The sequence below is a fragment of the Corynebacterium appendicis CIP 107643 genome (genome assembly GCF_030408415.1).
Classification (GTDB): Bacteria; Actinomycetota; Actinomycetes; order Mycobacteriales; family Mycobacteriaceae; genus Corynebacterium; species Corynebacterium appendicis.
In genome coordinates, this window is the sequence record NZ_CP046976.1 from 902,549 (window position 1) to 960,219 (window position 57,671).

The 57,671-nt window shown below is 62.7% G+C and carries 43 protein-coding genes, 1 tRNA gene and 9 pseudogenes (1 of these 53 cut by a window edge); 21 read left to right on the forward strand and 32 right to left on the reverse strand.

All coding sequences use genetic code 11. From position 1 onward, the window contains the following. Nucleotides 1-217: 217 nt before the first annotated feature. The 4 genes and pseudogenes from CAPP_RS04555 to CAPP_RS04570 form a co-directional block, all read right to left on the reverse strand. Nucleotides 218-1,129, reverse strand: coding sequence for a NaeI family type II restriction endonuclease (locus CAPP_RS04555; RefSeq protein WP_143313936.1), 912 nt, complete (start codon nucleotides 1,127-1,129; stop codon nucleotides 218-220). A 41-nt stretch (nucleotides 1,130-1,170) separates the two neighbouring features. After that, nucleotides 1,171-2,208, reverse strand: coding sequence for a DNA cytosine methyltransferase (locus tag CAPP_RS04560; protein ID WP_076599975.1), 1,038 nt, complete (start codon nucleotides 2,206-2,208; stop codon nucleotides 1,171-1,173). A gap of 218 nt (nucleotides 2,209-2,426) precedes the next feature. Further along, nucleotides 2,427-2,747 (reverse strand): annotated as a pseudogene (locus CAPP_RS04565) ((deoxy)nucleoside triphosphate pyrophosphohydrolase); the annotation flags it as partial. 47 nt (nucleotides 2,748-2,794) lie between these two features. Continuing rightward, a complete protein-coding gene (locus CAPP_RS04570; RefSeq protein WP_076599976.1) occupies nucleotides 2,795-3,400 on the reverse strand; it encodes a hypothetical protein in 606 nt (201 codons plus the stop codon). Between the two features lie 176 nt (nucleotides 3,401-3,576). Between CAPP_RS04570 and CAPP_RS04575 the strand changes: the two genes are divergently transcribed. The 4 genes from CAPP_RS04575 to CAPP_RS04590 all read left to right on the forward strand — a co-directional run bounded on the left by CAPP_RS04575 (nucleotide 3,577) and on the right by CAPP_RS04590 (nucleotide 8,119). Beyond that, a complete protein-coding gene (locus CAPP_RS04575) occupies nucleotides 3,577-4,092 on the forward strand; it encodes a hypothetical protein (RefSeq protein WP_076599977.1) in 516 nt (171 codons plus the stop codon). 76 nt (nucleotides 4,093-4,168) lie between these two features. Next, a protein-coding gene (locus CAPP_RS04580; protein WP_290173260.1) for an IS3 family transposase occupies nucleotides 4,169-5,397 on the forward strand; the annotation gives its coding sequence in 2 pieces (ribosomal slippage) (nucleotides 4,169-4,445 and nucleotides 4,445-5,397; 1,230 coding nt in all). A 379-nt stretch (nucleotides 5,398-5,776) separates the two neighbouring features. Further along, complete coding sequence (locus tag CAPP_RS04585; RefSeq protein ID WP_076599994.1) at nucleotides 5,777-7,936, forward strand: DEAD/DEAH box helicase; 2,160 nt, start codon at nucleotides 5,777-5,779, stop codon at nucleotides 7,934-7,936. A 36-nt stretch (nucleotides 7,937-7,972) separates the two neighbouring features. After that, on the forward strand, nucleotides 7,973-8,119 hold the full coding sequence (locus CAPP_RS04590) for a hypothetical protein (RefSeq protein WP_159437747.1): 147 nt from the start codon (nucleotides 7,973-7,975) through the stop codon (nucleotides 8,117-8,119). Nucleotides 8,120-8,240: 121 nt separating this feature from the next. On the opposite strand, the gene CAPP_RS04595 is transcribed toward CAPP_RS04590, so the two are convergent. From CAPP_RS04595 to putP, 3 genes are all read right to left on the reverse strand, one after another. Next, complete coding sequence (locus CAPP_RS04595) at nucleotides 8,241-8,723, reverse strand: DUF2269 domain-containing protein (RefSeq protein ID WP_076599993.1); 483 nt, start codon at nucleotides 8,721-8,723, stop codon at nucleotides 8,241-8,243. 6 nt (nucleotides 8,724-8,729) lie between these two features. Further along, nucleotides 8,730-9,383 (reverse strand): GmrSD restriction endonuclease domain-containing protein, encoded by a 654-nt coding sequence (locus CAPP_RS04600; protein WP_076599992.1) that lies wholly within the window; start codon nucleotides 9,381-9,383, stop codon nucleotides 8,730-8,732. Between the two features lie 240 nt (nucleotides 9,384-9,623). Continuing rightward, entirely contained in the window at nucleotides 9,624-11,183 is a 1,560-nt protein-coding gene (putP, locus tag CAPP_RS04605; protein WP_076599991.1) for a sodium/proline symporter PutP, read from the reverse strand. Between the two features lie 149 nt (nucleotides 11,184-11,332). On the opposite strand from putP, the gene CAPP_RS04610 reads away from it, so the two are divergent. The 6 genes from CAPP_RS04610 to CAPP_RS11215 all read left to right on the forward strand — a co-directional run bounded on the left by CAPP_RS04610 (nucleotide 11,333) and on the right by CAPP_RS11215 (nucleotide 20,231). Beyond that, nucleotides 11,333-14,380, forward strand: coding sequence for a DEAD/DEAH box helicase (locus tag CAPP_RS04610; protein WP_076599990.1), 3,048 nt, complete (start codon nucleotides 11,333-11,335; stop codon nucleotides 14,378-14,380). A 28-nt stretch (nucleotides 14,381-14,408) separates the two neighbouring features. After that, on the forward strand, nucleotides 14,409-15,233 hold the full coding sequence (locus CAPP_RS04615; protein ID WP_076599989.1) for an SWIM zinc finger family protein: 825 nt from the start codon (nucleotides 14,409-14,411) through the stop codon (nucleotides 15,231-15,233). A 68-nt stretch (nucleotides 15,234-15,301) separates the two neighbouring features. Next, nucleotides 15,302-16,531 carry a metallophosphoesterase family protein gene (locus tag CAPP_RS04620; protein WP_084560784.1) on the forward strand — a complete coding sequence of 410 codons (1,230 nt, stop codon included), beginning with the start codon at nucleotides 15,302-15,304 and terminating at the stop codon, nucleotides 16,529-16,531. Then, nucleotides 16,531-19,197 (forward strand): AAA family ATPase, encoded by a 2,667-nt coding sequence (locus CAPP_RS04625; RefSeq protein ID WP_076599988.1) that lies wholly within the window; start codon nucleotides 16,531-16,533, stop codon nucleotides 19,195-19,197. The genes CAPP_RS04620 and CAPP_RS04625 overlap by 1 nt, the downstream gene beginning before the upstream one ends. A gap of 77 nt (nucleotides 19,198-19,274) precedes the next feature. Beyond that, the gene (locus CAPP_RS04630) at nucleotides 19,275-19,763 is read left to right on the forward strand and encodes a MarR family winged helix-turn-helix transcriptional regulator (RefSeq protein WP_076599987.1); all 489 of its coding nucleotides are present in this window, start codon (nucleotides 19,275-19,277) and stop codon (nucleotides 19,761-19,763) included. A gap of 78 nt (nucleotides 19,764-19,841) precedes the next feature. Beyond that, entirely contained in the window at nucleotides 19,842-20,231 is a 390-nt protein-coding gene (locus tag CAPP_RS11215) for a PspC domain-containing protein (protein WP_327077568.1), read from the forward strand. Between the two features lie 80 nt (nucleotides 20,232-20,311). Here the strand turns inward: CAPP_RS11215 and CAPP_RS04640 are convergent, their stop codons facing one another. Beyond that, a complete protein-coding gene (locus tag CAPP_RS04640) occupies nucleotides 20,312-20,857 on the reverse strand; it encodes a YceI family protein (protein WP_076599986.1) in 546 nt (181 codons plus the stop codon). 193 nt (nucleotides 20,858-21,050) lie between these two features. On the opposite strand from CAPP_RS04640, the gene CAPP_RS04645 reads away from it, so the two are divergent. After that, a tRNA-Arg gene (locus CAPP_RS04645) sits at nucleotides 21,051-21,127 on the forward strand. 248 nt (nucleotides 21,128-21,375) lie between these two features. On the opposite strand, the gene CAPP_RS04650 is transcribed toward CAPP_RS04645, so the two are convergent. From CAPP_RS04650 to CAPP_RS04660, 3 genes and pseudogenes are all read right to left on the reverse strand, one after another. Continuing rightward, a complete protein-coding gene (locus CAPP_RS04650) occupies nucleotides 21,376-23,232 on the reverse strand; it encodes a hypothetical protein (RefSeq protein WP_076599985.1) in 1,857 nt (618 codons plus the stop codon). 102 nt (nucleotides 23,233-23,334) lie between these two features. After that, entirely contained in the window at nucleotides 23,335-24,327 is a 993-nt protein-coding gene (locus CAPP_RS04655) for a tyrosine-type recombinase/integrase (protein ID WP_076599984.1), read from the reverse strand. A 24-nt stretch (nucleotides 24,328-24,351) separates the two neighbouring features. After that, a pseudogene (locus CAPP_RS04660) lies at nucleotides 24,352-24,897 on the reverse strand (IS3 family transposase); the annotation flags it as partial. A gap of 517 nt (nucleotides 24,898-25,414) precedes the next feature. On the opposite strand from CAPP_RS04660, the gene CAPP_RS04665 reads away from it, so the two are divergent. The 5 genes and pseudogenes from CAPP_RS04665 to CAPP_RS11220 all read left to right on the forward strand — a co-directional run. Continuing rightward, nucleotides 25,415-25,549 carry a multicopper oxidase domain-containing protein gene (locus CAPP_RS04665; protein WP_412459501.1) on the forward strand — a complete coding sequence of 45 codons (135 nt, stop codon included), beginning with the start codon at nucleotides 25,415-25,417 and terminating at the stop codon, nucleotides 25,547-25,549. Nucleotides 25,550-25,613: 64 nt separating this feature from the next. After that, on the forward strand, nucleotides 25,614-26,915 hold the full coding sequence (locus CAPP_RS04670; protein WP_076599982.1) for an APC family permease: 1,302 nt from the start codon (nucleotides 25,614-25,616) through the stop codon (nucleotides 26,913-26,915). Nucleotides 26,916-27,151: 236 nt separating this feature from the next. Next, nucleotides 27,152-27,394 carry a YgaP family membrane protein gene (locus CAPP_RS04675; RefSeq protein ID WP_076599981.1) on the forward strand — a complete coding sequence of 81 codons (243 nt, stop codon included), beginning with the start codon at nucleotides 27,152-27,154 and terminating at the stop codon, nucleotides 27,392-27,394. After that, nucleotides 27,391-27,702 carry a hypothetical protein gene (locus CAPP_RS04680; RefSeq protein ID WP_076599980.1) on the forward strand — a complete coding sequence of 104 codons (312 nt, stop codon included), beginning with the start codon at nucleotides 27,391-27,393 and terminating at the stop codon, nucleotides 27,700-27,702. Before CAPP_RS04675 ends, CAPP_RS04680 begins: the two co-directional genes overlap by 4 nt. 320 nt (nucleotides 27,703-28,022) lie before the next feature. Then, nucleotides 28,023-28,268, forward strand: a pseudogene (locus tag CAPP_RS11220) (transposase); the annotation flags it as partial. Between the two features lie 122 nt (nucleotides 28,269-28,390). Here CAPP_RS11220 and CAPP_RS11225 read toward each other — a convergent pair. The 3 pseudogenes from CAPP_RS11225 to CAPP_RS04695 form a co-directional block, all read right to left on the reverse strand. Next, a pseudogene (locus tag CAPP_RS11225) lies at nucleotides 28,391-28,564 on the reverse strand (transposase); the annotation flags it as partial. Nucleotides 28,565-28,601: 37 nt separating this feature from the next. Further along, nucleotides 28,602-29,228: pseudogene (locus tag CAPP_RS04690) on the reverse strand (IS3 family transposase); the annotation flags it as partial. 37 nt (nucleotides 29,229-29,265) lie between these two features. Beyond that, nucleotides 29,266-29,415: pseudogene (locus tag CAPP_RS04695) on the reverse strand (IS256 family transposase); the annotation flags it as partial. A gap of 114 nt (nucleotides 29,416-29,529) precedes the next feature. On the opposite strand from CAPP_RS04695, the gene CAPP_RS04700 reads away from it, so the two are divergent. Further along, entirely contained in the window at nucleotides 29,530-30,768 is a 1,239-nt protein-coding gene (locus CAPP_RS04700) for an IS256 family transposase (protein ID WP_290173264.1), read from the forward strand. Nucleotides 30,769-30,826: 58 nt separating this feature from the next. Here the strand turns inward: CAPP_RS04700 and CAPP_RS04705 are convergent. The 16 genes and pseudogenes from CAPP_RS04705 to CAPP_RS04780 all read right to left on the reverse strand — a co-directional run. Continuing rightward, a pseudogene (locus tag CAPP_RS04705) lies at nucleotides 30,827-31,957 on the reverse strand (IS256 family transposase); the annotation flags it as partial. Between the two features lie 70 nt (nucleotides 31,958-32,027). After that, nucleotides 32,028-33,220 (reverse strand): IS3-like element IS3502 family transposase gene (locus CAPP_RS04710; protein ID WP_290172838.1). Its coding sequence is split into 2 segments (ribosomal slippage): nucleotides 32,028-32,932 and nucleotides 32,932-33,220, totalling 1,194 coding nucleotides; the frame shifts between segments, so codons are not numbered across the junction. Nucleotides 33,221-33,356: 136 nt separating this feature from the next. After that, on the reverse strand, nucleotides 33,357-34,139 hold the full coding sequence (istB, locus tag CAPP_RS04715; RefSeq protein WP_076600052.1) for an IS21-like element helper ATPase IstB: 783 nt from the start codon (nucleotides 34,137-34,139) through the stop codon (nucleotides 33,357-33,359). A gap of 26 nt (nucleotides 34,140-34,165) precedes the next feature. Continuing rightward, complete coding sequence (gene istA, locus CAPP_RS04720) at nucleotides 34,166-35,371, reverse strand: IS21 family transposase (protein WP_290173261.1); 1,206 nt, start codon at nucleotides 35,369-35,371, stop codon at nucleotides 34,166-34,168. A 205-nt stretch (nucleotides 35,372-35,576) separates the two neighbouring features. After that, nucleotides 35,577-36,196 (reverse strand): annotated as a pseudogene (locus CAPP_RS04725) (IS3 family transposase); the annotation flags it as partial. A 484-nt stretch (nucleotides 36,197-36,680) separates the two neighbouring features. Next, nucleotides 36,681-37,283, reverse strand: coding sequence for a cadmium resistance transporter (locus tag CAPP_RS04730; protein ID WP_076600047.1), 603 nt, complete (start codon nucleotides 37,281-37,283; stop codon nucleotides 36,681-36,683). Then, complete coding sequence (gene cmtR, locus CAPP_RS04735) at nucleotides 37,280-37,639, reverse strand: Cd(II)/Pb(II)-sensing metalloregulatory transcriptional regulator CmtR (RefSeq protein WP_076600046.1); 360 nt, start codon at nucleotides 37,637-37,639, stop codon at nucleotides 37,280-37,282. Before cmtR ends, CAPP_RS04730 begins: the two co-directional genes overlap by 4 nt. Before the next feature lie 229 nt (nucleotides 37,640-37,868). After that, complete coding sequence (locus CAPP_RS04740) at nucleotides 37,869-39,107, reverse strand: IS256 family transposase (protein ID WP_290173265.1); 1,239 nt, start codon at nucleotides 39,105-39,107, stop codon at nucleotides 37,869-37,871. 1,040 nt (nucleotides 39,108-40,147) lie between these two features. Continuing rightward, nucleotides 40,148-41,326, reverse strand: a complete 1,179-nt coding sequence (locus CAPP_RS04745) for a zinc-dependent alcohol dehydrogenase (protein WP_076598368.1) — start codon at nucleotides 41,324-41,326, stop codon at nucleotides 40,148-40,150. 158 nt (nucleotides 41,327-41,484) lie between these two features. Next, nucleotides 41,485-42,381 (reverse strand): EamA family transporter, encoded by an 897-nt coding sequence (locus CAPP_RS04750; RefSeq protein WP_076598369.1) that lies wholly within the window; start codon nucleotides 42,379-42,381, stop codon nucleotides 41,485-41,487. 184 nt (nucleotides 42,382-42,565) lie between these two features. Continuing rightward, complete coding sequence (locus CAPP_RS04755; protein ID WP_076598370.1) at nucleotides 42,566-42,856, reverse strand: hypothetical protein; 291 nt, start codon at nucleotides 42,854-42,856, stop codon at nucleotides 42,566-42,568. Nucleotides 42,857-43,077: 221 nt separating this feature from the next. After that, nucleotides 43,078-44,655, reverse strand: a complete 1,578-nt coding sequence (locus tag CAPP_RS04760; protein ID WP_076598371.1) for an alpha/beta fold hydrolase — start codon at nucleotides 44,653-44,655, stop codon at nucleotides 43,078-43,080. A gap of 236 nt (nucleotides 44,656-44,891) precedes the next feature. After that, a complete protein-coding gene (locus CAPP_RS04765) occupies nucleotides 44,892-45,530 on the reverse strand; it encodes a LutC/YkgG family protein (RefSeq protein ID WP_076598372.1) in 639 nt (212 codons plus the stop codon). Next, nucleotides 45,530-47,113: a LutB/LldF family L-lactate oxidation iron-sulfur protein gene (locus CAPP_RS04770; RefSeq protein ID WP_076598599.1), complete on the reverse strand. Its 1,584-nt coding sequence runs from the start codon at nucleotides 47,111-47,113 to the stop codon at nucleotides 45,530-45,532. The genes CAPP_RS04765 and CAPP_RS04770 overlap by 1 nt, the downstream gene beginning before the upstream one ends. A gap of 23 nt (nucleotides 47,114-47,136) precedes the next feature. Next, complete coding sequence (locus tag CAPP_RS04775; protein ID WP_076598373.1) at nucleotides 47,137-47,922, reverse strand: (Fe-S)-binding protein; 786 nt, start codon at nucleotides 47,920-47,922, stop codon at nucleotides 47,137-47,139. Nucleotides 47,923-48,031: 109 nt separating this feature from the next. Beyond that, nucleotides 48,032-49,707: pseudogene (locus CAPP_RS04780) on the reverse strand (L-lactate permease). A 149-nt stretch (nucleotides 49,708-49,856) separates the two neighbouring features. Between CAPP_RS04780 and argS the strand changes: the two are divergent. Genes argS through thrB form a run of 4 tightly spaced genes read left to right on the forward strand, consistent with a single transcriptional unit; the run spans nucleotide 49,857 to nucleotide 55,257 of the window. Continuing rightward, nucleotides 49,857-51,524 carry an arginine--tRNA ligase gene (gene argS, locus CAPP_RS04785; RefSeq protein WP_076598374.1) on the forward strand — a complete coding sequence of 556 codons (1,668 nt, stop codon included), beginning with the start codon at nucleotides 49,857-49,859 and terminating at the stop codon, nucleotides 51,522-51,524. Between the two features lie 57 nt (nucleotides 51,525-51,581). Beyond that, on the forward strand, nucleotides 51,582-52,937 hold the full coding sequence (gene lysA, locus CAPP_RS04790; RefSeq protein ID WP_076598600.1) for a diaminopimelate decarboxylase: 1,356 nt from the start codon (nucleotides 51,582-51,584) through the stop codon (nucleotides 52,935-52,937). A gap of 34 nt (nucleotides 52,938-52,971) precedes the next feature. Further along, nucleotides 52,972-54,324, forward strand: a complete 1,353-nt coding sequence (locus tag CAPP_RS04795; protein WP_200803252.1) for a homoserine dehydrogenase — start codon at nucleotides 52,972-52,974, stop codon at nucleotides 54,322-54,324. A 3-nt stretch (nucleotides 54,325-54,327) separates the two neighbouring features. Continuing rightward, nucleotides 54,328-55,257 (forward strand): homoserine kinase, encoded by a 930-nt coding sequence (gene thrB, locus CAPP_RS04800; RefSeq protein ID WP_076598375.1) that lies wholly within the window; start codon nucleotides 54,328-54,330, stop codon nucleotides 55,255-55,257. Between the two features lie 390 nt (nucleotides 55,258-55,647). Here thrB and CAPP_RS04805 read toward each other — a convergent pair whose 3' ends face one another. Continuing rightward, nucleotides 55,648-56,790 carry a glycerol dehydrogenase gene (locus CAPP_RS04805; protein WP_076598376.1) on the reverse strand — a complete coding sequence of 381 codons (1,143 nt, stop codon included), beginning with the start codon at nucleotides 56,788-56,790 and terminating at the stop codon, nucleotides 55,648-55,650. Between the two features lie 54 nt (nucleotides 56,791-56,844). Beyond that, a protein-coding gene (locus tag CAPP_RS04810) for a long-chain fatty-acid--CoA ligase (protein WP_076598377.1) crosses the window boundary here: on the reverse strand, nucleotides 56,845-57,671 show its final stretch. The gene runs 946 nt beyond the window's last position; 827 of the gene's 1,773 nt are visible here — the last part of the coding sequence; its start codon lies off the right edge, out of view — the gene reads right to left on this strand; it ends in the stop codon at nucleotides 56,845-56,847.

Sequence of the window (57,671 nt, forward strand, 5' to 3'; positions counted from 1 at the left end):
TTCTGACAGCCTTTCAAATCTTTCGCTCTTCGCTTCATGCATGTCCACCCCTCCAAATATTGGATATATTTCCACAATATAGCATCTATGCTGTATGTGCAAGGGCGAAAAAGTTTTGATCCGTCCTCAAGGGTTCTGGGCCCGTTTTATTGCCACCCTCGACGTGGGGGTGCAGTTGCAGGTGAAAAGCTTTACTCGCACTTCGCTTGCGGCCAAGCTAACCTTCGGGAATCACTGGAGCATCCTCGTGAGGATCTTCTTGAGTCGCAATGCGCCAGAATCGCCCGTCAATCTCGGTTACTGGGCCTTCGAAAAGTGGTGAAGTTTCCACGACTCGCACTGCAACCGAGTCTCCGTCTTTGGTAATGGGGAGACCAAGCTCTTCCGCGATCCTTGTGTGGCGTTTGTAATCACCGAGGATGAGAATGCCTTCGGGTAAGAGCGCAGACCGTGCTCCGCCGTTGTAGCGGATTCTCTTCATCGGGTCCTTTTGTCGGGCTACAGTGTAAATAATCCCTCGGGGAATGATCTGATTCTGAACTACACGGAAAAGGTTGTTTATACGTTCCTGTCCCGACCTGCTTTCCATGATGAATTCGGCATCATCGGGATGAAGATGGAGTAGGACGTTTTTCGGATACGGTTCGTCGTACCATACCCACTGAATATGTTCGCGCCCTTTGAGGCTAATCGTCCGTTTCCGGTCTCGATTGCCGCCGACATTCAGAATGTCGTCTGTCACGTAGACGAATCCCACTCTGAACGTTGAGGACACTTCGTTTGCATGGCACAACATGGCGTAATTGCCGACTGTTTCTAGCGGGATCATCCAGCCAAATGGGGCCTTGGAATATTTGCAATCGACTTCCAGATCAGCGATGCGGAAGTCCATCTTAAAGCCGTCGTCGATGACATCGGCGAAATGGCGGCGGATATTGATCTCGACGAGAGAACCTATGTGCGCGAGTTCTGTCTTGCTCAGATCCTCTGGCCGGAATCTACCGGTGTGTTGGCCGTCGTAAGCTTGGTCGAAGGTCTCGCGGAAAATGCGCCCCATCTCTTCGCCGGTTGGATCTCGATGACGAAAGAGTTCAACGAGCGCGCTGGTATTCTCTTCGAAAGTACCCATACCCGGCAGATTAAGTGAAACCATCGGCGTTCGCTTAAGGATTAGCCGACGAGTTCTAACTCGATGTTTTCGGCGGTAGCCGGTTTCCTGTCGAGGAGAGGGTTCTTTTCCAAAGCATTCGAAATGGATTTACCGATCGCCGCAGCGACTGGTGGGGGAAATGCGTTGCCCACTTGTCGCCACTGTGCAGTTTTTCCTCCGGCCCAGATCCACTCCTCAGGGAATCCTTGGATAACTCCCCCCATTGCAACTGTCAATCGCGGCAAGTTATCAGGATCCCCGACGGGAAAATCTCGGGAAGGTGATTCTTCGGCAATTGAGGAGCCTTTTACACCGAGCCGTTTCCATGCTTCTTTTGCTCGCGTTGGTCCCACGTCAGCTCCACCGTGCTTTTTTGATCCGCCAACCAGAGTGGGTGCAACGGTGTTGGCTTGCTTGGCCCATTCGTCTGCGCCTGGCCAACCGTCTTGGGCCATCAGGTGATGGAGTGCTTCGCCAACGGTCAGAATCTTTGGTTGTGCTTCAGGCCAGGCGAAAAACTCTGCATACTCCCGCTTCAGGGCAACGAGAATGAACCTGGGTCTAAGTTGCGGGACACCGTGATCGGCAGCCTGGATAAGTTTCCAAAAAACCGTGTAACCCAAGTCGTTTAGGGCTTCGATAATTTGTGCTCGGTAGGAATCGAAACGTTTTTGCCCCAACCCTTTAACGTTTTCTAGCATTACTGCACGCGGGTTGATCTCATCCACTAAACGCAAAGCTTGGGGGAATAGATCGCGTTCATCATCAGATCCGAGTTGCTTGCCGGCAATAGAAAAAGGCGGGCAGGGTACACCGCCGGCGAAGAGATCAATCTTTCCTCGCCAAGGTCGACCATCGAAATCATGGACGTCAGTTTCGTGGACAGGCCAATATTGGGCTCGCTCGGCGCACCCTCGATTGCTTCGTAGGGTTTCGCACGCCCAGTTATCAATCTCTACAACAGCTGCATGCTCAAAGCCAGCCCATTCCAATCCCAAGGCTTGGCCACCCGCACCTGCGCAAATCTCAAGGGATGAGAGCGCTTTCCCGGATCCCATTCTGACTATGACCTCTCTGAAAGTTTCTGTCGCCGTCTGGCCTGATAATGCTGTTCTCTAGGTAAACAACGTTTCGATCACCCTAGAGCTTTACTTGGCACCATAGATAATCGGTCAACCTTTCGCAGATGAAGCATCGCACAAATGTTCTAGCCACTGATCGGGTTCACCGTCGGAACATCCGCCGGCGCCCAGTCGAGATTTAAAAGATCGGTCTACGGAACCCAACGGGAGTCGGCGTGCTCGGTGAGAGTGGGTTCGGCGTCGGGGGAGAGGGTGCAGTGGAACGTCGATAAGCGGACCGTGCCGAAGTTGTACTCGTACTCGGTCGTGGTGATGTGCGCGCCCACGGTGGCGTCGACGAGCAGCTCTTCCTTGAGCTCACGCGCGAGGGATTGCTCAGGTGTCTCGCCCGGCTCGATCTTGCCGCCGGGGAACTCCCACTTGCCGGCCAGGGCCTTGCCGGCACCGCGCTGTGCCGCAAAGACGGCACTGTCGCGGATGATCACGGCACCGGTGACATCGATAAGCTTTGGCACGAGATAGAGGGTAGTGGGGAGGGATGCGGTTCGCGCGCGGTTGCTACCTAGACCGGCAGCTCGCCCACACGCGCCGGGTCCACGGCGACGACGAGATGCTCATTGCTGTCGGGGCCGCAGGAGGGGTACTTGTTGAACTTCTGGTCTTCGTCGCCGGGGAAGAGGTAGTTGCTGCCGCCGCAAGTCCAGCCGTTGGGCGCGGTCCAGAACGCGCCGGAGCCTTGCGGGGGCATGCCGGACGGGGAATCGGACATGTAATCGGAGAAGACGTCCATGGCTTCGTCGCAGTCCACGCCGTCGGTCATGGCCACGATAAACAGCGGGCTGCCGTCGCCCAGGGATGTCACTTGGCCGCAGACGGTGCCGGCGGTGACGTTTGTGCGGTCGTCCTTGGGCTTCGCTTTGTTGCTCCTCGTGTCGTCCTCGGCTGTGGAGTCGTTCTCTTCGTTCTCCTTCTCGTCCTTTCCATCCGCCGACTTTGGTGCGCTCGTGGTGGGCTGTGCGGGCGTGTCGGCGGTGTCTTCGGCGGAGGACGTCCCCATAGTGGTCAGGATGGGGCCGTTGGCGCTGTCCTGGTCGGAGGAGCAGCCGGTGAGGGTGAGGGCTGCGGCGGTCAGGATGGTGGCGGCGAGGCGGGGACGGGAAAGGCGCATGAGTACACAGTCTAGGCGGTCAGTGTGGTGGGGGAGGGCGGTGTGTGCAACGCTCTGTTTGCGCTGCTGACTGCGGTGAATGCGGTTAATCTATGCGAAATAATTGCGCCGGGCACCTCGTCCACTGCATGGCTCTTTCGGCACAGTGCGTGGGCGTGGTGGAAGAAGGTTCGGGGATGAAGAACGCAGGTGTGATACTCGCGGTGCTCGGCGCGGTGGCGCTGGTCGGGGCGGTCATTCTGGGGTTGGTTGGCGGCTCCGGGCTGCGGGCCGCGATTGAGGCGCCGAAGGTCACCATCGAGGGCGGCAGAGGTGTCGTGGAGCTCGAAGGGGACACCGAATACAGGATCTTCGAAGCGGAGAATGCCCCGGAGACGGTGTCGTGCGAAGTGAGGTCCTCGGACGGTGCGGTGGTGGACCAGCGCACCGCGGGAGTCGCGCTGACGCTGGACATGGAGAACGGGACGTGGACGTCGATAAGCCATTTCGGCACAGGTCAGGCCGGCGGGTACGCGGTGGACTGCACCAATGATGTTGTGGTGACCACCAAGGCCGCGACGGACGCGGTCGGGCGCGGTGCTGGCGGAATCTTGGGATCGGTGTTCGCTGTCATGGGCGCACTGTTCATGATCATCGTCGGTCTGTTGATGGCCGTGGTGGGCAACCACAGGGACAAGCAGCGCCGCGGATAGCGCGGGTCGTGGGGGACGCGTAGTACTGAAGTGTCCTGGGTTTAGTTCCGATCATTTCTAGAGAAGGATTGGAATCATGCCAAGGAAGTACAGTGACGAGTTCAAGGCCAAGGCAGTGCGTTTGGCTGAGGACCTCGTTGAGCTCGAAGGGTGTTCGAAATGGGGTGCAGCCGTAGAGATCGGTGAAAAGCTCGGCATTCCAGCGCACACGCTCAACGATTGGTTGAAGCCGAATATGGTCTCGTCCGATGTTGAGATTGGCGCCGGCGAGTCAGCGGCTGACGAACTGAAGCGGCTGCGGAAAGAGATTAAGGAGCTACGCAGGGCTAATGAGATCTTGAAAACCGCGTCAGCTTTTTTCGCGGCGGAACTCGACCGTCCCACCAGAAGATGATCGAATACATCGATGCGTATCGCGATCGCTTCGGGGTCGAGGCTATCTGTCGCACATTGAAAGAGACAGAATGTGGGTTCATCACCTCTCGCGGCTACCGAGCAGCGAAAACACGAGCGCCGTCGGCGAGGAGTTTGTCAGATGCGCTGCTCATTCCTGAATTGGTGAGGGTCTACGAGGACAACTTCAGCGTCTACGGGGTCCGCAAGATGTGGAAGGCTATGCAGCGCGCCGGCTGGAGCATCGGTCGTGATCAGACCGCGCGTTTGATGAAGCAAGCTGGCATTTACGGCCGCAGGCGTGGCCGCACACCGATGACAACGCTTCGGGCCAACGTGCCGGATTGCCGCCCTGACCTGGTCAACCGTGACTTCACTGCCCCCGCACCGCACCGGTTGTGGGTCGCTGACATTACCTATGTGCGCACCTTGTCTGGTTTTGCCTACACCGCGTTTATCACCGATGTGTACTCCAGAAAGATCGTCGGTGTCGCGACTCGGGCGAGCATGCGTACCGATGAACTGCCGCTGGAGGCCTTTGAGCACGCCCTGTATCACGCTGGTGATCTTCGCTCAGAAGGGCTTGTCCACCACAGTGACCGCGGCTCGCAGTATGTGTCGATCCGTTACGGTGAAGCGCTCGCCCAGGCGGGTATCGATCCGTCTGTCGGCACCGTTGGCGACTCCTATGACAACGCGTTGGCTGAAACGGTCAACGGGCTCTACAAAACAGAGCTGATTTATCCCCACCGGCCGTGGGCATCGGTCGGTGAAGTCGAGATTGCCACCCTTCGCTGGGTGCACTGGTGGAACAACCAGCGACTTCATCAATCCCTAGGATATATCACTCCACAGGAGATGGAGGACGCTTACTATCAACGATCAGGCGCTCAAACGTTGGGCGTTAAATAAGCGGAACAAAAACCAGGACGCTTCAGTACTCACTCCGTACTCGCCACCACGGTCATTGCTGCTTGTGGGAGCCGTCACCACCGAGTTGTGGTGGGCAACCACGGGGACAAGCAGCGCCGCGGATAGCGCGGGTCGTGGGGGACGCGTAGTACTCACTCCGTACTCGCCACCACGGTCATTGCTGCTTGTGGGAGCCGTCACCACCGAGTTGTGGTGGGCAACCACGGGGACAAGCAGCGCCGCGGATAGCGCGGGTCGTGGGGGACGCGTAGTACTCACTCCGTACTCGCCACCACGGTCATTGCTGCTTGTGGGAGCCGTCACCACCGAGTTGTGCAAATAGCTATAGGGCCCGCGTTGGCGGTAGGCTTTGGCGGTGATGAGTATTGATGACAACGCCGCTGAAGACCAGCAGGCGAATACCCCGGCTGAGACGGAAAACACCGACGGTTCGAACGCGGATCAGGTGCAGTCCAGCCACGAGGCGCAGACGCAGGGCGAAACGGAGAATGTTTCGGACGCTGCAGGCACTGCAGAAGAGAATGGGAACGTGAACAACACAGGGGCCGCAGACGAAGCTGCGGAGCAGAACAACAATGAGAACCCGGTCGAAGGTTCGGCCGAGGTCGCGACCGGGAATGTGAACGAGAATTCCGCAGAGAAAGACGGCGGAAAGGGGACAGAAGAGGCGTCGTCAAGCACTGGCTTCGACGCGCTTGACCTGTCGGGCGATTTGCTGACCGCGATCAAGAAGGTCGGCTTCGAGGAGCCGTCCCCGATCCAGGCGCAGACGATCCCGCTGCTGCTGGAAGGCCGCGACGTGGTCGGCCTCGCGCAGACGGGTACGGGCAAGACGGCGGCATTCGCGCTGCCGGTGCTCGCCCAGATCGACACGAAGGCGCGCCACCCGCAGGCGCTCGTGCTCGCGCCGACGCGTGAGCTCGCGCTGCAGGTGTCCGATTCTTTCCAGTCCTTCGCCGACCACTTGGGTGGCGTTTCGGTGCTGCCGATCTACGGCGGCCAGGCGTACGGCATCCAGCTGTCTGGTCTGCGCCGCGGCGCACAGGTAATCGTGGGCACCCCGGGCCGCGTCATCGACCACCTGGAGAAGGGCTCGCTGGACATTTCCAACCTGCGCTTCCTCGTGCTCGACGAAGCGGACGAGATGCTCAACATGGGCTTCCAGGAAGACGTCGAGCGCATCCTCGAAGACACCCCGAACGACAAGCAGGTCGCACTGTTCTCCGCGACGATGCCGAATGGCATCCGCCGCATTTCGAAGCAGTACTTGAACGACCCGGCAGAGGTCACGGTCAAGTCCGAGACGCGCACGAACACGAATATCACCCAGCGCTACCTGTTCACCGCGCACCGCAACAAGCTGGACGCGATCACGCGCATCCTCGAGGTCACCGAATTCGACGGCATGATCGTCTTCGTGCGCACCAAGCACGAGACCGAAGAGATCGCCGAGAAGCTCCGCGCGCGCGGATTCTCCGCCGCCGCGATCAACGGCGACATCGCCCAGCAGCAGCGCGAGCGCACGGTCGACCAGCTTCGCGACGGGCGCCTGGACATCCTCGTCGCCACCGACGTCGCCGCGCGCGGTCTGGACGTCGAGCGCATCTCGCACGTGCTCAACTACGACATCCCGAACGACACGGAAAGCTACGTCCACCGCATCGGCCGCACCGGCCGCGCAGGCCGCACGGGCGAGGCGATCCTGTTCGTCACCCCGCGCGAGCGCCGCATGCTGCGCTCCATCGAAAAGGTCACCGGCGCCGAGATCGAGGAGATGGACCTGCCCACCGTGGACGAGGTCAACGTCTCCCGCATGGCCAAGTTCTCCGACTCCATCACCGAGTCGCTGGAGAACGACCAGATGGACCTCTTCCGCAGCCTGGTGCGCAGCTACTCCGCCGACCACGACGTGCCGATGGAGGACATCGCCGCCGCGCTCGCCGCGCAGACCTCCGGCGACGAGTTCCTCATGAAGGAGCCGCCGAAGGACAAGCGCGACCGCCGCGACCGCGAGAAGTGGGACCGCGACGACCGCCGCGACCGCGGGCGGGGACGCGACCGCCGCGACCGGGATGACCGCGGGGGACGCAGCCGTTATCAGAACGACGACCCGAACTTCGACACCTACCGCCTGGATGTGGGCAAGCGACAGCACGTCCGCCCGGGCGCGATCGTCGGCGCCCTGGCCAACGAGGGCGGCCTGACCAACCGCGATTTCGGCCGCATCACAATCGGCGGCGACTTCACGCTCGTCGAGCTGCCGAAGAACCTCGACCCGGCCGTCCTCGACCGCCTCACCGACACGCGCATCTCCGGCCAGCTGATCAATATCCAGCGCGACCACGGCGCACCGCCGCGCGATCGTCGCGGTGGACGCGGCGGCTACCGCAAGCGCGACGACGACCGCGGCTACCGCGGCGGCGGACGCGGCCGGGGCGGTCATGGCAGCCGCGACCGCGACGACCGTGGTGGACGTGGCGGCCGCGGCGGCGGACGAGACCGCGGCTGGCGCGACTAGCCAGAACCCCGCAGGGCAGTAGATGTCATGCGGAGCGTGAGGGTTGAGCTCTCGGTGCGCCTGCAGCGCGTTGCGCTGCGGGCGCCTTTTGCTGTGCTGAGCCCCGGCGCCATCATCGGCTACTTGCTGTTCATCGTGGTCGCCGCGGCACCGCTTGCGGGGCAGGTCCTCCGGCTCTTCTAAACAGTGTCTGCGGACAGGAAAACGCCCCCGCGGCGGCGCACTTCGTGTCGTTGAGTGCGCGGCCACGCGGGGGCGTGGTGCTTTCAGTCCGTCTTGTCGGGCTGTGCTGCGGGCGCTCGGCTTAGGCCGGGGCCGGCAGGAACATGAGGATCAGGGTGACGAACCACAGCAGGCAGAAGATGCCGCCGCCGGCAGCTGCCTTGACGCGGGCGGAATCGAAGTCGGTGGCGATGTCGCGCGGGTCGGCGTCAGCCGGGTGCAGGGCGCCGAGGCTGCCCATCATCTTGCGCTGCTGCGGGATGACCATGGCGAACAGGAAAACCCAGGCGAGGACGCTGAGCACGATCGCGGTGTGCATCCAGTAGTTGGACTTGTGGGTCTCCCAATCGAAGGCGAGCAGGCCGCCGCCGAGCAGCGGGACCAGCAGGGAGATCAGGCCGTACTTGGTGGACATGCTGTGCAGGAAGGACGCGCGACCGACGGCTTCTTCAGAGCCGGACTGGGCGTTCTGTGCGGCCTTCGGGAAAGCGGACACGGCGACGGTCACCGGACCGATGAGAAGGACAGCAGCGGCAACGTGCAGGAAAAGCAGAAATGTTGTCATGGGCCCTTACTCTACGGAATGCAACGGGATTGTCCCAGCTGGAACGAAAGAAATGAGCAGGCCGCGGACACCGGAGCACTGACGGCGCATGGCGCGCACATCGGGTTTCGGCAGGGCAAGGCCGTACACGCGTGCGATCGCGGCGATGCGGCGGGCGTAATTGCAGCGGGAATTCTTGGCCGGCGGAAGCCATTCGCTCGGCAGGGAATCGGACTTGGACTGGTTCGCCGAGCGCGAGGTGACCACGAGGTTCAAAGGGTCGTTGGCGAAGGCGACGCGCTTGTCTTCCGGCCAGGCGTGCGCACCGGCATCCCACGCGGCGCGCAACGGGATGATGTGGTCGATCTCCACATCGGCCGGGTCGAGGGGCTCACCGGTGTACGGGTCGGTAAACGGTGCGGCGGCGGCCATGTCCCACTGGCGGTAGGGAAGTGCGCAGGATTCGATCTCCCACGCACTGGCCATGACAGCGTCGCGCGTGGTGCAGCCGCCGGGCTGCATGCCCCAGCCCTCGCCGAAGAGGGTGCGCTCGTATCCGAGGACGGTGCGGCGGGGCTGGGGGTGGGAGGGGACGTCGAAAAGCGAATGCGGCGTGGGGAACGGCACGACCGCGACTGTGACGGCGGAGAGGGCAGCGAGGTAGGCGCGGAAGAAGTTCATGCCCTATTGGACTGCTGCTGGGACGCGTCGGTTCCGTGGAGCGGGTGCCCTATGCGATGTCCACTATGCGATCTGCCCTATGCGATCGATAAACCCCAGGTCGCGGTCTGACGGAAAATGGCATCGCATAGTGCAGTCGAACGGAGCGGGACAGTCGCAGAGCGCCAACAAAAAAGGGGGACACACGGCGTGGGAACCGTGCATCCCCCCTTGGCTCGGGCGAGCCGGGGAGCTAGCTGCTTAGCGCGCGGTGTGCTCCAGCGCGTCGTCGAAGCTCTGCTCCGGGTGCTCCATGGCGTAGTCGAAGACCTGGCCGGCGCGGTCGAATTCCGCCTCGGACTCAGGCTTCGGTGTGGTGGCCAGGGAGACAACGACCATCGCGATGGTGGCGAACAGGACGCCCGGAACCATCTCGTAGATCAGGTCGGAGGTCGCCGGGACGTAGCCCCAGACCAGGACGGTCACAGCGCCGACGATCATGCAGGCCAAGGCGCCCGGGGCGGTCAGACGGCGCCAGAACAGGGAGGCGACGACGACCGGGCCGAAGGCGGCGCCGAAGCCGGCCCACGCGAAGCCGACCAGGCCGAGAATGGTGTCCGACGGGTTCAGGGCCATCAGGACGGCAATGACAGCGATCAGGACGACCATTCCGCGGGACGCGATGAGCAGGCCTGGGCCGGTCAGTTCCTTCTTGGCAAAGCCGCGGTAGAGGTCCTCGATCAGGGCCGAGGAGGTGACCAGCAGCTGAGAGGACATCGTGGACATGATCGCCGCCAGGACAGCGGTGAGCACCAGACCCGCGAACAGCGGGTGGAACAGCAGGTAGGTCATGTCCAGGAAGATCGTCTCGAAACCTTCACGGTCGGTGACGGAGTGCTGGGTGGTGCCGAAGTAGGAGGCACCGACTATGGCGGTGAACACGGAGCCGATGTAGCAGATGCCCACCCAGATCATGCCGGCGTTGCGGCCTTCGCGTGCCTCGGACGGGCTGCGCAGGGCCATGAAGCGGGTGACGATGTGCGGCTGGCCCATGTAGCCGAAGCCCCAGGACAGATTGCCGATGATGGTGGCGGCGGACACTCCCGCGAAGAAGTTGAAGAACGTCGGGTTGCCCTCTTCGTGTGGGCCGTACGGGTTATCCACCGGGTAGCTGAAGATATCGCCGGCGTTGTCCAGTGCGAACAGCGCCATGATCGGGACGATCAGCAGCGCCAGGAACATCAGGACGCCCTGCGCGACATCGGTGTAGGAGACAGCGAAGAAGCCGCCGACGAAGGTGTAGACGACGGTGATCGCGCCGACGATGAGCATGCCCCACAGGTAGTCGCCCTTGAAGGTCGACTCGAAGTAGCGTCCGCCGGCGACCATGCCGGAGGAGACGTAGAAGGTGAAGAAGAAGATGATGATGATGGCTGCGGTGATGCGCAGCGCGCGTGTCTGGTCGTGGGTGCGGTTCTCGAAGAAGCTCGGCAGCGTGATCGAGTTGTTGGACACCTCGGAGTAGGCGCGCAGTCGCGGCGCGACCCACTGCCAGTTGGCCCAGGCGCCGAGGAACAGACCGATGACGATCCACAGCTCACTCATGCCGGAGACGAACAGCGCACCGGGTAGACCCATCAGCAGCCAGCCGGACATGTCGGAGGCGCCGGCGGAGATGCCTGCCACGAATGCGGGCAGGTCGCGGCCGCCGATGACGTAGTCGCCGTACTTGGTGGTTTTGCGCCATCCGTAATAACCAATGGCGAGCATCATTCCGAAGTAGATGATCACCGCAATGATCATCCATGTGTTCTCGGACATAGATCTCCTTTGTTCTTGAAGCCCGTAGCTTTAAAGGCTCGTGGTTTTCAGAAGCACCGGCCAGAATAACGTACGAGAGAACACAGGGTGGCATAGGTCTCTTTTCAGCCCCGGGTGTGTGGTGCGCCAGCGGTGGTAGAAAAGAGGTTATGCCTAAATTCCTTCTGCACGGCCTGTGGCTGCCCGCCACCGGCCTCAACCTGTGGGTTGAACGTGTGGACGGGCATAAGATTCTCCTCCCGTCGCAGGTCCCCGCGGGCACGTTTCCGCCGATGGTGGAAAATATGCTGAAGGATTCGCAATTCCGGCGCCGCGACATGATCACGCTGCAGACGCCGCGCGGCAAGCAGGTGCAGTTGCGGGCGCCGACAGCGGCGTTCTCGCCGGAGGAGACGGTCGCGTTTCTGAGCAATATTTCGCTTCTCGACGACGCGTCCCCGGCCGCCACCGCCTCCCAGCGCCAGGCGGTCGCCCCGGATTTGTACTGGATCATCCGCCTTTATGTCGGCCTAACGCGTTTTGTCCGCGCCGGCCGGGTGAGCATCCGGGTCCGCCCGTCGGACGGGGCGTGGTTCCCGGAGTGGCAGTTGGGCACAGGACTAGAGGAGCGCGGGTGGCTGGCGTCGATGATCGCGGCCGCTCCGGGCGTGGTCACGGCGAACAACATGAATGTGGGCGAGGACGTGGCCACCACGCTCGTCCACTGGATTGCCAGCGCGCACTTGAGCCACCTGAAGGACACAGAACGCGCGTACCCGTGGCACGACTTCGCCGAGGCGCTGCTCACCTCGCAGCCGCTGCGCCGGGGCGGGTCGAGCGTGTCCAAGCAGATCGCACACTGGAACGGCTCGATCACCGCGGTGAATGTGCAGTTGGTCTTCATCGTCGAGGAACCGGCTGACCCCGTGACAATGGTCGAGGACGCGGACCCCGCCGGCGCGATGCTGAGCGAGCTGTCCGATATCGCCGGCGCGAAGAAGGACGAGCCGGTGGACCCGGCGACGTTGCAGTGGCCGGTGCGTGCGCAGGTCCGCGCCGGCACCGACGCGCCGCAGCCGATCCACCTGGACGAGGTCGACGTGGCCACGTTGTCGAGCCTGCGCGACCAGCTGCGCCGCGCGGTGGAAGTCACCGACTTGGTCGACCCGGAACGCCACCCGCGCCTGCCGCAGACGCCGCTGACCAACCGGGACGGCGACTGGGACGCGTACCTGAGCACCGACGAGCTAATGAAGCTTGTCTCCCGCGACGCCGCGCGCCTTCAGATGAGGGGCATCACGGTGATGCTGCCACGTTCGTGGCAGCGGATGGAGACCACGGCGAAGCTCACCGTCGGCTCGCAGGACAACGCCAGCGAGGCCACGGGCAGCCGCTTCGGCGTCGACCAACTGATCTCCTACGACTGGTCGCTGTCTGTCGGCGACACCGAGCTCACCCCGGAAGAGATGCAGCTGCTGATCAACTCGAAGTCCGGGCTGATCCAGCTGCGCGGCCAGTGGGTGATGGCGGACGCCCGCTCGCTGGCGAAGTCGCGCAAATATATTGAGTCCTTGTCGAAGAAGGAAGTCGACGAGGGCGTCATCACCGCCGAGGAATTGCGCCAGCTGGCGCTCGAAGCGGCGGCCGAATCGGAGGGCGGGGCGCTCGAGATCGCCGGCGACGTCGACTCGCCGGCCTGGATGGACGCGCTCATCGGCGGCACCGACCGCCCGGCCCCGGAGCGCCAGCCCATCCCGGACACGGTGACGGTGGAGCTGCGCGACTACCAGCGCCGCGGCGTCGATTGGCTGTATTTCATGTCCCGCAACCAGCTCGGCGCGGTGCTCGCCGACGACATGGGGCTGGGCAAGACTCTCCAGCTGCTCGCCTTGCTCGCCGTCGAGGAGGACAAGAACGTAAGGACGGGGCCCACGCTCGTCGTCGCGCCAACCTCGGTGGTGGGGAACTGGGCGCGCGAGGCGCAGCGGTTCGTGCCGGGCTTGCGCGTCGGCGTGCACCACGGCCAAGGCCGCCTCAAGGGCGACGCCTTGATCGAGGAGATCGGCGAGCTGGATCTGCTCATCACCTCCTACGGTGTTGTCACCCGCGATTACAAGCAGCTGGGGCGCATCGAGTGGGACCACGTGGTGCTCGACGAGGCGCAGGCGATCAAGAATGCGTCCACGCGGGCGTCGCAAAGCGTGCGTGCGATCGGCGCGCGCCACCGCATTGCGCTGACGGGCACTCCCGTGGAGAACCGCCTGGCCGAGCTGCGCAGCCTCCTCGACTTCGTCAACCCCGGCATCCTCGGCTCACAGAGCTTCTTCCGCAACCACTTCGCCAAGGCCATCGAATCGCGCCGGGACGAGCGCCTCGCCGACGAGATGCAGGACCGCCTCCAGCGCCTCACCGCGCCGTTCGTGCTCCGCCGCCTGAAGACGGACCCGGCGATCATTTCGGACCTGCCGGAAAAGAGCGAGGAGGTGGTCACCGTCGACATGACCGACGAGCAGGCCGCGATCTACTCCGCGCTCGTCGAGGCGATGAAGAAGGAGCTCGCGCAGCGCACCGGCATGGCGCGCAAGGGGCTCGTGCTCTCGACGATCACGCGCATCAAGCAGATCTGCAACCACCCCGCGCACTTCTTGGGTGACGGCTCGCCCGTGACCGTCAAGGGCAAGCACCGCTCCGGCAAGGTGGAAAAGCTCATGCAGCTTATCGACGAAGCCATCGCCACCGACCAGCGCGTCCTCGTCTTCACGCAGTACAAGGCCTTCGGCGACATCCTCCAGCCGTATTTGAGCGACCGGCTGGGCCAAGACATTCCGTTCCTGCACGGCGGGGTGTCCAAGACCGCCCGCGACGCTATGGTCGAGGATTTCCAGGACCCGAACGGCCCGCGCGCGATGATCCTGTCGCTGCGCGCCGGCGGCACCGGCTTGAACCTCACCGCCGCCTCCATGGTCATCCACATGGACCGCTGGTGGAACCCGGCGGTGGAGAACCAGGCCACCGACCGCGCCTACCGCATCGGCCAGGCGAAGAATGTCCAGGTGTACAAGATGATCACCCGCGGCACGATGGAGGAATCCATCCAGGACATTCTCGACGGCAAGCTCCAGCTCGCCGGCGCCGTCGTGGGCGAGGGCGAAGGCTGGATCACCGAGCTGGATACCGAGGATCTGGCTACGCTCATGAGCTACCGGACCAGCGAGTAAACAGGCGACAAGAAAGGAGGAAAAGCACATGCCACGGCCCCAATTGGACAATGTCACGTGGGTGAATTTCGGCTCGCGCGAAAAGGTGAACAGCGCCGCGGAGACTACCACGCCGCACGGCGTGTCCGAAGATGTCCGCTCGCGGATTCTGCGCTTCAACGAGCCCGCCCGTGCCATCTACCGCGCCGCGCAGCAGGGCACCGACCAGGGGCGTTTTTCCCGTGGCCGCAATTACGCGGACCAGGGCAATGTCCTGGACGTGCGCGCCGAGCCCGGTCGTTTCACCGCCACGGTCGCCGGTTCGCAGAACGAGCCGTTTACGACGCTGGTCATCCTGCCGTACCGCGACACAAGCACTATCCGCGAAGCGCTGGGCATCATGGCGCACAACGCCAACGCGCTCGCCGAGGTCCGTAACGGCTATTTTAGTCGCGAACTGCTCGACTGCCTCTTCGCTGCCGAGGACGAGAAGATCCGCTTCCGCTGCGACTGCCCGGACGAGTCCCGCGTGTGCAAGCACGGCGTCGCGGCAGCCATCAAAGCAGCAGAGCTTATCGACGCCGATCCCACCCTCTTATTCCGCCTCCGCAACCTCGACCTGAACACCCTTGAGCGACAGCTCCGCGAATCCGCCGGTGAACGGGCCAAGGAATCCGCCCGGGAGGGCTCCGAGTTCTTCTGGGATGGCCACATCCTGCCCAACCTGCCAGACCCGAAGGTCGCCCCGATGATCGAGGATTCCGACCTGGACCTGCTGCACAAGGCGATGCAGACTATCTCCTTCACCAATATCGACCAGCTGCGCGCCGTGTCGGATCTCGAGGATCTCTACGACGAGCTCACCCGCCGGTAAGAACATCTGTTCGCCCACATCCGCCCATGCCAACCGCATGGTTCACATGCGGTGGTACTACTAGCAGCATGACCTCGAGCCCACAGTCCACGGCGTCTGCCGGCACGCAGTCCAGAGCGCATTCCGGCGCGCAGCACGTCACATTCATCCACAGCTCCGATTTCCAGCTGGGTATGACCCGCTGGTTCTTGGACGACGACGCGCAGTCGCGTTTCGACGACTCGCGGCTCCGCGCCATCGCCCGCCTCGGCGACCTCGCCGAAGAGTCCGGCGCCGAGTTCATTGTGGTGGCCGGCGATGTCTTCGACGCCAATGCGCTCAAACCCCAGACCATGGACCGTGCGCTCGCGGCACTGGATGCGCTTCCGGTGCCGGTCTACCTGCTGCCCGGCAACCACGACGCACTGCTGCCCGGTGCCGCCCTGGAGCGTGCCGCGCAGCGCGACAACATCACAGTGCTGTCCGATTCCACGCCGGTCGAGGTCCGCCCCGGGGTCGAGCTCGTCGGCGCTCCGCTTTTGGCCCGCTACGCCACGGAAGATCTCGCGACGAAAGCTATCGCCGGTCTTGAGCCGACCGACACGATCCGCATTCTCGTGGCCCACGGCCAGTGCGAGGACCGCAGCGGGGAGAACAAGCCCGACCGGATCGACCTGCCCGGGCTCGAGGCACCACTCGATGCCGGCGTCATCGACTACGTGGCCATGGGCGACACCCACTCCGCCGGGCCGATCGGCACCAGCGGCCGCGTGTGGTTCTCCGGCGCGCCCGAGGTCACCGATTTCCACGACCACCGCGAGAATGTCGAGGGCGGGGAAGTGAATTCGGGCAAGGCGCTGGTGGTGGACGTGGACAAGCGCTCCGCCGAGGATTCTGAGGTTTCCGTCGACGAGCGCACCGTCGGCGAGTGGACCTTCGACGCCCTGCACTTCGAGGTCGCTGATTCCGCGGACGTGAAAGAGCTGCTGGACCACCTCGAGGCGTATCCGGAAAAAACCCGCACAGTGGTGAAGTACTCCATCGCCGGCACGCTCGGTCTGGAAGCGACCCGCGAGCTGGAGGAGGGCCTCGCGGCAAAAGAGAATGTCTTCGGCGCGCTGTTCGAGCGGAAGCGTCTCATGGACCTGCACCTCGAACCCAGCGACGAGGAACTCGCCAACCTTCCGCTTTCCGGCTATGCCCGCGACGCGATGTCGAGCTTGCTGGAAATGGCCTCCGCCCCGGCCGACCCGGAGGGAGCCGCTTCTGCCCGCGACGCCGTCAACCTGCTGTTCCGCCTGAGCAAGGAGCCGAATTAATGCGCATCCACTCCCTGATCATCGACAATGTCCGCGCAGTCGAGCACCTCGAACTGACCGACCTGCCCGACACCGGCGTCATTCTCATCCACGGCGAGAACGAGGCCGGCAAGTCCACGATCCTCGATGCCCTCGACGCAGTGCTCAACATCAAGCACGATTCCTCGGCCGCGAAGATCCGCGCGCTGTACCCGAAAGGCCGAGACGAGCAGCCGGAGGTCACCCTCTCCGCCACCGTCGGGCCCTACACATTCACCGTGCACAAACGCTTCGGCAAAGGCGCCAAGGGCAAGGCCGAGCTCACCATCACCGCGCCGCGCCGCGAAGAACTGGCAGGGGAGCAGGCCCACAATCGCCTGGGTGAGATCCTCGCCGAGCACGTCGACCAGGAGCTTTTCGACGCATTATTCCTCCGCCAAGGTGCCTTCACCGAGACCATTTCCGCCGCGGGCATTCCGTCGTTCACCCGCGCGCTGGAGGCGTCGTCCGACTCTTCCGGTTCTGGTACTTCCGAAGCGCCCCTCGACGACTCCGGCCTGATGCAGCGCGTCGAGGCCGAATTCGGTCGCTATTTCACGGCCAAGAGCAACGACAAGCAGGTGCTCACCAACGCCGACAAGGCAGTTGCCGAAGCCGAAGACGCCGTCCGCGAGGCCGAGTCCAACCTCGGCTCCTACGAGCGCGACGTCGATGAATTCGCCCAGAGCGAAGCTACGATGGCCGAAATCGAGGCCGAGCTTCCCGGTGCCGAAGAAGAGCTCGCCGAGCGTGAGAAAGAAGCCGCCGCGGCGAAGGAACTGACCGGCAAACTCGACGCCGCCAAAGAAAAAGCAGCCCGCGCCGCCGTCGATGCCGAGCGCATCGAAGAGGACCTCGAGCGCCGCACCGCCCTCATCGCCCGTGTGAAAGAAGTCGAGGAAGAACTCGCAGCCGTCACCGATGAGCTTGAGCCCGCCCGTGAACGAGACCGCGCCGAAGCAGAAGCGGTGACCGCCAAGGAAACGGTCCACACCGAAACCCGGGAGAAGGAGACCGCTGCACGACAGCGCCTCGCCGAAGCGGAGAAATCCCTCGCCGTCGCCCACGCCGCAGCCCGCCTGGGCGAGCTCGCCGACACCGTTGCCCGCCTCGACGACGCCGATGCCGAGATCGCCCGCCTGCGCGAGACCGTGCCCGACCGCCCGGTCACGGACGACGATGTCCGCGCTGTGGAGACAGCCTCTAACGAGGTCGCCCTGCAGCGCCGCCTCCGCGACGCAGCCGCCGCGCATGTCGAGGTCACCGCTCCCGACGGCACCACCGTCACCGTCGACGGCACCGGCCAGACCGTCGGATCCGCCGCCGAATCCATCGCCCTGCACGACGGAACCGAACTCGGCATCGGCGATGTCACGTTGACCTACCACGCCGCTGCCGGCACCGACACCGCGTCCGACGCACTCCGCGACGCCGAAGCCGAACTCGACCGCCTCACCAGTGCACTCGGCTGCGCGGATGTCGACGAAGCCCGGGCGCTGCGCGACGCCCACCGCGAGGCAGCTTCTGCTCTAACTGCGGCGATCGACCGCCGCCGCGACATCCTCCACGGCCGCGACGCCGACGAGGTGCGCCACGAGCACGCCCGCATCACCGAACTCGTCCAAGAGGCCAAGACTGAGTCTCAATCCGAGTCAATGTCCGTCGACGAAGCACAGGCAGCCGTCGACACCGCACGCGCAGAGGTCGAGGAGACCGCCCAGGCCGTCCACGATCTGGCCCTCGAATTGGTGCAGCTGCGCACCAAGCCGGAGCACACGAAGCTCGTCGCCCTCGAAGCTCAGATCGCCGGTCTCGAATCCACCGCCGACGGAGCCCGCAGCGACCTTACCGCCGCACGCGAGAAGCACCCCGACGACGCTTTGGCCGCCGCCCGGGACACCGCTGCCGCGGCGAGCGAGTCAGCCGCCGCGGAAGCCGCCAGCGTCGCCGAGGAGGTCGCGCAGGCAGATCCAACACAGGCAGAGATGCTCCGCGACGGCGCCCGCAACCGCCTAGACAACCTCACCAAGCGCTACAACACTGCGCGCGATCGGCGCCTGCAGCTCGAGTCCCGCGTCACCAGTGCAGAGGGAGAAGGGGAGAAGCTCGACCACGCACGAGACGCGCTGGAGGTCGCGCGAGTGGGCCGGGACAGGCTGCGCCGCAAAGCGAATGCCGTGAAACTGCTCCGCGAGATGCTCGTCGACTACCGCGACGCCGCCCGTGCGAAGTACGCCGCGCCGTTCGCGCAGTCGCTGCAGCGCTACGCCAGCCAGATCTTCGGGCCGGGCACCGAGTTCACGTTGGACGACGCCTTGAGCATCGAGGCCCGCACCCTCGACGGCACGACTATCGACCTGGCACAGCTGTCCGGCGGAGCGAAAGAGCAAATGGCTCTGCTCACGAGGTTCGCCATTGCCGACATGGTGGCCGGTGAGGATGCCGACGCCGCAGAGACCCGCGTCCCGGTCATCGTTGACGACGCCCTCGGCGCGACCGACCCGCATCGTCTCGCCCGGATGAACGCGCTGTTCTCTCAGGTGGGGGAGAACTCCCAGGTCTTCGTTCTGACGTGCTTCCCGCAGCGCTTCGACCGAGTCGCCGCAGCCCGCAGTTCCTCGATCCAGGAGCTCAAAACTCACCGCTAACGCGGACCCGCAGCGGTTCCAGGTCCTAAAGCGCGCTGAGTTCGCAGGTAGTATCCGCGTTTAGTAATCTAAGTGACATGACAGCAGAACCTCGGTGGCTCAGCGAAGACGAGCAAGTGTTTTGGCGGCACCTGCTCGCCGCGCAGAGGAAGTTGCGGCGCATTGTCGACGATTCCCTTGAAACCAGCTCTGATCTTTCAAGCCCCGAGTATGCCGTGCTCGTTGCTCTGTCCGAGGCGGAGGACCGTAGCATGCGCCTTCGCGAACTGTGCAGTTACCTCGACTGGGATCGCTCCCGGACCTCCCACCAGATCACCCGCATGGCGCGCCGTGGTCTGGTGACCAAGGAGAAGAGCCCTTCCGACGGCCGCGGCGTCCAGGTCTGCCTGACGGACACCGGGTTCGAGCACCTCCAGCGTGCCGTGCCCGACCATGTTGAGACCGTCCGCCGCGCTGTCTTTGACCAGCTCGCCCCGGAGGACATCCCCGCTATCCGCCGTTTCTTCGACAGCGTCCTGGCGCTCGATGAGGCAGTAGCGGATCCGAAGATTCCCGCCGTCGACTAAAGAACCGTTGTCGCCGCCGTCATGTGCGGGTTGAATAGGAGTTGTTGAAACAACGCAGTCCACTCGAAAGGGGCCGACATGTCTACTCCGAATAACCCGTACGAGAACAACGGTGCGAACAACCCGGGAAACAACCCGGGCGATAATTCGGTCAACAACCCCAGCAACGGCGACGCAAATTTTGACGCCGCCGCGCAGCAGGGCAACCCGAACTACATGGCGGGCCAGGCGCCGTACCAGCAGGGCGGTTTCCAGCAGAGCCAGCAGCAGCCGCCGCTGGGGCAACGCAAGCTGCATCGCTCGGTGAACGACCGCATGATCGCCGGAGTCGCCGGCGGCATCGCGGAGACCTACAACATCGACCCGACACTCGTGCGCGTCCTTTTCGTGGCTGCAACGCTTCTCGGCTTCTCGGGCCTGCTCATCTACATCATCTGCTGGATCATCATCCCTGATCTGACTTACTAAGAAAACACATTAGGATCGAAAAACGGCGGTGCAGGAGCGGATACCTGCACCGCCGTCCGTTTTTTGCGCGGCTGTTCTAATTACGCGCGCTTGATGCCGGAGCCGTCGATCTCGATGGTGATCTTCTCGCCGACGAGTGCGCCGCCGGAGTTCAGCGGGGCCTCGAAGTCGATGCCGAACTCCATGCGGTTGATCGTGGTGCGAGCCTCGAAGCCCAGGCGGGTGTTGCCGAACGGATCCTCCTCGATGCCGAAGGTCTCGACGTCGAGGGTGACCGGCTTGGTGGTCTCCTTGATGGTCAGGTCGCCGGTGACGGTGCCGTTGCCGTTAGCGTCGACGTCGAACGACGTGGACTTGAACGTCATCTGCGGGAACTTCTCAACGTCGAAGAAGTCCTCGTTCTTGATGTGCGTGTCACGGTCGGCATTGCGCGTATCGACGGACGCCGTCTCCACCGTCGCCTCTACGTTGCTCTCAGCCGGGTTGTCCTGGTTGGCGGTAAGGGTGGCGGTGAAATCGGTGAATTCGCCGCGCACCTTGGTCACCATCGCGTGGCGGACGGTGAATGCGACGGAGGAGTGCGCGGTGTCGAGGTCGTAAACGCCGCTGAAGTTCTGAGTGGTCATAGGGGTAAAACTCCTTGTTCCGGGGTGGTTTTCTAATCTTGTTGACACGTCTACAATGTGTCCAAGGTCCCATGTTACGACTGCTTGTCCGACGTGTCAACGGTGCGAATTGGAGCAGCTCACTGAAGCTCCCGAGGCAATTAGCGGCCGTGCTTCGCGGAGTGCTAGATTAAGGAGCGCTGTTACAAGCGATGTCTCCGTAGCTCAGTGGATTAGAGCATCGGTTTCCGGTACCGAAGGTCGCAGGTTCGAGTCCTGTCGGGGACACCATGTCATCGGGGACTTTCGGTTAACTTTTCCGTTCAATTCCGGAAACTCCTTCCAGGTTAACCCGGGTTTTTAAAATTCGGTAACTTTTGGAGAACCTATCCCCGGAACGACGAAAACCGGCCGGTTTTTCAGCCTCAAAGGTCTTTGCCGGCCGGTTTTTGCTTAGAAAGTCGGTGTCGTTCCACGACCTGTAGGCCACTCGGCGTGAAGGCCTTGAAATTCAAGGTCTTAGCCGGTGGCCTTTTGGCTTATGCCGCCTTCGGTGGCGCGTTGTCGCCCAACTTCCACTGCTCAATGTCGTCAGCGTCAGGCTTGCGGCCACCCCGCGGCGGAGGCGGAGTCGGCTTCTGGGACGTATTTGGACGCGACCAGGCAGCCGCGTCGAGCATGGCAAGGTTCACGCCCACCGCGGCCATGGCCATGCACAGCATTTGCGCTGCCCAGCCACGCATAAGACGGGTCGTCACGTCGCCGGCACCCTGGTAGGAACCGTTCTTGAGCATTGCATTGCGAGACTCAATGGTGTTGCGGCGGCCGTACTCCTTGCGCCACTCCGCAGTCATAAAGGCAGGACCGTGCTGGAGGAACTTCGCGCCGTCCTCGGCGGTGTTCTTCAGCGTCACGGTGCGCTGCTGGCAGACCTTCGGGCAGGAAGCCTTGGAGGGCACCTCGGCAGCAGTCAGCTCGTCCTTCTGGAACCCTGCCTTCTTCTTGCCTTCCTCGGCAGGCGGAACCAGCGGACAGGTAATTTCTGCACCCTCCGCACGCGCCGGACAACCCAGTCGCACGTCGCCCTTCTTGTTCGGCTTCGTACCGTAGCGAGCGAGCGCGAGGCGCTTGCGAGCCTGAAGCAGGTTCGAGAACTGCTGGTCGGTCAGTTGCCCCTTTTCCCACGCGGTGTAGGGGTCGAGCAGGCGCGGCATGTTGAGAATTGCAGGACAGTACGCAGTACCGTCCACAATGGGAGCACCGGAGGTCGTAATGGTTTGCACACCGCGGGTGTCCCGGCGCATGTCAGCGACAAACCCGTAGCCGAGTTTGCGCATGGGCATTTGGAACTTCACCGGGTTCTGACCCGGCGAGTACAGGCGGTCGGCAATGAAGTGCCGGCGCGGGAGTTCCGGGCGGTCGGTGAGGTTCTTTAGCGACTCGAAGACGCGCTTTGAGGGTGCCACAGCAGGCACCCCGCCAGTGACCCCGAGAATGAGCCCCGGAGCGCCACCCGGCTCGGCAAAACCCTCACCGCACATGGCGACAACAGTGGCTTCCAACCCCCAGGTGTGTGTCGCGGTCTTCCTCGTGTTTTCGCCGTCGTGGTCGCCTTCCTTGGCGTGCCAGCCGAGCGTCGGGGTCGAAGCGACAAGGCGGTTCGGGTTCGTCTTGCCGGAGAGCATGTCCTTCTTGTTCGGGTTGCCGTTTTTCGACACCGGAATAATGGTACCGTCGACGGCAATGTCACCGTTCCACTTGGCGAAGGTGTCTGGGTCCATGAGTTCCACGCTCGCCCACACGAGGCGGTTGACGAGTTCGACGCCGCGGGCTTTGCGCTCCTCAAGTCGGGCTAAGACTTTCTTCTTGCCCTTTTCCTCGTCGTAGTAGGCAATGAACGGCACCCACTCCTCGACGGTGTAGCGACGTTTCTTGCTCACCTCCGGGAAGGGCTCAATGGTCGCGCGAACGCGGTCGAGGCAGGCGGCAATGCGCTTGTACCACGTCATGTAGGTGTCGAAGTGCGCCTTCGGGTCGGCTTCGTCCCACTCGAATGGGCTGAGCCCCAGAAGGTCCCAGCCCTTACCTTCCAAACCGAAGGCGACGGCCTTTGCCATGTGTGCAATGAGCTGCGGCGACTGTGTGACTGCCTGGTAGGTCCACAGTGTCAGCGCCGCGCGGGTGTCCACCTCGGGCGGGCGTCCGCCCTTGTCGGTTTTCAGCCCGTCGGCGACGCGCCAGGAGTCCACGAGACCAACCGCGCCGGAGGCGTCAACAATGCGCTGGGCCAACTGCATGTTCGCGTACGACACGCGGCGCTCCTCCACCAGACGAATGTTGTGGCGGTGGCCTTTCTTCGCGGGTGCGTACTTGCGTGTGCGAAGTCCCTTCGACATTATTGTCACCTCCTTTTCAAGCGGAAAGTTTTTGGCAATAGAAAACTCACCCTGGGTCGCGACCAGGTGTTTTATGGGGTTAAAAGTCTGTGCGGGAAGCGCCTACGCGCTGCCGTGAATGAGCGTCAGCCCTCGCTTCGACGTCTCGTGCAACGTCCCGGAAAGCAGACTTCTCGCCTCGCGCGCCGAAACGTGTGTCGGTTCGACCAAGAATTGCCGGTAGTGCTGCAAGTCGCTCAAACCCGCGGCCTCGACGACGGCGGTCTCCGGCACGCCCTTTTTGACTTGGTTGACAAGCCAGGTTGTGCGTGCCCGTGCCATATCGAGCACCGTGCCCCGGTGCGGAGAGCGTTTCGTAAACGTCGCAACGGTGCCCGAGTCGGCGGTTGTCCGCATTGGCCGAAACAGCCACTCAGTCGCGCTCGCTGCGTCCTCGACGGCTTTAGCGACAACACCTGCCCACTCGCGCTCGACAGGCACGAACCGTTTGTTTGCCCCGCGGTAGCCCCACGGGTAAACCACGGTGCCTTGAGCGTCGGTCTCAACGTCGCCGGCCGTGAGGTTTGCGACCTCGCCGGAGCGAAGTCCTGCGCCAAGTGCGAGTGCGAGCAGGAGGTTCGCCTGCTGACGGCGAGACTCGGTGTGTTCGGCGTTCGCCCACACCTTCACGTCGAGCACTTCCGCCTCGGTATACGGCGCGGCCTTCGATTCGTTGCCGTACTCGGGGCGCTGACGCGGTCCGTCGAAGTTCGGGTTGACCTGTTTGGCGATCCGGCGCAGCGTCGCCCGTGACGTGCCGCGGACGTGCGTTGCAGCGGTGTCGAGCTCCTGGTGGCAAAACGCGTTGATCGCCCCTTCGCTGAACACGACAGCAACGCTGACGTCTCGCCCAGCGTTGAAGACATGCACCGCGAGTCGGGTCACGAGTCGAAGTGCGTTTCGGCACTGGTCAGCCGACCAGTCGGCACTGGCGACAGCGGCGACGTGCTCGCGCACGAACGGTGCGACAACGTCCCACTCGTGGGGTTCGACAACTTTCGGGGTGTAGGCCGCAATGACCTGGTGAGGGTTATTGCGAGTGGTTGTGGTGGGCATATTGAATCGCCCTGGGTTTCGTTCCTACTTGGTTTCCTGTCCAGCGAGTGCTGGTCGGGCTGATCCAACCTCAGCGTAGTGCGTCGCTTCGACCTCAGCCGGAGATCGATAACCTATCTCGCCGTGTAGGCGGGCGTTGTTCCACCACCACACGTATTCGAGCGTTGCGAGCTCGACTTGCTCGACCGTTCGCCACGGCCCCCGGCGACGGATCAACTCCGTCTTGTAGAGCCCGTTGACCGCCTCAGCGAGAGCGTTGTCAGATGAGTCGCCGACTGTCCCTGTCGATGGCCTCGCGCCGAGCTCGGCAATCCGGTCGGTATAGACGACGGACAAGTAGTTCGAGCCATGGTCGGCATGATGGACGAGATCGTCGAGCGACCCGCGAGTGTTGAACGCCGCCATGTTCAGCGCTTGCAGCGGCAACACGTCCGCTTTCAATGTCGCCGCGACATTCCACTCGACAATCGTGCGGGAGAATACGTCGATGACGAACGCGACGTACGCGAACCCTGCCCAGATTGCGACATAGGTGATGTCCGCGACCCATAACCGATTAGGCGACACCGCATAAACGGGCCCTTCACTATGAAGGGCCACTAAACGATGCCGAGCTGTAGTTTCTGCGAACTCACCCTTCCCCAAATTTCCCCCATCTTCGAGGGCACGAGGGTTCTCCACCATGGTCTCGATCGTTCCAGCCTGTCCTGAGTGTCAGCTCGCCAGCGGAAATTCTTGATCAGACCTCCACCTGATCTCCGCACAAATACGCGGGCGTACCGGCCAATGTGGAACTCGACCGGAAGACAGGGGCGCGGTATGGTGTGGGCGAGTGTAACCGTAGTGGCCATTGGCCTGGGCGTGTTCTGGGCCCGCGTGCTCTGCCTCATTGTCGCCCTGACAGGGACCGCTCCCCAGGTGTGAGACACCCAGGGACCAATCGATGGGTGAGCCGGGTTCAACCACATACCCCATAGGGGTATAATTGGAGGTGTTCCAGTGAGCACCAGCAACGAATATGAAGAGGAGAAGATGTCTATCCAGCCTCGCAGTAACCTTCCGTTGCGAGTCACCCACCTGGCAGGACGTGGTCAACATTCCGGCCTTCGGCCGCGTCACCATCCGCGTGGCCTTCGACGACATCGTCGGCCGCACCGTCTACCACTGTCACATCCTCGACCACGAGGACCTCGGCATGATGGGCACGATCCTGGCCCGCTAACTCGGCGCACCCGACCGCAAGCACACCGCCAACCCCGCCCGACGAGAAGAAAGTACGGTACCGCATGGATCGCAGCACCCAGTCCTCGAACTCACTGACCCTCACTGGATCCGTTGCGCTCGGGACGGGGGTGATGATCGGGGCGGGCATTTTCTCCCTGGTAGGGCAGGTCGCCGAGCTGGCCGGGGGGTGGATGCCGTGGGCCTTCCTTTCCGGGGCAGTGGTGGTGGCCTTCAGCTCCTACTCCTACATCCGCTACGCAGCCACCAACCCTTCCTCGGGCGGAATCGCGATGCAACTCAAAGCCGCGTATGGACCCGGGGTCGTGGCTGGCTCGTTTTCGCTGTTCATGTACGTGTCGATGATCCTCGCCGAGTCCCTTCTCGGCCGAACCTTCGGTACCTACATGCTGCGACCGTTCGGGATGCAGGACTCCGACGTGTGGGTCCCGGTGCTGGCCGTCCTCGCCATCGCCGGCGCCGCACTGGTGAACCTGGTGGGCAACCAACTAGTGGAGCGCTCTGCCATGGTCACCGCAGCGCTCAAGATCGTCGGCATCGCGGTGCTGGCGATCGCGGGAATCCTCGCCGCGGGACTCTCCTCCCTGCCCCGGCTCATTACCGCCGCTGGACGCACGCCACCAGACCAGGGATGGGTGGGCTTTCTCGCCGGTGTCACCCTATGCATCCTGGCGTACAAGGGGTTCACCACGATCACCAACCACGGCGGGGATCTGAAGAACCCCAAGCGCAATATCGGCCGCTCAATCATTATTTCCATCGCCCTGTGCACGGCGCTCTATCTATTGATCACCGTCGCAGTCACTGCGAGCCTGACCGTGCCAGAGATCATCGAGGCCCGCGACTACGCACTGGCCGAAGCAGCCCAGCCGATGTTCGGCGACTGGGGCATGAGAATAACCGTGCTTATCGCGGTGGTCGCCACACTGTCTGGACTGATCGCGAGCCTATTCTCAGTCTCGAAGCTCTACGACATGCTCCGAGAAATGGGCCAAGCCCCGGGCCTGCCCGGCCGGCCAGGACATCAGTCGCTCTACATCACCGCCGGGCTGGCGATCGTGATGGCCGCCTTCTTCGACCTCTCCCAGATCGCCTCCCTTGGCGCTATCTTGTATTTGGCCATGGACATTGCCATCCACTTCGGGATCATCCGCCATCTCAAAAACGACGTCGCCGCCAACTCCTGGATCCCGTTGCTCGCGATCATCCTTGACCTCGCGGTACTGGTGCCCTTCCTGCTCACCAAGAGCCAATCGGACCCGTTCACCCTCGTCATCACCGCGCTAGTGGCCCTAGCCATCGTCCTCGCCCAGTGGCTCGCCGTGCGACACCACCAACACCAGTGAGAACACAGAGCACACCAGAGACTCCAACCAACCCAGCGCGATTCAGGCCGCGCGACGCGCGTCCGCTGAGCGCGTTGAGGCGCGCATCTCCCCACACTTGTGGCACACGTCGTACCGGCTTCACCGAACCTTCACGTGAAGGACAGTTCGTCCTTCACAAACACTTGGCAGATTGGGGGTGTACCGATCAATGGTCCCGTGCACTCGGGGCTGGATCGAGCACCCAGGAGGAAACGATGCAGGCGAGATGGAGTATCAACATCACCCCTATCGAAAGGGGCGCTCGCATCGTGTTGGGTCTTCTCGGTGTCGTTGGCGGAGGAATTCTGCTCAGCCAGGCGGACTCCACGGGCGCGGTGATCGTGGAGCTGTTGTTGATCGTGGCTGGTCTGGACCTGATCGTCACTGGTGGGACCGGGCACTGTCCACTGTACAAAAAATTGGGCCGCCTCCCGCTTCGGAAAGGACACCCCTCATGAGCGAGCAATCACCCCAGGAGCGACGGCGCCAGCCACTAGACGCGCCCCCTGATCAGCCCCCCGTTGCGGGGTCGGCTTCCCCCTTCAGCGATGGGCCTCTGGAAGAGCAGTACCCGCCCGAGCCCTCGAAGCCCGGACGCTCCGGTCATCGTTGGATGATGCTCGCGTGTTGTGTCCCGATGCTCGTTCTTGTCGGGGTCCTGCTGGTGACCGGGGTCGCAGGCACCGGAGTGATCGTGTTTGGCGCGCTGTGCGTGGCGATGATGGGCCTGATGATGTTCGCAATGCCCGGTGGCCACGGCCATTAACCCGCCACTACACGCTCCTGGGATCCAATCGGCTCAGCATTGAACCGACCAGGAGCGAGCACGACGCGATTTCCAAGGCTGGAGGACACCGAGATGGCTGCAGCGGCCACTAGCACGATGAGTTACACCGTCAGGGGACTGACCTGCGGTGAGTGCATCGCGCGAATGATCGAGCATCTATGGGGGCTACCCGAAGTCGAGGGGTGTCAGTCGACCTCATCAAAGACGGGCAGTCCGTCATCACGATCAGATCTTCTCCCGAAAACTGGAGCGCCCCGGGTTTGATGGAGACATCGAACAGCCGGAAGGACAATGGATTCATGGCAGCACCACGGAGGTACCCGGACGAGTTGCGTGATCGCGCGACGCGGATGGCGTTGGACGCGTTGGCGGACCCGGATCGTGCGCACGGGGCAATTGCCCGCGTCGCCGAGCAGCTCGGGGTCCACAAGGAGGCTCTGCGCACGTGGGTTCGTGAGGCCCAGGCCGAGGGCGTGACCTCGACGAGCGTTGATTCCGATCGGGACGCCCGCCTGGCCGAGCTGGAGAAGGAAAACCGCGAGCTGCGGCGTGCGAACACGATCCTCAAGCAGGCCTTCTTCAGGATCTCGTTGGCGCGTTGGGATTCGGCGAGTTCTTTGCGTAGCCTGCGGTTTTCTGCGTCCAGGTCAACTGACTCCGTCGGGGCGGACATGCCGGATTCCTTGTGTGTGCGGACCCAGATCCGCAGGGTTTCACGCGAGATGTTGAGTTCGTCGGCGATGCGGGAGACTGCGCCGCGGGTGGTGTCGGGGTCGCCTTGTGCGTGCAGGACAAGTTCGATGGCCCTGGCTTTCAGTTCGGGTGTGTACTTCGAGGGCATGGGGTTGCTCCTTGAAGCGTCCTGGTTTTCGTTCCGCTTATTTAACGCCCAACGTTTGAGCGCCTGATCGTTGATAGTAAGCGTCCTCCATCTCCTGTGGAGTGATATATCCCAGGGATTGATGAAGTCGCTGGTTGTTCCACCAGTGCACCCGGTGAAGGGTGGCAATCTCGACTTCACCGACCGATGCCCACGGCCGGTGGGGATAAATCAGCTCTGTTTTGTAGAGCCCGTTGACCGTTTCAGCCAACGCGTTGTCATAGGAGTCGCCAACGGTGCCGACAGACGGATCGATACCCGCCTGGGCGAGCGCTTCACCGTAACGGATCGACACATACTGCGAGCCGCGGTCACTGTGGTGGACAAGCCCTTCTGAGCGAAGATCACCAGCGTGATACAGGGCGTGCTCAAAGGCCTCCAGCGGCAGTTCATCGGTACGCATGCTCGCCCGAGTCGCGACACCGACGATCTTTCTGGAGTACACATCGGTGATAAACGCGGTGTAGGCAAAACCAGACAAGGTGCGCACATAGGTAATGTCAGCGACCCACAACCGGTGCGGTGCGGGGGCAGTGAAGTCACGGTTGACCAGGTCAGGGCGGCAATCCGGCACGTTGGCCCGAAGCGTTGTCATCGGTGTGCGGCCACGCCTGCGGCCGTAAATGCGAGGGTGTCCGATTGTTTGTGTGCGGGGGCTTGGGTTACAAGTAATCCGCGAATCGGTCAGGGTACGCCACGGCTAGTTGGTTGATGGCTTGTTTCCACCCGGTGGCTTTCGCTCCTTCAATATAGCCGTTGCATTCGATGTCGCGTTTCGCTTTCTTCGCTCGCTGGGCAGCGCGCTTGGGTTGCGTCCCTTAGTGTGGTGTAACGCTTGCTGATGGTGGGCCCTGGCAGATATAGGGGCGGCCATCGTCAGTAACCTTTCGACTCAACTACCACATCTCACCGAAAGGCACATGACGATGACCGCTGCTCCGCATTCTATCGACCCTGCAACCTATCTGGACGATCTGCTGGCACAGGCCTCCCCGGATCTGATGCGGCAGATGCTGCAAGGGTTTATCAACCAGATCCTCTCCGCCCAAGCTGACACCGTCTGCGGGGCTGAGTATGGTGTCGCTTCTGCCGAGCGGGTCAACCACCGCAACGGGTACCGTCACCGCGACCTTGATACCCGTGTGGGCACGATCGATGTGGCGGTGCCGAAGCTGCGCCACGGAGCGTTCTTCCCGGACTGGCTGTTAGAGCGCCGCTCACGGGCCGAACGCGCCTTATCGACTGTGATCGCGACCTGCTACCTCAAAGGGGTTTCCACCCGCAGGATGAATGACCTGGTGGCAACACTTGGGATTGCCAATATGTCGAAATCTCACGTCTCGCGCATGGCGGAAGAACTCGACGAGATGGTCACAGATTTCAAAAACCGCCCACTCGATCCCGGCGGGTACGCCTACCTGTCGTGCGACGCGCTCACGATCAAAGTCCGTGAAGGCGGCCGGGTGGTCAAATGCTCTGTGCTGCTAGCTACCGGGGTCAACGCCGACGGCTACCGCGAAATGCTCGGCATGCATGTCGCCACCGCGGAATCCAACGCATCGTGGAAAGGCTTCTTCCAAGACTTAAAAGCCCGCGGGCTGCGTGGTGTTTATTTGGTCACCAGTGACGCCCACGAAGGCATCCAGCACGCTATCTCCGAAGTGCTGCCTGATGCATCCTGGCAGCGGTGCCGCACCCACTTTGCGAAGAACCTCTACGAGAAAGTCCCAAAGACCCAGTGGCCGATGGTCTCGGCGATGTTCCAGACAATCTTCCAGCAACCCGACGCCCAATCCACCTGGGCCCAAGCCCGCGAAGTGGTCGACCTGCTGGAACCGAAGTTCCCACAGGTTTCGGCGTATTTGGAGGAATCCCTCGATGAGGTGTTGGCGTTTACCGCAGCCCCGAAACCAGTCTGGACGAAAGTCTGGTCAAACAACCCCACCGAAAGGTTAAACCGGGAGATCCGCCGGCGCACCGACGTCATCGGCATCTTCCCGAACCGCGAATCCATCATCCGGCTCGTCGGCGCTGTCCTAGCCGAACAGCACGACGACTGGATCCAGCAAAAACGCTACATGTCACTGTCCGCACTCGAACACACCAAACAACTCATGCACCACCCAGGAGATGATCATGGCGACCATCACCAGCTAACCGCCTAACCACAACCCCGAACTAAATACCGAGCCGAAAGCTAGACGGCTACACCACTACACGGGACTTGACCGCGCGCTTGTCCTCGATATTGCAGATCATCAGCCACAGCGTCTTCAGCGCCGCAGTATCGTTCGGGAATTGGCCCCGGTTACGAGTAGCTTTACGCAGTTAAGCGTTGAGCGATTCGATCGAGTTGGTGGTGTAGAGCACCCGCCGTGCCGCCGGCGGGAACTGCAGAAACGGTATGAACCGCTCCCAGGCGTCGCGCCAGACTTTGACCGACTGCGGGTATTTCTGGCCCAACTCTGAGGCCTCGAAGGCATCAAGGCTGGCACGGGCGGTGTCCTCGTTTGCGGCCGTGTAGACCTCACGCAGCGCCCGGGAGACAGATTTGCGGTCCTGGTAGGACACCCACCGGTTCGCAGCCCGAATCAGGTGCACAATGCAGGTCTGCACCATGGAATTTGGCCAGGTTGCCTCCACGGCTTCCGGTAGACCTTTCAGCCCGTCGCAGCAGACGATGAACACGTCTTGGACACCGCGGTTGGCCAGGTTCGCGCACACCGATGCCCAGAATGCGGCGCCTTCATTATCAGCGATCCACAATCCCAAGATGTGCTTGATGCCGTCGATGTCGATGCCAACAGCCATGTAGCAGGCTTTGTTGACCACGCGGTGACCGTCACGGATTTTGACGCGGAGCGCGTCGAGGAAGATCACCGGGTAAAACTCGTCGAGCTGGCGGTTTTGCCAGATCATGACCTCGTCTAAAACCGCATCGGTAATCGTGCTGATCGTATCCGGGCTCATATCCACCCCAAGCGTGGTCGCAAGGTGGTGCTGAATATCGCGCACCGTCATCCCACCGGCATACAGCGAGACGATCATGTCGTCGAGTTCTGTCAGCCGGCGTGCTCCCTTGGGCACCATCTTCGGGGTAAACGTGCCGACACGGTCCCTGGGCACGGTCACTTCCACTGCACCGTAGCCAGAATTGACGGTCTTGGTATACGACCCGCTGCGGTGATTGCCGCCCTGCGCGGTTTCCACCTGGGCTTTGGCCTTGCGGTCGGAATGTCCGTAGCCCAAGTGCGCATCCATTTCCGCCTGCAGACCAGCGTTGATCGATGCCTGCAGCAGGCCTTTGACCAGGTCGCTTGCATCATCAGCGGACGTCGACAGCTCGCTGATCAAGCTGTGGGGCCCGGCCCCCGGAAAGTAGACACCGTGGGGGTGAAATTATTGGCTTTACTCTAGCGCATTGTTAGGAAGCGTGAGATTCGTACTCAATGGGTGTGAGGTACTTGCACCAGGAATGCCTTCGGGTGGTGTTGTAGCGCGCACACCATGCGAAGACGTCGCGCCGGCAGACTAGCTGATTGGAAAAGACTTTCTGGTCTTTGAGCACTTCTCGTTTCAACGCCGCGTTAAACGACTCCGCGAGTGAATTATCAGCGCTGCTGCCAACTGCTCCCATCGACTGGGTGACGTTGAGTCTTCGGCAGACAGCCTGAAACTGCGATGAGGTATACACGCTGCCATGATCTGAGTGGAAGATCGCCCCGGAGAGACTGCCACGGGTACGGCGAGCATGCTCGAGCGCTTCTTCGACGAGGTCGGTGCGCATGTGGTCTGCGATCGCGAAGCCGACGAGCATCCGCGAGTAGCAGTCAATCACAGAAGCCAGATACATATTCGACCCGTCTGCGATCGGCAGATAGGTAATATCGCCGACGAGGATCCTATTGGCAGCTGGCGCAGTGAAGTTACGCTTGACCAGGTCAGCGAATATAAAGCGATGACTCCCGCGCTGCGTTGTCGTGACCTTACGTTTTTTCGTGTAGCCGCGCAGCTGAAGCTTCCTCATAATCCGGGCGATGCGCTTATGGTTGACCGGTCCGGTGCTACTGTACGCATCGTTGAAAGTCAGCTCGGCGGCAATGCGTTTTGCGCCGTAGAGCTGCTTCTTGTCGTCGAAGATGGCCTTCACCTTGGCTCCGAGTATGGCATCATCAACCAGTCTGCGGTGCCGCTGGGTGCTGCTAGCTTTCCATTTGTAGTAGGAGCTGCGGTTTAACCCGAGTACGGTGCACATCCGCTTGACCGAGTAATCGGTGCGGTGGTCATCAACGAACCGGAAGCGGATCACCAGTTCGTCTCTTCCATGAAATATTTGGCTGCCTTACGCAAAATATCGCGTTCTTCTTTCAGGCGGGCGTTTTCCTGTTGCAGCTGACGTAGCTTCTCAGCATCGGTCAGTTGCCTCGCACGATCAGCACGTAAGCCCGCTGAAAACTGGGGTTTCGTGCCAGTTCCGTACTTATCAACCCATACGCGAAGCGTGGAGCGGTTGATCCCTAAATCAGCGGCCGCCGCGTTCAACGACACCTGTGGATCGTTCTCGTACATCGCGACCGCGTCGCGCTTGAACTGATCCGAATAAACCTTCCTAGGCATGGAGGTAGATTACCTTTCCCCGACTCAACACAGCCGGAATCAGAGGTGTCTACCAAACAGGGGTCAGGTCCGTGTGAGTGCTCTTCGAAATGTAGCCCACTGGCGCTCTTTGAAAAGTAGCCCAGTGTGGTCGTAGTTATTGTGCCTGATTTGTTTGTGGTGTTGTGAGTTCGCGGCCTTTGATGCGGTGGCTTACTCCTCGGTGTTGGAAGATTTTTGCGTGGTGGACGATGCGGTCGACCATGGCAGTTGCAACGGTGACGTCTCCGAAGCATTGGGCCCATTGGGAAAAAGCCAGGTTGGATGTGACGATGATGGATCCGTGTTCGTATCGGCGTGAGACGAGTTGGAAGAACAGGTTTGCGGCATCTGCCTCAACGGGGATGTATCCGAGTTCGTCGATGATGAGCAGGTGGTATCCGCTTAGGCGTTTGAGTACGGATTCGAGTCGTCCGGTGTTATGTGCCTCGGTGAGTGTGTTGATCCACCCTGCGGCGGTGTCGAACAGTACTCGGTAGCCTTGCTGAGCAGCGGTTATGCCTAGGGCTGTAGCTAGGTGTGTTTTTCCGGTGCCTGGTGGGCCTAGAAGGACGACGTTTTCAGCGGTTGCGACCCAGGCACCGGTTTCTAGTCGGGCGATGTCGGCGCGGTCGATGCCGGGTTGGGCGCCGAAGTCGAAATCGGCGATGGTTTTGACTGCTGGAAAACCGGCTCGTTTAACGCGTTGGCGCGCTCCGGATTCAGCGCGTGCGGTGGCTTCTACTGAAAGTACCGCGGCGAGGTATTCCTCGTAGGTATACGATTCTGCGCGTGCTTGTTCAGCAATGGTGGCGTAAACGGTGTTGATACGTGGGGCTTTCAGCGTCTGTGACAGGTGCGCAATCGTTGCTTGGGTGTCGTGGGCGTGCGTGTGGGACATAGTCGAATCCAATCTTCTTTGGGGGGCTAGGCGATTGAGTCGTAGATGGCTAAGTCGGCTACCTCTACGTCGTTGTCTGGTGTGTGGTTGTGTCGTTGGGGTCCGGTGATTAGCTGTCGCATGCGTCGTGCGGCGTGTCGGTGGGCAGGGTCGGTGATGACGTGGTGTTTGCCCCAGTAACGCCGGTGGCAGGCAGCGATTTCGCCGGATGGTCCTGTGACAGTGATTTCTTCTAGACAGGTGCGCACGGTCACAAGCCTGTCGATGAAGGCGGGGTCGACGCTGTATTGGTTGGTGTCGACGGTGATGTAGTAGTTGCGTGGCAGGCGTACCGCAGGACGGATCCCGATCGTTGGGGCATACGGCGGAAGTGGACGCATGGACTGTTGGTCGATGCGAAACAGATCGATCGGGCGGGTTTTCAACGTGGCATGGGTGCGGGTGTTGGCCACGGTGCTAAACCATTCATCGAGCTGGTCTTGCACATCCTGCGGGTTGCTGAAGCGCCGGCCTGGGAAAAAGGAGCGCTTCATATAGCCGTTGGTGCGTTCAACGATGCCTTTCGATTCCGGATCTCTCGGCGGGGCCTGGACGATCTTGGTGCCGATTGCACCGGCGAACGCAGCGACTGGCTCACACAGGCGGGCCTTACCGATGCCCGCTTCCCGGTCCCATACCAGCCGGTCGGGCACGGCTTTGAAGTCGCGCTCGATGAGCTGCCACATCCCAGCTATCAGGTCGTCGGTGCGACGGGTTGGTAGCAGACAAGCCGCGGCGAATCGGGAATGCGATGCCGCCATCACCAGCACCGGGAATGGCCGGGGCACACCGTTTGCATCGGGCAGCCCGCCAGCGGCAAAAGTCAGGTCGCACTGGATTTCACGCCCGGGAAGATGGGTGAGCGTGTCCACGGGGTCTGCGGGAAGATACTCGGGTCGGATCCGGGCAATGTTTTTGCGCAGCCACGATTCTGACCCGGTCCACCCAACGCGTTGCCCGATGACTTTTGCGTTAAGACGTGGAGTTTCAGCCAGCAACGCGCGTACTTGTGGTTCGAAGGCATCGAAACTTGTGGTTTTAGCCCGACGCGTCGGGTATTTCGGAGGCGAATCCGAAGCGAGTGCCCGCTCGACAGTCTTCTTCGCGCAGCCAACCTCGTTGGCAATCTTGCGTATCGATAAACCCTGCCCACGCAGGTATCGGATCTGTGCCCATTGCTCCAAAGAAATCACCCATCCAATCTTTTTCGGATGGGCTACTTTTCGGGGAGCGTTTTGGGCTACTTTTCAAAGAGCGCTGACAAGCTGGCCAGCTCAGGATTTTCCATCAGCTTCTCGCTGATCTCGTTGACCCTCGCCGGGTCATGGCCTTTCTTCGGTGACACCGTAGTCATTATCGGTGAAACTCCTTCTAGATCAGAGCCTCACACACAAACTTCCTGACACTCCCGTAAATGCCAGCTTGTTTCATCAAACGCGCGGTCTGATCACGACCGATGCTCCAGCCGGCGCGCTGCATAGCCTTCCACATCTTGCGGACCCCGTAGACACTGAAGTTGTCCTCGTAGACCCTCACCAATTCAGGAATAAGCAGCGCATCCGACAAACTCCTCGCCGACGGCGCTCGTGTTTTCGCTGCTCGGTAACCACGAGAGGTGATAAACCCACATTCTGTCTCTTTCAATGTGCGACAGATAGCCTCGACCCCGAAGCGATCGCGATACGCATCGATGTATTCGATCATCTTCTGGTGGGACGGTCGAGTTCCGCCGCGAAAAAAGCTGACGCGGTTTTCAAGATCTCATTAGCCCTGCGTAGCTCCTTAATCTCTTTCCGCAGCCGCTTCAGTTCGTCAGCCGCTGACTCGCCGGCGCCAATCTCAACATCGGACGAGACCATATTCGGCTTCAACCAATCGTTGAGCGTGTGCGCTGGAATGCCGAGCTTTTCACCGATCTCTACGGCTGCACCCCATTTCGAACACCCTTCGAGCTCAACGAGGTCCTCAGCCAAACGCACTGCCTTGGCCTTGAACTCGTCACTGTACTTCCTTGGCATGATTCCAATCCTTCTCTAGAAATGATCGGAACTAAACCCAGGACACTTCATGTCGAGGCGAAAGGCGGGGCGAGGGTCGGTACGGGTTTCCGGGGCGGAACGCGGGACGGGGTGTGTAAGGAAGCGGCGGAAGACGTGTAAGCCGCCGCGGAAGCGGCGGCGAGTCTAGAGGTTGGGGAGTTTACTGAATGTCCCCATCGACCAACAAAATCATGAAGTCTCGAGATATCGTTCCTACGATGTCTCGAGATTTTCGTTTTCGGGTTTCCCGGGGTGGGTGAGTTCGTTGTGCGTCTTGTTGTAGATGAACAGTAGAGGCGCTTGCACTCAGAGGCTGTGGCTTCGTTCGCTCAATGGCGGGGTTTTGCAGCGCTCCATGGCGGTCTTGTTGCTGTGATCACGCAGGACTGGCTGCGGGTAGTTGTTGGGGTCTGAACCGAGAGGGGTGCGCCCGGTCGGGGCCGTTTGGAACACTGCTGCTCCGTCAGAGCCCGAAGGCTCCGCCGCTGACGAGGATCACGATGCCGAGGCCGATGAGAACGATGGGAAAGAGGATGTCCTCCCAGCGTTCGAGCACTTCCGCGATCGGGGGGCGGGTGGCGACGAACTTTGCCAGGGCCACCAGGACCGCAACGAGCGCGAGGAAGATAACGCAGTAGGCGACTACTGCGAAAGGTTCCACGCTGAGGAATACAGGGGTGTAGACACCGATGTTGTCGCCGCCATTGGCAAACGTGACGCCTGCGACTGTCCAAACGCCGACCTTCTTGCCGGCAACCTTGGCCTCGTCGTCATCGTCGTCATCGTCTCCGCGCCAGGCCTGCCATGCGGCCCAGAGGCCGATGCCCAGAGGGATGAGACCAAAGTATGGAATAGCTGCCGGGGGCAGAAATGCTCCGGCGCCGATGGTCACAAGGATCGCGGCGACGAGGATGCCGGCAAATCCGAGGTACTGGCCGGCCAAAATACGGGCGGTGGTGCCGCTCTGGCCTGCCCCTCGCGCGAAGAAGAGGGAGAGCACGATGATGTCGTCGATGTTGGTAGCTGCGAACAGGCCTATCGCTTGCAAGACTGTGGTGAGGATCATGCGCCCTCCCCAGCTACGTCGCATCCGGGAAGCGAGCAGGCGGGATCCATGCACGGGGCGTCTTCGTCTACTGCCAGGGTGGCATCGACCAGTGTCGTCAGCGCCTGCGCCAAGTGCGGATCGGCAATCTCGTATCGTGTCCGACGACCCTCGGGCTCGGAGACGACGATCCCGCAATCGCGCAGGCATGCCAGGTGGTTGGACACATTCGGGCGTGTCAGGTCCAGTTCTCGGGATAGTTCCGCCGGGTAAGCGGGATGGTCGAGCAGGGTCAAGATGATCCGGGATCGAGTGGGGTCGGCCAGTGCACGACCCAGGCGGTTCATCACGTCGAGACGCGAAGCAATAGTCAGCATGCACTGAACTATACAGCGATCACTGAACTAGTCAAATTCCGGATAGCGGTGCAGCTGTGTGTGCTGCCCAAGAGACAGTGGAAGGAGCAGAGATGGCAGAGATTCCGGCAAAGCGAAAACAGCGTCGCCAGCTCGAGATTCAAGTTGCGCACGAGCCTGGCGTAGGTCAAGTCCCGTGTAGTGGTGTAGCCGTCTAGCTTTCGGCTCGGTATGTAGTTCGGGGTTGTGGTTAGGCGGTTAGCTGGTGATGGTCGCCATGATCATCTCCTGAGTGGTGCATGAGTTGTTTGGTGTGTTCGAGTGCGGACAGTGACATGTAGCGTTTTTGCTGGATCCAGTCGTCGTGCTGCTCGGCTAGGACAGCGCCGACGAGCCGGATGATGGATTCGCGGTTCGGGAAGATGCCGACGACGTCGGTGCGCCGGCGGATCTTTCGGTTTAACCTTTCGGTGGGGTTGTTTGACCAGACTTTCGTCCAGACTGGTTTCGGGGCTGCGGTAAACGCCAACACCTCATCGAGGGATTCCTCTAGATAGGCAGCGACCTGCGGGAATTTCGGTTCCAACAGGTCAACTACCTCGCGGGCTTGTCCCCAGGTGGATGCGGCATCGGGTTGCTGGAAGATTGTCTGGAACATCGCAGAGACCATCGGCCATTGTGTTTTCGGGACTTTCTCGTAGAGGTTTTTCGCAAAGTGGGTGCGGCACCGCTGCCAGGATGCATCAGGCAGTACTTCGGAGATGGCGTGCTGGATGCCTTCGTGGGCGTCACTGGTGACCAAATAGACACCACGCAGCCCGCGGGCTTTTAGATCTTGGAAGAAGCCTTTCCACGATGCGTTGGATTCCGCGGTGGCGACATGCATGCCGAGCATTTCGCGGTAGCCGTCGGCGTTGACCCCGGTGGCAAGCAGTACGGAGCATTTGACCACCCGGCCGCCTTCACGGACTTTGATCGTGAGCGCGTCGCACGACAGGTAGGCGTACCCGCCGGGATCGAGTGGGCGGTTTTTGAAATCTGTGACCATCTCGTCGAGTTCTTCCGCCATGCGCGAGACGTGAGATTTCGACATATTGGCAATCCCAAGTGTTGCCACCAGGTCATTCATCCTGCGGGTGGAAACCCCTTTGAGGTAGCAGGTCGCGATCACAGTCGATAAGGCGCGTTCGGCCCGTGAGCGGCGCTCTAACAGCCAGTCCGGGAAGAACGCGCCGTGGCGCAGTTTCGGCACTGCGACATCGATCGTGCCCACACGGGTATCAAGGTCGCGGTGACGGTACCCGTTGCGGTGGTTGACCCGCTCGGCAGAAGCGACACCATACTCAGCCCCGCAAACGGTGTCAGCTTGGGCGGAGAGGATCTGGTTGATAAACCCTTGCAGCATCTGCCGCATCAGATCCGGGGAGGCCTGTGCCAGCAGATCGTCCAGATAGGTTGCAGGGTCGATAGAATGCGGAGCAGCGGTCATCGTCATGTGCCTTTCGGTGAGATGTGGTAGTTGAGTCGAAAGGTTACTGACGATGGCCGCCCCTATATCTGCCAGGGCCCACCATCAGCAAGCGTTACACCACACTAAGGGACGCAACCCCTGGCGTAGTTCGGGAGATCGGTTTTCGGGCCCCAAGCAATGATCCGAACGGGACAAAACTCGATGGCCTCATCATCTTGAACCGGGAAGGCTCGAACAAACTTATCTACCTCATCCGCAGCCTCGACTCGATTCCCGTTTGCAGCGGGGACACCTCGGGGTTCGACGACGGTTCGCGCCGCCAAGGAGAGCCTTGCCGGATGGATTGCCGAGAGGGACAACGAGGGAGACAACACTGGCGACGGTGCATACTTGGTTGAACCACGCTCGTTTTTGATGATCGGCCCATGTGCGATTTGTGCCGCGCCCAAGGCAACCGAATTGGCTCGAAGTTCCGTAGCTTTGAAAGTTTCCGCTCGAACCGCAAGTCACCGGAGGTGCTCACCTTTGACGAGCTTGTCGAGCGTTCACGGTGGAGCGTGGAGCTTGCCGAGAGGCAGGAAGAGGCGGAAGCGGAATTTCCTGACTTCCCGTTCTAAGGGGCGCTCCTGCTCACGTCATATAATTGACTTCTGTCGTGTAACCGGAGGCGAAACTGCGTGTAACCGGGGTGTAGCCGCGGACCTGATATAACTGGCCGGGAGGCTTCATAAAAGCCCCCATCAGTCGGGACATCGTTGACAGATCAGTCGCGACATGGTGGACAAACCGGCGTCTTGGTTTTTCATTTTCCAAGGCGCCGATTTTTGTTTCTAGGTTTGGGGTCGTCCACGATTCAGTTGGCATCCTGGGCCTCCCTCTAATTGCTCATGCTCACCGCGCGATTCAATGGATCGCCTGGCTGCGTCGCCGCGGTGGATAGGGGGAACAAAGAGAAAGAGCCGCCGGGGGTAACCCCGGCGACTCCAACGATCCTCACGAATCCCCCAGGGGCGAGGCGGGTGAGGTTCTACGCATCGACTTTCGCGCGGCGAACGCTATTACGGCTTGAGCACGACCTTGATGCAGCCGTCCTGCTTCTTCTGGAATTTCTCGTACATTTCGGGGGCGTCGTCGAGCGGCGCGGTGTGGGTTTTCAGGTCGAGAACGCCTAAGGGATCAGACGGGTCGTCGACCAGCGGGAGGATGTCATCGGTCCAGTTGCGCACGTTGCACTGGCCCATCCGCATCTGCACCTGCTTGTCGAAAAGCGTCATCATCGGCATGGGGTCCTTCATCCCGCCGTAGACGCCACTGAGAGAGATAGTTCCGCCGCGTCGCACGGCGTCAATCGAGGTGTAGAGCGCACTCAGGCGGTCCACACCGGCGTTGCCCACGGCAGTGCGGCCGAGCGGAGAGGGAAGCAGGCCAGCGGCAGCCTGCGCGACGCCGCCGACGGGGGAGCCGTGAGCTTCCATGCCGACGGCGTCGATGACGGAGTCGGGGCCGCGGCCGTCGGTAAGCTCACGCAGCTGCTCCGCGGCTTCTTCACCGGCGCCCTCGATGACCTCGATGCCGTGCCGGGCTGCCATGGCGCGCCGATCCGCGACGGGGTCCACGCCGATGACGCGGTAGCCGAAGTGGGCACCGATGCGGGCGGACATCTGCCCGATCGGTCCGAGCCCGATCACCGCGAGCGTGCCACCGTCAGGGACGTTGGCGTACTGAACGGCCTGCCAGGCGGTAGGCAGAACATCGGAAAGGAAGAGGTAGCGCTCGTCCTCGCCGACGCTGGGGACCTTGATGGGGCCGTAATCGGCGTGTGGGACGCGCAGGTACTCGGCCTGGCCGCCGGGAAGCGAGCCGTAGAGGCGCGAGTAGCCGAGCAAGGTGGCACCGCTGCCGTACTCGCGAACCTGCGTGGTCTCGCATTGAGACTGAAGGCCGCGCTCGCACATGTAGCAGTGTCCGCAGGAGACGTTGAAGGGGACGACGACGCGGTCGCCGGGCTTGAGGTTGGTGACAGCGCTGCCGACCTCCTCGACGATGCCCATCGGCTCGTGTCCGATCACGTCGCCTTTATCCATGAAGGGGCCGAGAACCTCGTAGAGGTGGAGGTCGGAGCCACAGATGGCGGTGGAGGTGACGCGAATGATGGCGTCGGTGAGTTCAATGATCTTGGGGTCGGGGACTTCTTCGACGGTCACGGTGCGTTTAGCTTGCCAAGTCAGGGCTTTCATAAGAAACCTTTCATTCGTTAAGGTACGGCCGAGTGTAACCCCGTCTGTGTGCAGCATGCCACCTTGTAAGACGCTGTGAAATCTTCGTCACATGTTTTAGAGGTTATGCGTCCGGACGGAAACTGGGACCGGGCAGCACCGATTGACTCATGAAGTGACTAGCCGCCGTCCTGCACCTGCGGCCGGGCGGCGGACCCGCCGGCCTCGCCGCGGGGTTTGGAGCGCCAGGTGATGATGGCGCCGGCGAGGGCGACCAGGGGGATGCCGATGAGCATGCGGGCGGTCAGCTCGTCGCCTTTGAGAAGCCAGCCGAGGATGGAGCCGACCACGGGGTCGAGGGCGAACAGCGTGCCGACGACCTGGGCGGAGGTGATCCTCGCGGCTAGGGTGTCGGCGATATAGGGGATGACCACACCGATAAGGGCGGCGAGGGTGAGGACGAGCCAGGCGTTGGGGGAGACGTCGATAAGCTTGGGCGCGGCGATGGGGAGGGTGACGAGCGCGGCGACCGCGACTGAAATGGCGAGGTCGCTCAAGCCCCCGCCTTCAGCCTTGCCGACGCGCTCCGCGAAGACCGTGTAGGCGGCGAAGAAGCCGCCGGCGAGGAAGCCGTAGATGAGGCCGGCCGGGTCCATGCCGGATGACGGGCCCGCAATCAGCACGACGCCGATGAAGGCCATGAGCGCCCAGCCGCGTTCGCGCCAATGTTTCAGGCCGAGGAACGAGACGAGGCACGGGCCGAGGAAGTCGAGCGTGACCACGACACCTAAGGGGAGGCGGTCGACGGCGGCGAAGTAGAACTGGTTCATCGCTGCCATCGCGATGCCGTAGATGCACGCGTTGATCCAGCGACCGCGGCTGAATGTGCGCACGGCGGGGCGGAACGCGACAAGCAGCATCACGGCGGCGATGACGAGACGGAACGTCGACACCGCCACGGTGCCCAAATCCGCGAAGAGCGTCGACGACACGATCGCCGACGACTGGATGCCCAGAGACCCGATGAGCACGAGCAGAACAGGCCGCAGATCCACCGCATCGTCCGTCCGCGTCACGCGGGGCCTCCTTTACCCGAAACGACCCCGCGCGCAGCGGGGGAAAACCCGTTCATCGTATCGGCAGCGCCGCAGCGGGCGCCGGCAAGGGTGGGTTAGGCAATGCTGAACACGAGGAGCTGCACCAAGATGTTGTTGCACATGTGCAGGATGAATCCCGCTCACAGCGAGCGGTGCCAGCGGGTCACCAGCGCGAACGCGAGTCCGCCGAAGAACGTGTAGACGATGGCGGGCGGCGCGATGTGCACAGCCCGCGGCGCTTCATGTACCCCACCAGCGCAACGGTCGGTATGGCAAGCGCCAGGATGATCAGCACCGGCATGAGCGTCCTGACCATGCCGCCGAGGTCGAGCCCCTTCAGCCCGAACGCCGAGCCGACCAGCAGCGCGTAGACCGCCGCCATCGCGGCGGCGCCGACGAGCATGTCCTTCAACTGAGGGCGAACGCCCAGCGGGTCCAGCTCGTTTTCGTTCATGGGGCCAGAGCTTATCGACGGCGCGTGCCAAGCGCGAACCGTTGACAGCCAACCGTGAGCCAACCCCGATGGAACGGGCATTGGTTCATCATTGCTCTCAACGGTTGATGACGCATAATCATTCTTGCGCGCGACAAAGCGCGGCACGGGAAAATGACAGCAGATCGGCCCGCACCCCTCCAGACGGAAGGTGCGGGCCGATTTGTGTGCGGAGAGCTTTTCTAACGCTGCTGGTCGAAGTAGCCGGGAGCGTCGTGCTGGTTGACCTTGCCGGTGCGTAAATACTCGACCACGATGTTGTCCACCGCCGTGTTACCGAGGGCGACGTGGCCGTGGCCCGGGCCGTGGACGGTGACAAGCTGCGAACCCATCTCGTTCTGGATCACGCCGCGGCCGGAGTACAGAGTCTGCGGATCCCCGGTCGCATTGATCTGCAGCGGGCGCGTCTTCAGGCCACCGCCGTTAAGCGGAATGCGCTTGGCCACAGGTGCAGCGCCGTTGCATGCGATGCCGCTGCCGATCAAGTCGTGCGCTGCGGCGAACACATCCTGCGAAATGTAGTTGGTCCAGATTGCGCGCGAAATCAGGGAATAGTCGGGCGGCGTGACGTTCTCATTGCACACCTGGATGAAGAGCAAGTTGAGGCGGGCGGCGTCCGCACCCATCATTTCATCAATCACCGGCTTGGGCGGGGCAGCCTCAGGCTCGAAGGTGCCGTTGGTCATCCGTGCCAGAGTGTCCCAGTCGCGGGGGGAGGGGATGCCCAGCTTCGTTTGCTGCAGAAGCTGGGAGTTGAACTGGGTCGCGCCGGGGGTGAGCATCCGGCTCACAACTCCCTCTGCCTCCACGCGTGCTTTGCCGGTGGCGGTGATGGCATCGGCGCCTGCCTGGCCGGCGAACTCCAACCCGGGCGGCAGATCGCCGACGCGGGCCGGCGGTGGCACGACCGTGGGATTGGTACCGGTCTCCTTGACGACCTTCGCGGACCAGTACTGATACGCCTTCAGCGGGGTGTCGCCCATGTGGTAGGTGGCGTCGTTGCGGGCCACGAAGTTGAAGTAATCGTGCAGGGCGCGCTCGTAGCCGCCCTTCTGATCGTTGAGGATCGTGTTCCACTGCTGGCTCGGGTTCATCGCGGAATCGAGAACGACCTTGTCGGTCTGCGCCGGGTACATGGTCGCGTACGCGGAACCGAGGTAGGTGCCGTAGGACAGGCCCATGATGGAGATCGTGTCGTAGCCGAGCGCGCGGCGAACCATCTCCCAGTCGCGGGCATTGTTCTCGGTGGTGACGCTCTCCGGCATGCCGGGGTTGCCCTTCTGGCACATACGGCGGGACATTGCACCGGCGTTGACCGTGCTTTCTACCTGGTTGCGCACCGCGTCGAGCTGGTTCGCGGGTGCGGCGGGCCCGCACTCCAGCGGAGTGGAGTGCTGCAGTCCGCGGGGCTGAACGGCCACCATGTCCCATTCGTTCCGGATCTCCTGCGGCCAGGAGAAGCCGACGGAGTTAGAGCCGACGTACGTGTAACCGTCGCCGCCCGGCCCGCCGGGGTTGCCGAAGAGGACCCCGCGCTTCGCCTCCGGCTGTGCGGCCGGCACGCGCACGAAGCCGACAGAGATCTGCGGGCTTTGCGGGTCGCCGTAGCGCATCGGCACCGGCACCTGTCCGCACTGGGCACCCGGGGCATCGACGGTGGCCGGGCATGGCTCCCACTTCACAGCCGGCGCCGGAGCGGGATCAGCCTGAGCAGTTGCGCCGCTGAACGGCGACGCGATCAAGGAGGCCGTCACGCCCATTGCCGCGAGAAGTGGCGCGGCACCCCTTTTCCGTTGTGTCGACGTCTTCGCGCGGAACCAAACGCAACCTCCTCGTACAGCCAGTTGAATAAGCATTGAACAATGAAAGTGAATTTAATAATACCCTGCGTGTGAGCTGGCTGCAGGGTGAAAAGAAAAGATAATCGGCCCGCATCTTCCGTTACTGGAAGAGCGGGCCGATGTGTTCCGAACGGCAGGAAAGCTGGTTCTTTGGCCTAGTCGACGATAAGCACGATCAAGTCGCGCGGGCCGTGAACGCCCTCGACGCGGACGAGCTCGATATCGGAGGTCGCCGACGGGCCGGAAATCAGCGTGCTGGGCAGCTCCGGGTCGAGCTCGGCGAACATCTCCGGGACACCGTAGACCACCGAGTCCATGTCCACGATGCACAGGTGGCGGTCGGGGACCAGGCTCAGTGCCCGGCGGCCGCACTTACCGGCGCCACCCTCGGACTGGAGACAGATGGTGCCGGTCTGAGCAGATGAAACGACAGAACCGGTGACCACAGCGTCGACGTCGTTAAGCTCGCGCGGGTCGACTGCGACATCGTCCGGCTGCGCGTTGCCTTCGAACGAGGAGAACAGCGCGGCGTCGAGACCCTGCGCGTAGCGGACCTCCTTGTCGCCGTGCTCGCGCAGGATGTCGACGATCGCGCCGCCGAGCTCGCCGGAGGAGACCGTCTTGACCTCCGCTTTGTAGTCGACGAGGCGGTCGATGAGCATCTCACGCAGCTCGTCGCGGTTCAGCGGCGACTCCGTGCGGTAGGTGTGCGCGTGCTCGACGCTGGCGGGGGAGTCGGCGAGCTTGTGCGCGTCGCGGATGCGGGCGAGGATGTCTTCCTTAGCGGTACCCATTACTTCTCGTCCTCCTTGCGGTTGTAGCGGGTCCAGGACTCGTCCGGGGCGGGTGTCTCCTCGGCGCCGCTGGTGCCGGACGCGTCAGGTGCCGCGTGGCCCTTGACGCCCTCCGCCTTGGCTTCGGCCATGAGGCGCTTGGCCTCGTCGGTCTCGAACCATTGGCGGAAGGACTTCTTCGGCGGAACCGCGACATCGCGGTACTCGGTCCAGCCGGAGATTGGAGGCGGCATCGTGCTGATGACCCCGTTGAAACCACCGAGGATGCGGCCCGCTGCGACCATGCGCACAGCCTTGTCCCAGAGCTTCGAGTGGCCCCAGACCTGGCCGATCGTCGAGAACATTGCGCCCTCGATCGCCGGGCGGTGGTTCTCCACCTTCTGGTGACGCATCTCCAGCAGGACGTCTGTGATCGGGATCTTGACGGGGCAGACCTCGTCGCAACGCCCGCACAGGGAGGAGGCGTACGGCAGCGACGCGGTGACGTCGTCCGCCGAGTCCATGCCGGCGAGCTGCGGGGTGAGGATCGCGCCGATCGGGCCCGGGTAGACCGAGCCGTAGGCGTGGCCGCCGGCGCGCTCGTAGACCGGGCAGACGTTGAGGCAGGCGGAGCAACGGATGCACTTGAGCGCCTCGCGGCCGATCTCGTTGGACAGGGCGGCGGTGCGGCCGTTGTCCACGAGCACGATGTGGAAGTCCTGCGGGCCGTCGTTCTCCGTCACACCCGACCAGATCGAGGTGTACGGGTTCATGCGCTCTCCTGTCGACGAACGCGGCAGCAGCTGCATAAAAACACCCAGATCCTCGTAGGACGGGAGAATCTTCTCGATGCCCATGACGGTGATCAGGGTCTCCGGCATGGTCAAGCACATGCGGCCGTTGCCCTCGGACTCGACGATGGAGACCGAGCCGGTCTCGGCGATGCCGAAGTTGCAGCCGGAGATGGCGACCTTGGCTTTCATGAACTGCTCGCGCAGGAACTTGCGGGACGCCTCGGCCAGCTCGGCCGGGTCCGCGGTCAGGTTGTCGCCCACACCTGGCATCTTCTCGGCGAAGATGTCGCGGATCTCAGCGCGGTTGCGGTGGATCGCGGGCACCACGATGTGGGACGGGAAGTCTTCGCCGAGCTGGACGATGAGCTCGGCCAGGTCCGTCTCGCGGGCGTTGATGCCGTTTTCCTCGAGGACGTCGTTGAGCGCGATCTCCTGGGTGAGCATCGACTTGATCTTCACGATGTCGGTCTCGCCGGTCTCCTTGACCAGATCAGTGATGATCTGCGAGGCCTCCTTGGCATCGCGCGCCCAGTGAACGTGGCCGCCGCGCTTGGTCACGTTCTCCTCGAACTGCTCGAGCAGCTCGGGCAGTCGCGCCATGGTGTCGTTCTTGATGGTGGAGCCGGCCTCGCGCAGGTCCTGCCAGTCATCGAGCTCGTCGACGACGCCCTGACGCTTCAGGCGGATCTGCGTCGTGGCGTAGTTCAGGTTGCGGCGCTGAGTCGAGTTGTTGAGCTCAGTCTTGGCGTTCTTCTGGAATTTGTCGTATTCGCGGAAGTGCCCCAGGTCTTCTGGTGCATGGGGCGGCATCGTCGGGTTACCGAGTCCGACCTTCACAGCATCTTCTCCTTCGTGTACGCGGCGGATTCCGGAGTCCACGGGTTCTCGCGGGTGGACGCGAGGATCTCAGCCATGTGGATCGCGCGGATGCCGGTGTACTGGCGGGACATTGCGCCGCCGATATTCATCAGGCAGGACGAGTCGCCGGCGGTGACGTACTCCGCTTGGGTGTCCTTGATGTGGCGCACCTTGTCGGAGACCATCGCGGCCGAGGTGTCGGCGTTCTTCACGGCGAAGGTGCCGCCGAAGCCGCAGCATTCCTCGACATTCTCCAGCTCCACGAGTTCCAGCCCGTCGACGGCCTTGAGCAGGTCCGTTGGGCGGTCGCCGACCATGATGAAGCGGCGGGAGTGGCAGGTGGAGTGGTAAGTGACGCGGTGCGGGAAGAATGCGCCCACGTCGTAGGTCCCCATGACGTCCACGATGAACTCGGAGAAGTCGAGAGTCTTCGCGGTGGTCTTCTTGGTGCCGGCGACGAGCTGCTTGGAGCCGTAGCGCTCGGCGATGCGGGTGTGCTGTTCGCGAACAGCACCGGTGCACGAACCAGAGGGAGTCACGACATAATCGATGGAATCGTCGGCGAATGCGTCGACGTAGTTTTCAAGCATGGGCACCGTCTCTTTCTGGTACCCGGTGTTGATGTGCATTTGGCCGCAGCAGGTTTGCTCCGGGGGGAAGACGACCTCGCATCCGAGTCGGGACAACACGATCGCTGCCGCCTTGTGCGCATCGGGGAACAGAGCGTCTCCGATGCACGTGGTGAATAGGGCTACGCGCACTGCTGGTTCCTTTCTGGGTAGGTTTTTGCCAGCTGCATGTAAGGCAGGATTTAGGTTACAGCCTTGTATGCGAGACGCTACCCCTAAAACACCTCCAGCGCCTAAGTGTTTATGGAACCACCGGCGCCAGCCCGCTGAGCAGGTTCGTTTGCAGGAAGATGAGGGTGCACACGGCGAGGAGGAACCCGAAGGACCACCCCACAACCTGTTTGAACAATTCGGACTCGCGGCCGTCCATATTCACCGATGTCGCGGCGATGGAGAGAGACTGCGGGGAGATCATCTTGCCCACGACACCACCAGTGGTGTTGGCTGCGAGCATGAGGTCCGGATTGAGATCCAGCGACTCGGCGGCGGTGACCTGGAGCTTGGCGAACAAGGCGTTTGCCGAGGTGTCCGAGCCGGTAACAGCCACGCCCACCCAGCCGAGCACCGGCGCGAAGAAGGCGAAGGCCGGGCCGAGGTTGGCGAAGAACGCGCCGATGGAGACGGTCTGGCTGGAGTAGTTCATCACATAGGCCAGTGCGAGGACGGTGGTGATGGTCACGGCGGACCACCGCATGCGGGAAGCGGTGCTCACGAATTCCTGGCCGACCTGGCGCCAGGTAAGTGCGTAGCGGCCGTTCTCGTTAAAGATCATGTAGAAAATAGCCACGATGATCCCGGAGATGACCAGCAGGCTGCCCGGGTTGTTCAGCAGTTGCAGCTTGTACTCGGTGCGCTGCATTTCCTCGCCGGTGGAGGTGAACATGTGGCCGGTGATGTACGGCCACGGGATGGCGATGTCGGTGGACTTCAGCCAGTTCGGGATGGTTGTGCCCAGGTTGGCCAAGCCGAAGATGAACACGACGACGGCGTAAGGGAACAGGGCCCACCAGACGCGGGAGCCGGTGAGTTCGTCCGCTTCCTCGACGTGGACTTCTTCGAGGCCGAGACGCTCGCGCAGGGCAGGGACACCGACCGGCTTCCAGAACTGCAGCAGGACGAATGCGGCGCCGAGAGCGACAATGCAGGCCACGACGTCGGTGAGCTGGTAGGCGAAGAAGTTGGACGTCGCCCACTGGGCGAGACCGAAGGACAGACCGAGCACAATGGAAGCGGGCGCGGTCTCGCGAATGCCTCGCCGCCGTCAATCAGAAACGCGATGATGAACGGCACGAAGAACGCCAGGAACGGTGTCTGGTGCCCGACAATGGCGGCGATGTTCGCGGTTTGTTCTGCGGTGCGGTCGCCGACGTCGCCGGCGGTGGTGATGGGGATGGCCACGGCGCCGAACGCCACGGGCGCGGTGTTCGCGATGAGCACGACGGACGCCGCACGCAGCGGTGGAATGCCCAGCGCGAGAATCATCGTCGCGGTGATGGCGACCGGGGCACCGAAGCCAGCGAGGGATTCAAGCAGGCCTCCGAAGCAGAAGGAAATGAGCATGGCTTGGATGCGCACATCGCCGTTGCCCATCTTGTCGAAGACGAGCCGCAGATCTTCGAAGCGGCCGGAGGCTACCGTGATCTGGTAGAACCAGATCGCCGTGAGGATCACGAAGACGATGGGGATAAGGCCGTAGACACCGCCGCGGAAGACCGACGAAATGGCCATCACGATCGGCATGTTGAATCCGAAGATGCCCACGATGAGCGCCACCAGCAGTGCGGCGGCGCCGGCCGTGTGCGCCCGGGCTTTCAGCCCAAGCAGCAACACAAAGAACGTCACCAGCGGGAGGGTGGATAGCAAAGCGGATAGGGCGAGGCTGCCTGCCACTGCATCCGGCTGAATCTGATAGGTCATGAGTCGGCGAATCTTTCTCGTCGGCGTGGGAAGAAGAGACGGCGCTTTACGGCGCCCTCCAATTTGTTCCGGGAAATTATGACACAGGATGCGCTCCGCCTTAGAACGCATTCTGAAGGAGAGAGGGGGCTGCTCTACACTTTCACCACATGACCCCAGCTGACCTTGCCGCCACTGTTAGAACCGCGACGTTGGAGGCACTCGCCGGACGCGAGCTGCCGGACGGCGCGGATGCCGAATCGATCGTTCCCGCCAGCGTCACCGTCGAGCGCCCGCGCAACCCCGAGCACGGCGATTACGCCACGAATGTCGCCCTCCAGGTCGCCAAGAAAGCAGGGATGAATCCGCGCGAGCTCGCACAGCTGCTTGCCGACGCCCTATCGTCCCTCCCCGAGATCGACTCCGCCGAGATCGCCGGCCCCGGCTTCATCAACCTCAGGTTGGGGGCAGCTGCCACTGGCAGCATTGTTTCCGACATCGTCGAAAAGGGGCCGTCTTTCGGTGCATCTGAAGAATATGCGGACGCGAAAATCAACCTCGAGTTCGTCTCCGCGAACCCGACGGGCCCGATCCACTTGGGCGGCACCCGTTGGGCTGCCGTGGGCGATTCGCTGGGCCGTGTGCTGGAATTCTCAGGCGCTGAGGTGACCCGCGAGTACTACTTCAACGATCACGGCGGCCAGATCGACCGCTTCGCCCGCTCCCTGGTCGCCGCAGCGAAGAATGAGCCGACGCCCGAGGACGGTTACGGCGGGGAATACATCGGGGAGATCGCGCGTGCGGTCGTCGATAAGCGCCCTGATGCTCTTGGCGGCACTGACGCCGAGGTGCAGGAAACCTTCCGCGCTGAAGGCGTGGAAATGATGTTCGCGCAGATCAAGGAGTCGTTGCACGAGTTCGGCGTGGATTTCGACGTGTATTTCCACGAGAATTCCCTGTTCGACTCCGGTGCGGTGGACCGTTCGATCCAGACGCTGAAGGACAACGGCAATCTCTACGAGGCTGACGGCGCGTGGTGGCTGCGCTCCACCGATTTCGGCGACGACAAGGACCGCGTGGTGATCAAGTCCGACGGCGACGCCGCGTACATCGCCGGCGATATCGCGTACGTGGCCGATAAATTCGACCGCGGCCACACTCTTGCCATCTACATGCTGGGTGCTGACCACCACGGCTACATCGCGCGTCTGCGCGCCGCCGCCCAGGCCTTGGGCTACGACCCGGACGCCGTCGAGGTGCTCATCGGGCAGATGGTCAACCTCGTGCGCGACGGCAAGCCGGTGAAGATGTCGAAGCGCGCCGGGACCGTGATCACGCTCGACGACCTGGTGGACCTGATCGGCCGCGACGCCGCGCGCTACTCGCTGGTGCGTTCGTCCGTGGACTCGACCCTGGACATCGACCTCGACCTGTGGGAGAAGCAGTCCAACGACAACCCCGTCTACTACGTCCAGTACGGCCACACGCGCCTCGCGTCGATCGAGCGCAAGGCCGCTGAGGCCGGCGTCACCGCCGACGCCGCCGACCTGTCGCTGCTGACCCACGAGAAGGAAGGCGACCTGATCCGCACCCTCGGCGAGTTCCCGGCTGTGGTCAAGGCCGCCGCTGAGCTGCGCGAGCCGCACCGCATCGCTCGCTACGCCGAGGAGCTAGCCAGCGTCTTCCACAAGTTCTACGACTCCTGCCAGATCCTGCCGAAGGCCGGCGAGACCCCGGAGCCGATCCACGCCGCGCGTCTGGCGCTCGCTTCTGCGTCGCGTCAGGTGCTTGCGAACGCCCTGCACCTTTTGGGCATCACCGCGCCGGAAAGGATGTAATTCATGCTCGATCCCGTGTTGAACACGGCAAATCTCTCGCGCGACGATCTGTTGCGCATGCGCCACAACGAGGCAGGCTGCTTCAACGACCTGCCCGCGCACGTGTGGCCGCGCAATGCGCAGCGTCACGACGACGGCACCGTGTCTATCGCTGATGTGTCTTTGACTGACATCGCCGCTGAATACGGCACTCCCGTCATGGTCGTCGACGAGGACGATTTCCGCTCGCGCTGCCGCGACATGGCCCGCGCCTACGGCGACCCCGCGCACGTGCACTACGCGGCGAAGGCGTTCTTGACGTCCCGCATTGCGAAGTGGGTGGCCGAGGAAGGCCTCGCCCTTGATGTCGCCAGCGAGAACGAGCTGCTGATCGCCCTGGCCGCCGATTTTCCGACGGAACGCATCACCGCCCACGGCAATAGCAAGTCCGATTCCTTCCTGCGCCGCTGTGTGACCAGCGGTGTCGGCCACGTGGTCATCGACTCGCACCAGGAACTCGAGGCGCTCGAGCGCATCGCCGAGGAAGAGGGCGTGGTCCAGGACGTGTTCATCCGCGTCAAGCCGGGTGTTGAGGCGCACACGCATGAGTTCATCGCCACCAGCCACGAGGACCAGAAATTCGGACTGTCGCTCGCCTCCGGCTCGGCGTTCCTCGCTGCTGAGACCGCCCATGCCGCGGCGAATGTGCGCCTGACCGGCCTGCACTGCCACGTCGGCTCCCAGGTCTTCGATGCGGAAGGCTTCAAGCTCGCCGCCTCGCGCGTGCTGGGCCTCTACTCGAAGATCTACCGCGAACTCGGCGTGGAGTTGGAATACCTCGACCTAGGCGGCGGTTACGGCATCGCCTACACCGTCGAGGAAGAGCCGCTCAACGTGGAAGCTGTCGCGCGCGACCTGCTGCGCGCCGTGCGCGAAGCGGCGGGGGATCTGGAGCTGACCCCGCCGAAGGTCATCGTGGAACCCGGCCGCGCGATCGCGGGCCCCGCGGCCGTCACCGTCTACTCCGTGGGAACCGTCAAAGACGTCCACGTGACCGATGACGCCACCCGCCGCTACATCGCCGTCGACGGCGGAATGAGCGATAATATTCGCACCGCGCTTTACGGTGCCGAATACGACGCACGCGTTGTCAACCGCAACACTGAAGGTGCCCCGCACGCGACGCGTCTGGTCGGATCGCACTGCGAATCCGGCGACATTCTGATCAATAATGCGCTCTGGCCTGACGATATCGGCCCCGGCGACCTCATCGCTCTTGCCGCCACCGGCGCCTACTGCTTCTCCATGGCGTCCAACTACAACTGCTTCGGCCGCCCCGCCGTGGTCAGTGTCCGCGACGGGAAAGCCACGCCGATGGTGCGCCGCGAGACGGTCGAGGACATACTCGCGCGGGAGGTTTTTGTAGACTCGTAGGCCGTTGCTGTCCACCCCTCAACATAGGAGAACCATGACTGCGCTGAGCGCCGAAGGAAGGAACGGAAACTACCCTGGCAAGGGCATCGGGCAACCCGTGGGGGTTGCAGTCCTCGGTATGGGTACCGTCGGCACCGAGGTTCTGCGACTGATCAACGAGTTCTCCGGCAGCCTGGAAAACCGCATCGGCGGCCCGATCGACGTCCGCGGCGTGGCCGTGTCCGACCTGAGCAAGAAGCGCGAGGTCCTGGAGAAATTCCCGGACATCACGCTCACCGATAACGCGCGCGAGCTCATCGACCGCGACGACATCGACGTCGTCGTCGAGGTCATCGGCGGCATCGACTACCCGCGCGAGCTCGTGCTCGCCGCGCTCAATGCCGGCAAGTCTGTGGTCACCGCCAACAAGGCGCTCATCGCCGCGCACGCCGACGAGCTTTCCGACGCAGCCAACGCCGCAGGCGTCGACCTCTACTACGAGGCCGCCGTGGCCGCCGCGATCCCCGTCGTGGGCATGCTGCGCCGCTCCCTGGCCGGCGACCAGGTCCAGCGCATCTCCGGCATTGTCAACGGCACCACCAACTTCGTGCTCGACGCGATGGCGTCCACCGGCGCGAGCTACGAAGAAGCCCTCGCTGAGGCCACCCGCCTGGGTTACGCCGAGGCGGACCCGACCGCTGACGTTGAGGGCCACGACGCCGCCTCCAAGGCCGCGATCATGGCGTCGATGGGCTTCCACTCCCGCGTCACCTATGACGATGTGCACGCTGAGGGCATCACCAATATCACTGCCGACGACATCGCCGCCGCGGCGGAAGCCGGCTTCACTATCAAGTTGCTCGCCATTTGCGAGAGGCTTATCGACGATGTCGGCAACACCTCCGTTTCCGCCCGCGTCCACCCGACGCTGGTGCCGAATGACCACCCGCTGGCGACCGTCGATAAGTCCTATAACGCTGTCTTCGTCGAAGCTGAGGCTGCTGGCCGCCTGATGTTCTACGGCAACGGTGCCGGCGGTGCGCCGACCGCATCCGCTGTGCTCGGGGACCTGGTCGGCGCCGCCCGCAACAAGATCCTCGGCGGCCGTGCGCCGGCTGAGAACCCGTACGCGCACTACCCGGTCGCCGACTTCGGCGACGTGCCGACGCGTTACCACATCGACATGTCCGTCGTGGACCGCGCGGGCGTGCTGGCTGAGATCTCCCGCCGCTTCGCAGCGCAGGACATCTCCATTTCCGCCGTGCGCCAGGAGGAGTCCGGCGAGCATTCCCGCCTGATCGTGGTCACACACCAGTCGCTCGAGCGCAAGCTCGCCGCGATTGTCGACGAGCTGCGTGACATCGACGAGGTCAAGTCCATCAACTCCGTCATCCGGTTGGGCGCGTAAACGATGGCCATCGATCTTGAGGTGGGGCTGCGCGCCCGCGTGACGGTTCCCGGCAGCTCTGCGAATCTGGGCCCCGGGTTCGACACCCTCGGTCTTGCCGTAGGGATCTACGACACCGTCGAAGTCGAGGTAACCTCGTCCGGCCTCGAGGTGGAGGTCGTCGGCGAGGGCGCCGACGACCTGCCGCGTGATTCCTCCCACCTCGTGGTCAAGGCCATCAACTCGGGCCTACACGCCGCGGACGTCCACGTCCCGGGGCTGAAGGTGACCTGCCACAACAACATCCCGCAGTCGCGCGGCCTCGGCTCGTCCGCGGCCGCTGCTGTTGCTGGTGTCGTTGCCGCAAACACCCTCGCCGGTGACCCGTTGAGCACCGACGAAGTCATCCAGCTCAGCTCTGCCTTCGAGGGCCACCCGGACAACGCCGCCGCCAGCGTCGTCGGTGGGGCAGTGGTGTCCTGGACCGACATTCCCGTCGACGGCGTCTCGCAGCCCGAGTACCGCGCCGTGCCTCTGACCGTGCACAAGGACATCAAGGCCACCGCGCTGGTGCCCGACTTCCACGCGTCGACGAATGCCGTGCGCAAGGTCCTGCCGTCGCATGTCACGCACACCGATGCCCGCTTCAACGTCTCCCGCACCGCCGTCATGACCGTCGCGATCCAGACCCACCCGCAATTCCTGTGGGAGGGCACTCGCGACCGCCTGCACCAGCCGTACCGCGCCGACGTCCTGCCCGTGACCGCCGAGTGGATTAACCGCCTGCGCAACCGCGGCTACGCCGCCTACCTTTCCGGCGCCGGCCCGACCGCAATGGTGCTGTCCACCGAACCCGTCGACCCGAAAATCCTCGATTCCGCGCGTGACGACGGCCTGCGCGTCCTCGAGCTCGACGTCGCCGGCCCCATCACCGCTGAACTACTTCGTGTGTAAAACAACTAGGTAACGAAGCAGTCCCCACGTTCAGCCGAGCCAACCAAGCCAGCCTGGCCCACAAGGTCAGCCTGGCCAGTACGGCCCAGGCGTCCCGAACGGGCCGGAGAATCCGTACGGACCAAACAACCCGAACGGCCCGGGCGCTAGCCCCTACGCGTAGAAGCGGGGCGGAAGCGGCTGCACTATGCGATGTGCACTATGCGGTGTCCACTATGCGATCTGCATAACCCCAGGTCGCGGTTCACTGGAATCAGGCATCGCATAGTGCAGACAGCATAGGGGACACCAAAGCCAGCAAAGTCAGACTGTCTGGAAACAGACGAAGCCGCCCCGTGCCCAGGGAGACTGGGGCGGGGCGGTTTTAGGCATCGTTAGGCGAAAAGCAGCTTAGTGCTTGGCCTCATACTTGACAGGCTCGGGCAGGCCGCGTTCCTCGCGGACGCGGCGGGAGATGCGCTCGAGCGCGATGAGAGACTCGACGACCATCTCCGGGGTGACCGGGAACGGCATGTTGTGAATGGTCTCTTCCTCGGCGGTGGCGGCCTTGGCCACGGCCTCGAGCTCGGCGGTGTCGTCGGGGGTGAGGCCGACCTCGGTCAGCGTGTTCGGCAGGCCGACCTTGGTGGTGAACTCGATGAAGTCCTCGAGCTCCTGGGCGTCGGCACCCTCCATGATGAGCTGGGCGCAGGTACCGATGTTGACCTTCTGGCCGTGGGACAGGCCGTGGGTCTGCTCAGCGGCGGTCAGGCCGTCGTGAATGGCGTGGGCCGCGGCGAGGCCGCCCGACTCGAAGCCCAGGCCGGAGAGCAGTGTGTTGGCCTCGACGACTGCCTCGAGAGCCGGGGTGACAACGCCGGCACGAACAGCGTCAAGTGCTGCGAGACCGTGCTCCCACAGGATGTCCCAGCTCAGCTTGGCCAGTGCGGCACCAGCGCGGGTCGGGTGGCCGCCGTTCATCGTGGTGCCGTTGCCCTTGGCTGCGGCGCGAGCCTCGACCCACGTGGCCAGGGCATCGCCGATGCCGGCGACGAGGAACTGCTCCGGTGCGCCCGCGACGAGCTGGGTGTCGATGAGGACTACGTCCGGGTTCTTCGGGTAGAAGCGGTACTCGTCGAACGCGCCGTCCTCGGTGTAGATCACCGCGAGGGTGGATGTCGGCGCGTCGGAGGACGCGGCGGTGGGCACGCTCGCCCACACGATGTCGGCGTCGAAACCGGCGGCCTTTGCTGCGTCGATGGCGGAACCGCCACCGATGCCGACGATGATGTCGTGGTCGTTCTCCTTGATCTTCTCCACGAGGCCGTCGACGGCCTTCGCGGTCGCGAACTTCTCGAAGCTCACGCGGTTGACGGGAAGACCTGCGGATTCGAAGCCTTCAGTAAGCTGCTTTTCGACGATCCCCCACACCGTGTCGTCCGACACGAGCAGCGGGTTCTCACCGAGCTTCTTCAGGTGCTCGCCCAGATCGGCGATAGCACCCTTGCCTTGGATATAGCGGGACGGGGAAGAGAAAATGTCGTGTTGTGCCATGGCCCCAAGCGTACGCCAATCTCGCGACATGCGTTTTTGCCGTATGAAGGGAGGCTAGTCGGCTGAAGGGGCCTTCGAGCCTGTGCCCTCGGTATCGGCGGTTTCCTCGGCGTTGCGGGTGCCGGGGCCGGGGAGGGCGATGATGTCGAACTCGTCCCGGGCGAGGTGCTTGCGCAGGTCCACCTTGTCGAATTTGCCCACGGACGTCTTGTCGATCGACCCCACGAACGCCCAGTACTCCGGCGCCATCCACGTGGGTAGCGCGTTGGCGAGGTCCTTGCGGAGCTTCTTGGCCACATCGACCGTAGGGGTGACGTCGGCGTGCAGGACAGTGATGGCTAGGGGGCGCTCGCCCCACTTCTTGTCGGGGTAGCCGATGACGGCGCACTCGACGACCTCGTCGGACTCCATGATCAAGTTTTCCACCTGGGCGGAGTAGATCCACTCGCCGCCGGAGCGGATGACGTCGCGTGAGCGGTCGTAGAGTGTCATGAAGCCGTCGGAGGTCACGGTGCCCACGTCGCCGGTGCGCAGCCAGCCGGATTCGGTGAAGGAGTCGTCGGAGGTGGGGATGGGCTGGCCGCGGAACGTCGATACGCGTTCAGACGCCTCGGGGTTCTCCGGCCAGTAGTACGAGCCGATGACCATGTTGCCGCGGACGTGGATCTCGCCGTCGTTGCGGTCGGTGCGGGACACGACGCCACCGTCGTGGACGACGCGGTACTCGAGCCACGGCGCGAAGCGGCCCTGGGATATGCGGTACGCCCAGCGGCGCTCGCCCGATGCGCCCGACGGCGGACGCGCCACGGTGCCCACGGTGGAAGTCTCCGTCATGCCCCACACGTGGATGATGTCCACACCGTAGCGTTCCTCCCACACCT

Excerpts from the sequence above, each read along its gene's own strand:
- CAPP_RS04670 (WP_076599982.1), top strand. The coding sequence starts at position 25,614 with ATGGATCGCAGCACCCAGTCCTCGAACTCACTGACCCTCACTGGATCC.
- CAPP_RS04610 (WP_076599990.1), top strand. The coding sequence starts at position 11,333 with ATGCCTAAATTCCTTCTGCACGGCCTGTGGCTGCCCGCCACCGGCCTC.
- argS (WP_076598374.1), top strand. The coding sequence starts at position 49,857 with ATGACCCCAGCTGACCTTGCCGCCACTGTTAGAACCGCGACGTTGGAG.
- CAPP_RS04615 (WP_076599989.1), top strand. The coding sequence starts at position 14,409 with ATGCCACGGCCCCAATTGGACAATGTCACGTGGGTGAATTTCGGCTCG.
- CAPP_RS04640 (WP_076599986.1), bottom strand. The coding sequence starts at position 20,857 with ATGACCACTCAGAACTTCAGCGGCGTTTACGACCTCGACACCGCGCAC.
- CAPP_RS04560 (WP_076599975.1), bottom strand. The coding sequence starts at position 2,208 with ATGGGATCCGGGAAAGCGCTCTCATCCCTTGAGATTTGCGCAGGTGCG.
- CAPP_RS04555 (WP_143313936.1), bottom strand. The coding sequence starts at position 1,129 with ATGGGTACTTTCGAAGAGAATACCAGCGCGCTCGTTGAACTCTTTCGT.
- CAPP_RS04755 (WP_076598370.1), bottom strand. The coding sequence starts at position 42,856 with ATGAACGAAAACGAGCTGGACCCGCTGGGCGTTCGCCCTCAGTTGAAG.
- CAPP_RS04730 (WP_076600047.1), bottom strand. The coding sequence starts at position 37,283 with ATGATCCTCACCACAGTCTTGCAAGCGATAGGCCTGTTCGCAGCTACC.
- thrB (WP_076598375.1), top strand. The coding sequence starts at position 54,328 with ATGGCCATCGATCTTGAGGTGGGGCTGCGCGCCCGCGTGACGGTTCCC.
- CAPP_RS04630 (WP_076599987.1), top strand. The coding sequence starts at position 19,275 with ATGACAGCAGAACCTCGGTGGCTCAGCGAAGACGAGCAAGTGTTTTGG.
- CAPP_RS04770 (WP_076598599.1), bottom strand. The coding sequence starts at position 47,113 with ATGCCGCCCCATGCACCAGAAGACCTGGGGCACTTCCGCGAATACGAC.
- CAPP_RS04740 (WP_290173265.1), bottom strand. The coding sequence starts at position 39,107 with ATGACCGCTGCTCCGCATTCTATCGACCCTGCAACCTATCTGGACGAT.
- CAPP_RS04570 (WP_076599976.1), bottom strand. The coding sequence starts at position 3,400 with ATGCGCCTTTCCCGTCCCCGCCTCGCCGCCACCATCCTGACCGCCGCA.
- istB (WP_076600052.1), bottom strand. The coding sequence starts at position 34,139 with ATGTCCCACACGCACGCCCACGACACCCAAGCAACGATTGCGCACCTG.
- putP (WP_076599991.1), bottom strand. The coding sequence starts at position 11,183 with ATGTCCGAGAACACATGGATGATCATTGCGGTGATCATCTACTTCGGA.
- CAPP_RS11215 (WP_327077568.1), top strand. The coding sequence starts at position 19,842 with ATGTCTACTCCGAATAACCCGTACGAGAACAACGGTGCGAACAACCCG.
- CAPP_RS04655 (WP_076599984.1), bottom strand. The coding sequence starts at position 24,327 with ATGCCCACCACAACCACTCGCAATAACCCTCACCAGGTCATTGCGGCC.
- CAPP_RS04795 (WP_200803252.1), top strand. The coding sequence starts at position 52,972 with ATGACTGCGCTGAGCGCCGAAGGAAGGAACGGAAACTACCCTGGCAAG.
- CAPP_RS04700 (WP_290173264.1), top strand. The coding sequence starts at position 29,530 with ATGACCGCTGCTCCGCATTCTATCGACCCTGCAACCTATCTGGACGAT.
- CAPP_RS04650 (WP_076599985.1), bottom strand. The coding sequence starts at position 23,232 with ATGTCGAAGGGACTTCGCACACGCAAGTACGCACCCGCGAAGAAAGGC.
- CAPP_RS04765 (WP_076598372.1), bottom strand. The coding sequence starts at position 45,530 with ATGGGTACCGCTAAGGAAGACATCCTCGCCCGCATCCGCGACGCGCAC.
- CAPP_RS04620 (WP_084560784.1), top strand. The coding sequence starts at position 15,302 with ATGACCTCGAGCCCACAGTCCACGGCGTCTGCCGGCACGCAGTCCAGA.
- CAPP_RS04595 (WP_076599993.1), bottom strand. The coding sequence starts at position 8,723 with ATGACAACATTTCTGCTTTTCCTGCACGTTGCCGCTGCTGTCCTTCTC.
- CAPP_RS04585 (WP_076599994.1), top strand. The coding sequence starts at position 5,777 with ATGAGTATTGATGACAACGCCGCTGAAGACCAGCAGGCGAATACCCCG.
- CAPP_RS04760 (WP_076598371.1), bottom strand. The coding sequence starts at position 44,655 with ATGGGCGTGACGGCCTCCTTGATCGCGTCGCCGTTCAGCGGCGCAACT.
- cmtR (WP_076600046.1), bottom strand. The coding sequence starts at position 37,639 with ATGCTGACTATTGCTTCGCGTCTCGACGTGATGAACCGCCTGGGTCGT.
- CAPP_RS04680 (WP_076599980.1), top strand. The coding sequence starts at position 27,391 with ATGAGCGAGCAATCACCCCAGGAGCGACGGCGCCAGCCACTAGACGCG.
- CAPP_RS04675 (WP_076599981.1), top strand. The coding sequence starts at position 27,152 with ATGCAGGCGAGATGGAGTATCAACATCACCCCTATCGAAAGGGGCGCT.
- CAPP_RS04600 (WP_076599992.1), bottom strand. The coding sequence starts at position 9,383 with ATGAACTTCTTCCGCGCCTACCTCGCTGCCCTCTCCGCCGTCACAGTC.
- CAPP_RS04625 (WP_076599988.1), top strand. The coding sequence starts at position 16,531 with ATGCGCATCCACTCCCTGATCATCGACAATGTCCGCGCAGTCGAGCAC.
- CAPP_RS04805 (WP_076598376.1), bottom strand. The coding sequence starts at position 56,790 with ATGGCACAACACGACATTTTCTCTTCCCCGTCCCGCTATATCCAAGGC.
- CAPP_RS04745 (WP_076598368.1), bottom strand. The coding sequence starts at position 41,326 with ATGAAAGCCCTGACTTGGCAAGCTAAACGCACCGTGACCGTCGAAGAA.
- CAPP_RS04575 (WP_076599977.1), top strand. The coding sequence starts at position 3,577 with ATGAAGAACGCAGGTGTGATACTCGCGGTGCTCGGCGCGGTGGCGCTG.
- lysA (WP_076598600.1), top strand. The coding sequence starts at position 51,582 with ATGCGCCACAACGAGGCAGGCTGCTTCAACGACCTGCCCGCGCACGTG.